Here is a 57,671-nt window from a genome sequence, read left to right on the forward strand (position 1 = left end):
AAGAAAATAAGCCACACCTTAATTTAACTGACGTAGAGCTCAACGCACTAGTTATCGCTTAAGCAGATCTCAGGTTACTTAGACTCAGGCAAATATTAATAGCCGAGCACTAAATTAATTATTTTTACGTTTTGTGAATAAAAATATAATAACAATAAAGTGCTGTCGCTTACTTTATCTCACTGTGCTGATACTACTATTTGTTGTGGTTCAATAAAACTAGGCACTAATTTAGATAGTTTGCTAATAACTTACTGATAATTTGCTGATAATTTGCTGATAATTATTAGATGGTTTCTAGGCAGCTTTTAGATACTTTTTAAATAGTTTTTACAATTTGAATAACTCAAGCTCCCTGCCTTACTAATTTTAGCATGCTCTTAAATCTTCGCTATTCCCTTTAAACTTGCTCTTGTAGCTAAATTATCACCTTCAAACCATATTGATACCAACGAAGCGTACTACTATTCCGCCCCCCTTTGGCTATCGCCTTTTGGCGCATTTTTAGAGCCATGTTGGTGATAATATTACCGGTTACACAAAATAAATGGTGCTTTGTCTCCGATCGCGGGGCGTATATTTGATAAGTTTGGCTCTAAGTGGCTACTTACACCTGGCTTTATTATTATGATTATTACGCTATGGAATCTGTCGAATGTAACCACAGAAACCTCTATTGCAATGGTTATCTTTTTGCATTCATCTCTCATGATTGGCGTAACATTAATTATGATGCCTGCGCAAACAAATGGTTTAAATGAGCTCCCCAGAGAACTATATGCTGACGGGACCGCTTTAATAAACACTTTACTGCAAGTATCTGGCTCAATTGGCACCGCCTTGGCGATTACAATCATGTCGGCTTCTCAAAATAGTTTTTTGGAAAACGTGGCCGATCCATCAGCGCCCTCTGCAGTAAGTAGCTCATTAACAGCGGGTGTACAAACAGCGTTTATTTTGGGAATTGTACTTGCGATTAGCGGGTTAATTATGTCGTTCTTTATAAAGTCATCTAAAAATACTTAAAGTAATATTAGCAACAAAAAAGCCCATGAAATCATGGGCTTTATTTTTATATACTGCTAATACTAGCTAGTAGCTAACGCGCGATTATTCCCACTCAATAGTTGCAGGTGGTTTACCCGAAATATCGTAAACAACACGCGAAATACCATCAATTTCATTAATGATACGGTTTGAAACCACACCTAAAAATTCATATGGTAAATGTGACCAGCGCGCGGTCATAAAGTCGATAGTTTCCACGCAGCGCAGTGATACAACCCAATCGTATTTACGCGCATCACCCATAACCCCTACCGATTTAACCGGTAAAAACACAGTGAACGCTTGGCTTACTTTATGGTAAAGCTCTGCTTTGTGAAGCTCTTCGATGAAAATAGCATCGGCGCGACGCAGTAAATCACAGTATTCTTTTTTAATTTCGCCAAGTACACGCACACCTAAACCTGGTCCAGGGAAAGGATGACGGTAAAGCATGTCGTACGGTAAACCTAGCTCTAGGCCAATTTTACGTACTTCATCTTTAAATAACTCACGTAGCGGCTCAACTAGGCCCATTTTCATGTCTGCTGGTAATCCGCCCACATTGTGGTGCGATTTAATTACGTGTGCTTTACCGGTGGCAGATGCCGCAGATTCAATTACGTCTGGATAAATTGTACCTTGCGCTAACCATTTTGCATTTTTAAGCTTTTTAGCTTGCTCATCAAATACATTAATAAACGTGTGGCCAATGGCTTTACGCTTATCTTCTGGGTCTGACTTACCAGCAAGGTCATTTAAAAATTGCTCTTCGGCTTCAACTTTAACAATGTTTAGGCCAAACTTATTACCAAACATGTCCATAACTTGCTGGCCTTCGTTTAAACGAAGTAGGCCGTTATCAACAAATACACAAGTTAGCTTTTCGCCAATTGCACGGTGAATAAGCATAGCCACAACCGATGAATCAACACCGCCCGAAAGACCTAAAATAACTTCGTCATCGCCAACCGTTTCTTTAATGCGCTCAATGGCATTATCGATAATTTTTGCTGCAGTCCATAATTTTTCACAACCACAAATATCAATAGCAAAACGCTCTAATAAACGCTGCCCTTGATGTGTGTGCGTTACTTCTGGATGAAACTGTACGCCGTAAAAGCGTTTTTCTTCGTTCGACATTGCCGCATGCGGACACGTAGATGTTTTAGCTGTGGTTTTAAAGCTTTGTGGAATATCCATTACTTTATCGCCATGGCTCATCCATACATCTAGTACGCCATTGCCGCCGTCGGTGATATGATCTTCTATCGCATCAAACAACGCACAATTACCCACTTTTTCTACTTGGGCGTAACCAAACTCTTTTTTATCAGAGCTGTGTACACTGCCGCCAAGCTGAGCTGCCATAGTTTGCATGCCGTAGCAAATACCTAGTACTGGCACACCAGCATTAAATACATATTCAGGAGCGCGTGGGCTGTTTTCAAGTGTTGTCGACTCTGGGCCACCAGAGAGAATAATACCTTGTGGGTTGAACTCGCGAATTTGCTCTTCGGTCACATCCCATGCCCACAGTTCACAGTAAACACCAATTTCGCGCACACGACGGGCAATTAATTGAGTGTATTGTGAACCAAAGTCTAAAATGAGAATTCGTGAATCGTGAATGTCTTTGCTCATGGAGTATCTCGTAAAGTCAGATGCTAAATAATGCTACTGATATAGTGAGTAGCTATTTAAAAAGGGCTAGTAAAACTAGCCCATAAATTGATGTAATTACGGCTGATTAGCCTAAACGGTAGTTAGGTGCTTCTTTAGTGATTTGCACGTCATGTACATGCGACTCACCCATACCAGCTGAAGTAACACGTACAAACTGTGGTTTGGTGTTTAGCTCTTCAATAGTGGCACAACCGGTTAAGCCCATTGCGCTACGCAGGCCGCCCACTTGCTGATGGATAATAGTTGCAATAGGACCTTTGTACGCTACGCGACCTTCAATACCTTCTGGTACTAACTTGTCGGCTTCGTTTGACTTTTGGAAGTAACGATCTGATGAACCTTCTTTTTGATCCATCGCGCCTAACGAGCCCATACCACGGTATGATTTGTAGTAACGGCCTTGGTAAAGCTCTACTTCGCCAGGTGCTTCTTCAGTACCAGCAAGCAAAGAGCCCACCATTACACACGATGCACCAGCAACAAGTGCTTTTACAATATCGCCAGAAAAACGAATACCGCCATCGGCAATTACCGGAATATCGCGGCCTTTTAAGCCATCAACAGCATCTGAAATAGCCGTTATTTGTGGCACACCACAACCCGTAACAATACGCGTAGTACAAATAGAACCTGGGCCTATTCCTACTTTAACCGCATCGGCTCCAGCGTCTGCAAGCGCAACAGCGCCTTCTGCTGTTGCTACGTTACCAGCAATAATTTGTAAGTCTGGGTATTCTTTGCGGGTTTTCGCAACGCGGTCAATAACACCTTGAGAATGGCCGTGCGAAGTATCGATAAGTAATACGTCAATACCTGCTTCTACTAATGCAGCAATACGCTCATCAGTACCTGCGCCAACACTCACAGCAGCACCTACACGCAAACGACCTTGGTCGTCTTTACAGGCATCTGGTTTTTCTTGTGCTTTTTGGTAATCTTTTACGGTGATCATGCCCTTTAGTTTAAACGCATCATCAACCACAAGAATTTTTTCAATGCGGTGTTCGTGCATTAAGCCTAAAATCTCTTCGCGCGCAGCACCTTCGTTTACAGTAACTAGCTTGTCTTTTTTAGTCATAACAGTAGAAACAGGCTGTTCAAGCTTAGTTTCAAAGCGCATATCACGCCCTGTTACAATACCAACAAGATTGTTATCGCTATCAGTTACTGGAAAGCCCGAAAAACCTTTTTCTTGCGACAGCTCAAGTGCATCTGCAATGGTTAAATCGGCAGTTACTGTAATAGGATAAGTAACAATACCCGCTTCATAGGTTTTAACTTTACGAACGTTTTTCGCTTGTTCTGCAATAGTCATGTTTTTATGAATAAAACCAAGACCACCTTCTTGCGCAAGGGCAATAGCTAAACGAGCTTCGGTAACAGTATCCATAGATGCTGAAACAAGCGGCAAGTTAAGTTTGATTCCACGCGTTAAGCGAGTTGAAATATTTGCCGTATGTGGCAAAACAGTAGAATGACCAGGTACTAAAAGTACGTCATCAAAGGTAAGAGCTTCTTTAGCGATTCTAAGCATTTTGGCAACTTCTCACATGGTGGATCTAAGATAAGGAATTGCGGCCAAATTTTAACAGCGTTGCTGGCACTAGTAAATCATATTTTGTAAATATTTATGATAAACTAGGGTTATAAATAGTTTTTGGTAGTTTTTTATGTTTTCGAAGCCTTTGCAAACGATTTACACCGTGTCACGCCTTAATAGAGAAATACGCGCCCTACTCGAGCAAGGCTTTGCCTCGCTGGTACTAACTGGCGAAATTTCGAACTTTATTACTCCGGCATCTGGGCATTGGTATTTTTCGTTAAAAGACGATAAAGCACAAATAAAAGCAGCCATGTGGCGCGGCAATAATCGTAACCAAAGTTACCGACCCATTAACGGTGCGCAGGTAACGGTAAAAGCGCGCGTTTCACTTTATGAACCACGCGGCGACTATCAACTTATTGTTGAACATATGGAACCTGCTGGCGAAGGACAACTTAAGCAAGAGTTTGACGCCCTAAAAATGCGCTTAGCCGCTGAGGGGCTATTTAGCTCGGTTTATAAAAAACCTCTACCGCAAAACATTAACCGTATCGGGGTAATAACCTCTGCAACTGGCGCGGCCATAAAAGATATTTTAACCGTACTAAAACGCCGCGCACCGCAGTTAGAAGTTATTATTTACCCTGCTATGGTGCAAGGTAAAGACGCACATCTGCAGTTAATTAAACAAATAGAGTTGGCTAATATTCGCAGCGAAGTAGACGTGCTTATTTTGGGGCGTGGTGGCGGCTCTTTAGAAGATTTATGGTGTTTTAACCATGAGCAACTTGCACGCGCTATATTTAATAGCCAACTGCCTATTGTGAGCGCGGTAGGCCACGAAATCGACACCACTATTAGCGACTATGTAGCCGACGTACGTGCAGCTACGCCTTCTGCGGCGGCAGAGCTGGTAAGCCCTAATACGCAAGAGTTACATAATAAAGTAACTCAGCTAGTTAACCGTCTTGCTAATGCGTTTAAACACGATATGAGCGAAAAGCGCGCTCAAGCATTACAACTACAGCACAGGTTAAATTTATGCCATCCGCGTAATCAGTTAAATCAAAAAGCGCAGCGCTTGGATGAACTAAGCATTGCACTACAACAAGCTATGCGTAATAGTTTATATCAACAAGAGCGCACCCTTAATAATTTAACGCCTAGATTAATGCGCCAATCACCCGACAAAAAGCTCACTCAAGCAAGTCACCAACTCGCACAATTACAAACTCGGCTTAACCAAGCAATACAGAAGCAATTACAGCAAGCTAATAACAGCTTAGCACTGCAGGCAAGTCGCCTAGATTCAGTAAGTCCACTTAATGTATTAGCGCGAGGCTATAGTATTACAAAAACAGATAAGCAAAAGGTGGTTAAATCGGTAGCGGATGTAAAAGTCGGAGATACTTTAATTACTGAACTGGTTGACGGCACGCTACACTCGCAAGTACTAAGTTAGCAGCGTCTTACTCTTTAGTACTCACTATAAAGTCTATCTGTTCATCGGTTGAATTTGACGAAGTGAGCTTAAATTGCTGCCACCATGGCATTAGCGCTAATTTATCGTTCAGCTCGCGCCACTGCACATGCCCTTGCTGATTAGTTTTATCGGCAACTAGGCTAAACTTACAAAGTGTTTGTTTGCACTCTAAACTAGTTAGTTGCGCGGTATTACTTAAATCGCTGGTAATTAAAAAATCAGTTAGCGCGGTTTCTACTTCGTAGCTCCACTGGCTATTTTCATCCTCAGCTATAAACTTCTCTTCTAACTGCTTAGCAAAATCAAGCTGATCTAGTTGCGCTAATTTTAACGCTTGTTCAACGCGTTTAAGTTGTTTGGTTTTAAGCTCAAGCTCATTGGTAAGCGTGGCAATTTTATGCGTATATGGTGCAATACTCTCAGCCTGAAAGTTACCATCGGCAGGGTTAACATGCTCGTCAGTACTATTGAGTGACTCATCGTTAGCTTGCTTTATAACAATACTTTTATAAGGAAACGGCTGGCTTTGTTGCGCTTGAATAGGCATAGAATGTAAAAACAAAAAGTAACCACTGGTTAATCCTACGCCTAAAATAAAACAGCACAGGCCAAGTAAGTTACTTTTGTTTAGCATTTTAAATTGCTCATTACTTTATAGCATAGAGCTAGTATGCGATTCATTTTCAGGCTCAGGTTTAGCTAAAAAGTTTTGGTTCATACTTTTTGCAGGGCATTCGCAATCTGGGCGACCAATAATTTTTGCCGGTACACCTACCGCAGTCGTGTGTGGCGGTACATTACTTAGCACAACAGAGCCTGCGCCAATACGTGCGCCCGCACCCACTTCAATATTGCCCAATATTTTAGCCCCAGCACCAATAAGTACCCCGGCTCTAATTTTAGGGTGACGATCGCCTTGCTCATTGCCCGTGCCACCTAAAGTAACCGACTGCAGTATTGATACGTTATCTTCAATTACCGCCGTTTCACCAATAACAATACCGGTTGCATGGTCAAACATTATTCCTTTACCCACTTTACAAGCAGGATGAATATCAACGCCAAATACTTCTGAGCTACGGCTTTGAATAAAGCGCGCCAACTCTTTACGGTTTTGCGTCCACAAACAATTAGCTAAACGATGCGCCTGAATAGCATGGAAGCCTTTTAAATTTAATATTACCGTAAGGTAAGTTTCGGCTGCAGGGTCACGATCTTTTACCGCTTTAATATCGTGAGCAACGTGCGTTAGCATACGCTCACACCTTACAAACGACTGATCAAATAGCTCACGAATAGTAAATGCCGACACCACCGCATCTGCCAATTTATTAGCAACAATAAAACTCAGCGCCGCCCCTAAACATTCATGGTTCAAAATACACGAATAAACATGGCTCGCTAAAAGAGGTTCGCGTTTTACTACTTCATTTGCTTCGCTGCGAAGCTGTTGCCAAATTTCATGTCGCATATTACTGCCTTTGTTGATCAAAAAGAGCCTTTTGCTAAGTTTAACGGATTTAGTCACTAAGGTGTTAATCCCTTAGTTATTTGTTGTGGTTATTAGATATAACTATTTTTATAAAACAAAAATGCCCCAACTATTTAAAACAGTTGGAGCATTTAGTTTTTTTAAGTTTAAACTTACTTAAATACTTTATCTACTGCTATTACTGCAATATTTTTTGCCGGAATAGCTAATTTGTAATCGGCAATCACTTTATCTTCTGCAACAAGCTCTGCTGGTTTATCGGTATTATAAACCATTGGCGATGTTTGCTCAGGCGCTAAACGCTTTTGCATATCAGCGCCGTCACCGGTAATAAATACATAATGGATATTATCGGTTTGTAGATTATCTTTAATAACGCGGTTTACATCCTTTACTGTTAGCGTTTTAAGTTTGTTAGTTACGTAACTTACAAAGCTGTCGGTGTTGTAAAACTCACTATCAAGAGCATAACCTAGTTGGCGATTTTGGCTTGCCACCATTTGCGGCACAAAGTTAATTAAAAAGTTACGTGTGGCTTCAAAGTCGTCTTCACTCATGCCATTTTTAATTAGCTTATCAAGCTCAAACAAGGCGGTACGAGTCGCAAAATGCGCATCGTTATTAGAGCGAAGTGGGCGTAACCACACTTGAAATATTTGCTCAGAGCGCCCTAGGTTTGCATCAGGCTTAGTTTGAAACATACCACGCGGAAAGTATTCAATGTACGCGTAATCGCCGTAGTTCATGCCACGGGTTTCACGAATACGCTCATATAAAAAGCTGTTAGAACTACGGTGCTCACCAAAGTAAGAACGCACTAACCACAGTGCAGTCCAATCCTCACTACTTCTTATTGTATCAATTGGAAAACCAAACGATACCGCTGTCGACTGCGCACTCTTTTCAACAATAGTAGCATGATGGCCTTTAAGCTCAGGCGCATCAGGAATACTTAAACGGCTTTGCTCGCCTTTAGGCAGGCCTGCTAAATCAGCTAACATAGTGGCTTTTAGTTTTTCCGGTACTGCACCAATTAAGCCAAGTGTTAGCTTAGATTGCGTAAGCTCTGTGTTATAAAACGTTTTAACATCGTCAAGCGTAAGTGCTTCTAAATCTGAAATATCACCATAGTTGTAGCTTTCATAAGGATGGCCTTTGTAAAGCGCGCTGTAGAGTACTTCTTTACCTAGTTCTTCATCGTTAGATGCTTTTAAGCCCGATTTAATACCGTCAATTAGCTCTTTTTTAAGGCGCTTAAAGTCATCTTCTCTAAAACCGGGATTAAGTAACTGATCGCTCACTAATGCATACCACTTAGCAGCGTTATCTTTATGAATACGCCCTTGAAACGACAGCATTTCTTTATCTATTTGATAACCAAAGCTACCTGCCAGCGGATAAAGTGCTTGTTTAATATCTTTATAGCTTGTTGATTGTGAGCCACCTTGCGCCAGCATAGCTGCAGTTAATGCGCCAAGGCCTTTTTTACCTTGCGGGTCAGCAGCAGCCCCGGTATTGAATAAAAAGTTTACGTCGATTAATGGCGAGCTGTTAGTTTTATCTAGCACTTTAAATGCAGCAGCCTGAGGTGCTTGCTCCAGTTTTGCAACCAGTGCGTTTAAATCAACCTCTTGCTCAAAATTTGGCGCTTTATCAAGTGCCGACATAGTCACGGTAGTGCGTGCATTATCAACAAAATACTTGTTAGCAATTGCTTTAATATCTTCAGCTGTTATTTCATCTGAGGTTTTATATAGCTGGTTTATTACCCTAGGGTCACGCTCAAAATGCATATAGCTTGCAAGGGTTGCAGCAATTGCTTGCGACGAATCTAAACCATTTACAAAGCTGTATTTAAGGTTAGATTTTAAGTCGCTGAGTTTTTGGCTATCTACTAACTCAGTACGCGCTTGAGCGTAGGTACGATTGATTGCATCGCGTACTTTGGCTAAATCGTCTGCTTTTTCTACTTTTACAAATACATGCAGTAAACCCGGATCTTTGGTTTCTGGGTTATAGCTAAACATTTGGCTGGCAATTTGTTTATCTACCACTAGCTCTTGGTATAAATCTGAGTTGTTTGAAAAATAAAGCTGCGAGAGTAAATCAAGCGCGGCTCTGTCTTTTTTAGCCGGCTCCCACGCAGTGCCTTTATACGATACTAATAACCAATGCCCTGGTAAGCCTGGGTTTTGTTGATGACTATATTTTGGCGCTTGCTGTGTTGGCTCTGCTTTAATGTCGGCAACATAGTCACCCTTTTTCCACGCACCCCAGTATTTTTTAACCATAGCCATAGTGGCTTTTGGGTCTACATCACCCACAATTACAAGTGATACATATTCGGGCTTATAAAATTTGGCAAAAAATTCTTTACCATAAGCCATTTGATCAGGCATGGCTTCTATGTCTTTAAAAAAGCCCATAGTGGTGTGTTTATAAGTGTGTTGCTCAAAGGCCTCTTCGCGTACTGCGCTAAGTAATTTACGCACTGGGCTGGCATTATTTTTTAAGTACTCGCCTTTTACCGTTTGCGCTTCGGTTCTAAATTGCTCTTCGGTATAGGTTAAGTTTTGAAAAATATCAGCTTCAAGTTCAAGTACTTTATCAAGATGCTGCTTTGAAAAGTTTAAATGATAGTTAGTGTAATCGTTGGTGGTGTAAGCGCGGTTATCAACGCCAGAATTTTTTAAAATACTTGAATACACAGCCTCAGGAAATTTTTCAGAGCCTTTAAACATCATGTGTTCAAAAAAATGCGCAAAGCCCGTTTTACCCGCTTGCGTTTCATTACGTGATCCTACCGATACAGGTATTTGCAACGAGACTACATCAGGGTAATCGGTTTTAACCACCATAACGCGCAAGCCATTTTCAAGCTCTTCTAGTAAGTAGTCTTGTGAAAAAACGCCCTCGCCCGTAGTGTTTGTTTGTTGTTGTGTTACTGCTTGGCTCGTTTGATTTTGTTCAATAGCGCAACCCGACAGTGCCAGCGATACCGCTAAACTGGTTGCTAAAAATTTAAATTTCATTGTTTTTCCTTTTATAGCAATCAATTTTAATCGCTAAACGTTGAGCTAGTTTAATAAAAATTACCATCTGATTATGCCGCAAAGCCGCCAATAATAAGAGCCTAAAGCGTTGTTATTATGTAAACAACTGTATCAAATTTACTAATTGGTAACGAGCTTGTATGAATAAACCTCACTACGATTGAAAAACTCTCATTAAACAAAGCTATCTAGCCATCTAAATGGCTGCTATATTAATTCCATCGTAACAAACTAAGCTGGAATGAGGATTATGGCTTTATCACTTCAAGAGAAAATAGAAGATAGCAATCAAGGCGTATACCTTATTGGTACTACGCCGCCAAAAATTGGTACCGATAAAGCGCAACTAAAAACCATTGCAGAAAAGCTATTGGGTCGCCTACACGAAATTGAATACGACGGCGTAATAATTTACGACATTCAAGACGAAAGCAGCCGTACTAATCAAGCGCGTCCGTTTCCATTTAGGCAAACTGTCGATCCACGTGAATACAGCAACCTATTACGTGGCTTATCGCACCTTGATGTAATTACCTATAAAAGTGTGGCGCAACGCAGTGCGAACGAGTTTAAAGATTGGCTAAGTGAAACTAAAAACGACTACGATTTAAAAAATATTGTTTTAGTAGGTAGCCCATCATCGATAGGCGATATAAAACTAAGCCTACCAGATGCGTATAAAACGCTGGCAGAGCAATCTGATGACTTCTTTTTAGGCGGCGTTACTATTGCAGAGCGTCATTCTAATAAACGTAATGAACACGAGCGCCTAATAGAAAAAACCGCTCAAGGCTGTAAGTTCTTTATTTCGCAAGCGGTTTACGACGCACAAGCAACAATAGAGTTAATAACTAGCTATGCACGTAGTTGTAAAGCACAAGGGCTTGAGCCTAAGCGCCTTATTTTAACTTTTACTCCGTGCGGCGGCGAAAAAACCTTAGAGTTTATGCAATGGTTGGGGATCTCAGTGCCAGAGGCCACTAAATGGCGCATGCTTGATGCGAACAATACGCTGAGTGAATCGGTACGTATTTGCCGCGAAAATCTCGATTTAATACTTAAAAGCTGTGCGCATTTAAACGTGCCGCTGGGCTTAAATATAGAAAGCTTAACTAACCGTAAAGAAGAAATTGACGCATCAATTAACTTATACCGCTTATTAAAAGCCACCATGGAATTAAATCTAGCTGAAAAGTTAATAGCTTAAGGGCTAAGCATTTAATACAAAACCAGATTAATTAGTTACACTCTTTGGCAAGCCTTATAGCTTGCCTTTTTTTATTTTAAATTTGAGAAGTAACGTATTTAGTTAAAGGTAAGGGGAAATTAGCAGTTATGTGCTAAATGCATTTTGCGCTTTATTATCAATGTTAACTATGTTTACTTTTGTTGCTGGCCGCTTTTGTTACTAACCTTTTGCCCTGAATAGCTTTTTAACGCAGCTCCCATAGCAGCGCACATAACACCAAAAATAACTCCTTCGTTAGATATAAACCTAAAGCTGATAAAAATATCTAATAAACTTATTATTGCCAGCGATAAAACTAAACCTATGCCTGAATACAGCAACCATGTTTTAGTAACTTTGTTCATAAATTAATTCCTTTTAAATGCTAAATTTAGCCTAATACAACCCCGCGGCTATTTTTCGGGGTCGTATTATTTCACTGACAATTGAAAGCCAAAACTAAAAAACTGTTATTTACGTCTTCTACTTGGCTCTCTTTGTCCTGTAATGCGTTTTTTATCGCGGTCTTTTCGTGATTTATTGGTGTTTTTGCGGTTATCTTTTGGCTTTTTGTTTGGATCTGGCTCGTAGCCTGCTAGCCACTGTGGCGTTAAGCGGGTATCTAACAGTACTTCTATTTCTTCAAGTAACCATTGCTCGTCAATACTTACTAGCGACATTGCAAGCCCTTGCTCACCAGCGCGACCTGTACGGCCAATGCGATGTACGTAGTCTTCGGCTATGTATGGCAGTTCAAAGTTAATTACAAATCTAAGTGTTGGAATATCTAAGCCACGTGCGGCTACATCGGTAGCAACTAATACACGGGTAATGCCTTCTTTAAAGTTTTGTAGTGCGCGGTCGCGTGCGCCTTGTGATTTATCACCATGGATTGACTCGGTTTTTAAACCGTCTTTACACATTTCTTTAGCCAGTTGGTCGGCCATTTGTTTGGTGCGGGTAAAAATAAGCACTTGGCGCCAATTTTTCATGCCGATCATGTGCGATACCAGCTCGCGCTTGCGATCCTCGTCTACTGAGTAAATTACTTGCTCAACCTCAACTGCTGCTGAGTTGCGTTTATCAACTTCAACTAATTCTGGGTTTTTAAGTAGTTTTTTACTAAGCGCAAATACGCTGTCATCAAAAGTCGCCGAAAATAACAAAGTTTGGCGATCGCCTGGAATATGGCGCAATATACGTTTAATTTCGTCAATAAATCCCATATCAAGCATACGATCGGCTTCATCAAACACCAGTGAGTCAACACTTGAAAGCACCACACTGCCTTTAACAATATGATCGAGTAAGCGCCCCGGGGTGGCTACTATTACTTGCGCATCTTTTAGGGCTTTTATTTGTGGGCCTATGCTTGCGCCGCCATACGCTAATGCCCCTTTAATATTGGTGCCTTGGGCATATTTTTCAAAGCTGGCAAATACTTGCTGAGCAAGTTCGCGAGTTGGCGTTAAAATTACCACGCGAGCAACACCTGGCTCATCTTTTTTAGGGGTGTTTAAAAGTTTGTGTAGCAGTGGTAGTACAAACGCTGCGGTTTTACCTGTGCCAGTTTGTGCACTGCCCATTACATCACTGCCCGCTAAAATAGGCGGGATGGTTTTAATCTGAATTGCGGTAGGTTGAGTGTAATTATTTTGCTCAATCGCAGTTAATAACAACGGGTCGAGATTAAGTGATGAGAACGTAGTGGCAGACATAGGCTTAGCTTTAAAATGACAAAGAGCGCTATTGTACTCATATTCACTCATGCCGTAAATTAGAGTGCTTGAGAAAACTATTTAATCGTATTTATCTGCTTTTATTTGTGCCAATAAAAAAGGCGCTAAATAGCACCTTTTAAAATTCATCTCGTTTTTAAGCTGGTTTTAAATTTGCTTTGCGCTCGTTGTAAAAAGCAATCAAATCATCAACCGTAGCTTGGCAGTACTCGCGAATACCCGATACCACCATGTGCTTTTCACCAAAACCCACTTTTTTACCGTTTTCTAGCAAATTAAAGCGCAAAGTAATTTTGCCGCGTTTACCTGCGTATTCAAAACTAGGCTCTGCAAATTCAAGTGTCGGTGCACTAATTTCAACAGTATCAAGATTTATAATCATCGATTCGTAAATAATCATCGGGCGTGCAGGGTTAATCATTACCTCTTGCTTACCCATGAGCGGAATAATCACGTGCGGAAACGCCGCGCCTGAAAACTCAACATAATTTTTAATTAAGCTATTAGTAAGTGCTGGGCATTTGCTGGTTTTACCTTCGCGTTTTACCTTTAAAATTACTTTATCACCGTTTGTTACATCAAACTCATCGGCCTCTGCTGGGAAGCTAAGTTTGGTATTTTCGTCAACCATACCCGCAAAAGTAAACTCCATGCGTTCACTAATACCGTAACGATCTAATACTAATGAAAAAAGTAAGTCTCCTGGAGCACAAAATTTCTTCGCATCTTTATCGTGAAGTGGGTTGTAATCATCAGCAATACACTTGGCGAAACGACAGCCTTGCTCACGAGAGATCGAAACATAATCAGCATGTTGCTGATAAAAAGGACTTAACATAGGGTGTTCACTACTTAAACGGCTTATAACCTGGCTATACTAACAGAAAAAATAAAATGAGAGGTCGAATCTGTTAGATTAGTTACTAAATAAAACAGAGTAATAAAAAAATAATGACTTTTTATTTATTAGCATTATCGATTATATGTGTTTTTTCGTACTGTAAAGTATCAATAATACGGCAACCACTTTGGCACTACTTAATGGCTTTAAGTGTTATATGTGCGTATTTTGAGGGTTATATAAATTTATATGGACTGCTCAGTACTGGGCTTTACGTTGCTTTATATCACTTTGTGCTATATACAAAGCAAACAATAATACGCGCTATTTTAAGCACTGTTTTTATAGTTTCCTCATTGGCATTAGCGCTTCATTGGGTGCCTGGTTTTAACAACCTTCCTATTGCTATAAACGAGCATATTACTAGCGATGCAATTGCTTTTACCCTTTATGCTAATTTTGATAAAGCTATGGCTGGCCTCTTTCTTTGTGCTTACTTTTATTCAAATATAAAGCCTTTAAAAGCAGAGTCTAAAAAGACGATTTCATTAATTAAACCCCCTATTTTAATAATTATTACTACCATTTTAGCCGCACTTACTGCAGCTCTAATACTTGGGCTGGTAAGCTTTAACCCTAAGGTTCCTGACTTCTGGTTAGCATTTATTGCTATAAACCTTTTATTTACCTGTGTTGCTGAAGAAGCGTTATTTAGAGGCTTATTACAAACCAAGCTTAGTCAAATTATTACGCCTACCCGCTTGGCAATATTTGCGCCTGTAATTACTGCAGGTATTTTTGCTTTGGCACATTTTGCTGGGGGAGTTAGCTATGTATTAGTTTCATTTATTGCAGGTTTGGGATATGGCTATGTTTTTTATAAAACGCAGCGTTTAGAGTGGGCTATTTTATGCCATTGGTTAGTAAATATTTGTCATTTCTTTTTGTTTACTTATCCTATGCTAAGTAAAACCGAGTGCATATAAAGTCATTTACAAATACTAACAATTTACTCAGTAGTAAACATTGCCCACATTCGATTTTGTTAGTAATTTACTACTTCAAACAATAAATTAAAGGACTAATTAATATGCTACGTTTTATGGCAATAATAACTGCACTGGCTACTTTAAGTGGTTGCTCAAACATGACTTTTCATACAGATATAGACAACGACGTTTTATCTCAAGAAATTGGTACCTACGTTAATAAAAGAGATTTGCAGCAGTTTTACAGCGACCAAGAAGCACACGAAAGTGGCGCTACACTTTTAGGCCGAATAGCAGGTGAAAGCTGTGATGGCGATGGTATGGGTAACAATAATGTAAGCTATAACCGTTCTAAATCAAATGCTATTGATTTACTTAAAGCTGATGCCATGCGCAGAGGCGCAAATGCTTTTACTATTAACTCTTGTAGCGAAACCTCTGTATCGTATTGCGACCTATCTGTTTTATGTACCGGACAGGCCTACGACTATTAATAAATCATATATTAAGTGCAAAGCTCAGTAGCACACGCTTTCCAGACTCGATTTTAGATACGCTGTGTTCGTACTTATCGGGCCTAAATAAATACACCCTATTAAACCAGTTAATAATACATTTAGCGCATTTAAACACCCCACCGCTTTTAGGTTTTACTAATACAAAGTTGAGTTTGTAATAGCGCCCTTGCTGCACCGGATCAATGTGGTTCATTACGCTGTGATTAGTTGGGTAAGTAACAAGGTTCATCGAAAATGTATTACTGCTAAAAATGGCTTTGTTTTTAACGGTTGCAATCATACTGCCTCCTATGAGTTTATATGCCGCATTGTAGCATTTAGTAAATTATGAATGCTTAGACTAAACAATATCAAAATACGATGTCATATAACTAAACAACCTGAAACAAAAAAGCCGAACTTATTTACTAAGCTCGGCTTTTAAAAATGCATTATTTAGCAATTATGCACCTGGGTATTCGCGGTAGGCACGTTCGATATTTTTAGCCTGCTTTTTAGAAATACCTAAATGCGCCAATGCTACACGTAAACGAGCACGCGATAGGTCAGATCCTAATATTTCCATAGCATCAAGCACAGAGGTAGATGACGTTTTACCAGTAATTGCCACAAAAATCGGCTCTAAAAAGTCTTTAATTTTAAGCTCGTGGAACGTTGCTACTTCTTTTGCAATGGCAAAAATAGCTGGTTTATCAAAGCTACGTAGGCCTTCTAGCTGCCATACAAAAAATTGTAGTGCTTGGCGAATTACGTCTTCATCGGCTTTACCCGCGGTTAATAGCGCAGGATCATAAGTAGGTATACCACCAACAAAATGCCCAGCTAAGTCAACTAAGTCCGACAATGTGTTAATACGTGCTTTGGCTTCTGGTAATACTTTAGCTAGCATTTCGCCATTAAACTTCCAATCAACAAAGCGCTGAATTAACTGCTCGTCAGTTAGGTTTTCGCGGATCCACATGCCGTTTAACCAGCTAAGTTTATCTACGTCGAATACTGGGCCACCTAGTGATACGCGCTTCATATCGAAGTTTTCAATCATTTCGTTAAGAGTGAATTTTTCACGCTCATCTGGCATTGACCAACCCATGCGGCCTAAATAGTTAAGCACGGCTTCTGGCAGGTAACCCATTTCTTTATAGTAGTTAATAGAGGTTGGGTTTTTACGCTTAGACAGTTTTGACTTATCTGGGTTACGCAGTAGCGGTAAATGCCCAAGTACTGGCGCTTCCCAACCAAAATCTTCGTAAAGTTTTAATAGTTTAGGCGCTGAGTTAATCCACTCTTCGCCACGGAAAATATGGCTAATTTGCATATGGTGGTCGTCAACTACGTTCGCTAAAAAGTAAGTTGGGAAGCCATCAGCTTTTAATAGCACTTGCATATCGACGTTTTCCCACGGGATCTCAATTTCGTCGCGTAGGTAGTCGTTAAATTTAAAAGTGCCTTCGCTAGGGATTTTCATACGTATAACGTAAGGTTTACCCGCTGCTAGGTTTGCTTTAATTTCGTCGTCTGTGTGGTTTAGGCCACGGCCGTCGTATTTAGGGCGTAGACCTTCTGCCATTTGCTCTTCGCGCATTTTATCCAGCTCTTCGCTTGTTGCAAAACAGTAAAATGCTTTGCCGTCGTCAACGAGTTGGTGTGCGTATTTTTTGTATAAATCGCTACGCTCAGACTGGCGGTACGGGCCAAACTCACCGCCCACATCTGGGCCATGATCCCACTCGAGTCCTAACCAACGCAAACTATCCATAATTGCTTGCTCTGACTCGGCAGTGCTACGTACTTGGTCAGTATCTTCAATGCGAAGTACAAATTCACCACCTTGCTGTTTAGCAAAACAGTAATTAAATAAGGCGATATAAGCGGTGCCAAGATGCGGGTCGCCAGTTGGCGACGGGGCAACACGGGTGCGAATTGTCATGGTAATGTCTCTTTTAATAAGTGAGATGGTAAATTTATTTATGCTGCTACTTTGTTTATATAAGCAATAATATCGTTTGATTCGTATAGCCAAGTTACTTGGCCATTTTGCTCGATGCGCAGACAAGGCACTTTAACTTTTCCGCCTTGTTCTAACAGTTCTTGACGATATTGCTCATTGCTTTTTGCATCACGCGTTTCTATTTTAAGGCCTTCGCGCTTAATAGCACGGCGCACTTTTACACAAAACGGGCATGCTTTAAATTGATAAAGCTTAAATTGTGCGGTTTGCTGATCAAGCTGCTGTTGCACTTCTGGAGCACGTTTTTTACTACGTGGCGTAAATACAAAATTAAAGAATAAAATTATACTTCCTAATAACCAACGAACTAATTTCATTAACTGCACTCTATTTACAACAAATTTAAGGTGCCAGATTTTAACACAAAAATAGCAGCAAAAAAGCTCAAATATACTCTGTCAGTATATTTGAGCTTTGTAAGCTCAGCCTTGGGTCAGGTTAATTATTTAGCTGTTATAAAGTGAGCTTGTTTATTCAGCTATACTGCTTTTTATTATAGTAAAATTAAGTCATCGCGATGCAGTACTTCAGCCCCGCCATCGTAATCAAGTAACTCACCTATTTGCTTAGAGTGCGCGCCTTTAATTTTATTAACTTCGCTGCTGCTAAAGCGGGTTAACCCGCGAGCAATGAGTTGCTTGTCGCTATTTATTACACTTATTAGATCGCCGCGCTCAAATGTTCCCAGCGCATTAGTCACGCCTTTAGCAAGTAAGCTTGCACCTTTAGTTTGCAGCGCAGTTATTGCACCGGCATCTATAACAATTTGTCCGCTACTTTTAGGTCCAGCGAGTAACCACTTTTTACGCCCTTCTTTTGGCGCTGTGAGCTTTAAAAAACGTGTGCCGGGCAGTTGCTCGCTCATACATTTTAAAATGACATTTTTACCCGAGCCTTTTGCAATTATAACCTCAACCCCTGCACGCCTTGCAATGTCGGCTGCTTGCAGTTTGGTTGCCATACCGCCGGTGCCTAAGTTTGTGCCACTACCACCAGCAAGCTGGCGCAATTCGTCGTTAATGTGGGTCACTTCACCAATTAATGTGGCATCGGCATTAGTGCGCGGATCGCTGGTAAATAACCCTTCTTGATCGGTAAGCAATAACAGCTTATTGGCATTAGCTAAAATAGCCACCAACGCTGATAAATTATCGTTATCGCCTACTTTTATTTCACTAGTAGCAACCGCATCATTTTCGTTAATGATGGGCACTACGTCGTAGTTTAATAATGCATTTAGCGTATCGCGGGCATTTAAATAGCGCTCTCGGTCGTTAACATCGGCGCGGGTTAACAGCATTTGCCCTACGTTTACACCATACAAAGCAAACAAGCTTTGCCAAATATGAATGAGCTGGCCTTGACCAACTGCTGCTAGCATTTGCTTATCTATTACGCTGCGGCCACAGGGCTTTAGTAATTGCTCTCGTCCGGCCGCCACGGCTCCGCTCGAAACTAAAATAACGTGATGCCCTTGCTTTTTAAGCTCACAACATTGGCGCACTAGCTCAACCATATGCGCTTTATCTAGCTTATCGGTGCCGCCAGTCAGTACACTTGTACCTAGCTTTACAACGATTACCTGATCCCTTTGCATTTATTTTTACTACTGAATAATTAAAGATGAATTTATTTATACCAGCTGGGTATTTTTCAACAAGTAAAATATATTCATGCTAGGATCTGATTTTATTCAATTGTGTAAATTACCTGCTATGCCTGCCAGTTTATGTTTAATTATTGCCACCTTTTTATGGGGTAGTTCCTTTATTGCACTTAAGTATGCCATTGCTATTTACGACCCCGCTTTGGTGATATTTTTACGCATGCTAACCACATTATTTTTATCGCTGTGCTTATGGCGCTATGTAATACGCTTTGAATACAGAGTTGGCGACTGGAAGTATTTAATTGCTATGTCGCTGGCTGAGCCTTGCTTGTACTTTTTATTTGAAGGCCATGCAATGGAATATACCTCGGCATCGCAGGCGGGGGTAATTGTGTCGTGCTTGCCTATTATTATTGCCGTACTGGCTTTTTTTATGCTTAAAGAATACATCAGTAAATCTATTATTATTGGCTTTACTTTTTGTATTGGTGGCAGCATTTTACTCACTGTGCTTTCACCAAACTCCGAGCAAGCACCTAACCCATTATTAGGTAATTTTTTAGAACTTATGGCTATGGTATGCGCGGCGTTTTATACCGTTTGTATTAAACACTTAGCGAGTCGTTATTCTCCGTTAACGCTTATAGCGCTGCAAGGCATTAGTGGCAGTTTATTTTTTGCACCGTTTTTGCTTTTTATCGACCTACCAAGCGAAAATCAACACAATATAACCGCTTTATTAAGTATTTTATATTTAGGCTCGTTTGTTACTTTAGGCGGTTATGGTATGTATAACTACGCTATTAGTAAGGTATCAGTATTAACCGCAGCGGCTTATTCAAATTTAATTCCTATATTTACGCTGATTCTTTCGGCCATCATTTTAAATGAAGTGCTTAACTTGTGGCAGTGGCTGAGTATATTTGTGGTATTTGTTGGCGTAATGATCAGCCAACGTCATCAAGAATTAGTGGTTGATATCCCCAGCGCCGAGTCGGGCGAGGATATTTCCACCGATCTTACTACCTCCGATATCATATCGGCCGAAACCAATAGCCTAAATTCGGTTCCCGATGCTAACGCGTCAAAAGGGTAGCACGTTAGTAAATACAATTGTGCAGTGTGTAAAAATGTGTTTTCTGACTCATGAATTACCTCGCTGCCGGTTACTTTATAATGCTGCAAGGTGCCATTTTGTAATTGCAGGGTAAACTGCTCTCCCACTTTAACGTGCTGTAAAAAAGCAAAGTGAGTGTCGTTATGCCCTGCAATGAGTGCCCCAGCTTGTTTACTACCAAGCTCTGCTGCGGGTAAAAAGTGGCTGGGCGCAAAAGCTAAATTACGCCCGCTAGCACCTGCTAATACGGTGAGTTTTTCATTATGCGCCGGCCAATTTAATTGTGCGGTTACATAACTATCGGCGTAAAACCATGGCTTAACTTTTGCTTCAGGCGTTTTAAGAGCCCGCTGCCAGGCCTGTTCAATTAGTAATTGCGCCAGCCATGCTTTGCCTTGCATGTAAGCGCCATGACCAAATAACCCCAAACCAAGTATTAATAGCCCCGCGCTTAGCCACTTTTTCATTTAAAACGCCTTACTAGCACAAACCCACTTAACAATAAAATTCCTAATATTATATGTACTTTGCTTTGCCCATCGGTTTGTGGCAAACGCATTGCCATACCCTGAGGAACTGCGTTAGTAGCATTAGCTGTTTGTTCTGCTATTGGATTAATTTGTGTTTGCTCTATTGCTATAAAAGCCGTGAATGGGCTGAGTAATTGATGAGTAAGCGCCAATTGTTGCACTTCGTCTTTAACTGCATTTTGTGAGTTATAGAGCAGCAACGACTTAATTTTTTGACGAGCCCACAGCTTAGCAATTCCTTTAGCATTTGAGCCTGCTTGTGTGTTTAGGTTAATACTAATAGGCCCTTGTGCAGTTTGCCCGTTTAATATTACATTACTGGCATTATTGAGCTTTATAGCCACCATTATTGGCTCATTAAAATAGAGATCTGGCAGTGGCGAAGGCCAAAAGTCTAGGCTATTACCGTTTTCATCGCTTAGCGCTAAATTAGTAATTGCAGGATGTGCGAGCTTATCAAATAACTGCTGCATTTTAGGTTGCACCTCGCTAGTGCTGCCTATAAAAGTAAACGAGCCCTTGCCTACATCTGCCGCACGGCGCATAAAAAAGCTATTGGGGGCGCTGCCAATACCAACTGTAAATAAGCGGCTATCGCCTAATTTAGCTTGAATACTTTTAAACAGTGCATCTTCGTTGCTTACGCTACCATCGGTTAAAAATATTACTTGGCGTACAAAACCATCAAACTGCGAACCATCTAAAACGGCATCAAGTGCGCCTTGTATTTCTGTACCGCCGTCGGCTTGTAACCCATATATAAAGCGCTCTGCGCGGCGTAAATTAAAGCCACTTGCAACTAAAGGTTTATCGCTCATTGGGGTTACTACATTATCAAACCCTATAATGTTAAAACTGTCGTTACTGTCTAGCAGCGATAGCGCATAAAACAGTGCATTTTTAGCTTGCTCCATAGACTGCCCATGCATAGAGCCCGAAGTATCGACTACAAATACCGTTTCGCGGGCTAATCGCTGCGTTGCTATAAAGTTATCTGCAGGCGGCATTAGCATAGCGAGCCCGTAGCGCTCGCCATTTTCAAACTGCTCGGTAAAAAATGCAGCTTGGGCTTGCTCTTTTTGCAGTGGTTTAAACTCCAGCACAAAGTCGCGGTTTAGCGCATTTTGCTCATTTAACTCTATTGTGTATTGCCCAAATGCAGTGTTTTGAATATTTACATTATGAAATTTAGAATTTATATCTACCAGCTCTAAACCTACGTCTATATCTAAGTTTAAATTAAACTGACTACTTGGCTTATCGTCATTTTTTTGCGTGCTATAAACTGGGCTTAGCCAACCATGTGGTAGCGAGTTAGTTGGTTTTTGGCTTTCTTTATTTATGTCAATTTCACCTTGGGTTACATGATAACGCGGTGTGATTGTGCCCGGAAAGCGCACTGTAAAGGTGCCGCTGCTGTAATCAATTATTTCTTGATATTCCAGCTCAATAATAACCTGCTCCCCAGGGGCTATATTAGCTACGTTTGTAATAAACATATTAGCGCGTTGCTGGCGTACTAGTGCTGCTTGCTTGCCGGCCTGTTTGGCTTCTGCGTATTTTTTTTCGGCCGCCACTTTTTTATCAATTTGGCCCTTAATTACTCGCTCGCCAATACGCATGGTCATAGCATGTACTGCGCTTTCATCGGGCAGCGGAAACACATAACGCGCATTAACAGCAAACGGGTTTTGGTTTTGATAAGTTTGTTTAACTACAACATGATTTATAAGTCCGGTTAATGTCATATTTGCATCACTTTTTAATATTATTGCAGGGCCTGCTTGTGCGCCGCTGCTATCAAAAAGTTCTAACTTGGGAGAGTGTGCGTGGCTTTTAAAGCTCGTTAACATCACCAGTATACCCAGTGTAAAAAGGCTTACCCATTTAAGGGTAAGCACTTTGCTTGGTTTACTCAAAAAAAACATAAAATCACTCCATCGAAGGCTTTAATTTAATTACTTGCTGTTTGGCTATTTACAGGATTTATTAAACGAGTAGTAAGGGTTACCCGCCGATCAAACGTGTTGTCTTCTACTGTGTTAGTTTTAGCAAGTGTTTGCTGCTCACCAAATGCTTGCGTGCTTAAGCGCGTGTGGCTTACGCCCTGTTTTATTAAATAGCTTTGCACCGCATTTACACGTGCTTTTGAAAGTAAAAGGTTGGCTTGTTCATCACCGCGTTGATCGGCAAACCCACTTAAATCGAGCGCTAACTGTGGCTGGTTTTTTAAAAGCGTAACGAGTTGGTCTAACTGCAATACAAAATGTGGCGCAATAACACGTGAGCCGGTTTTAAACTGTACTGTCATGGCAAGTAAATTATTAATTTGCGATTGTGTTAACTGCTCATTTTGATTAGCAAGCACTTCGATTTGTTGCTCTAACTGGCTGTTATGGCTAAGCAGGTGTTGGTAGTCGTTGGTTTTTTCTGTCATTACAATTATTGCACGCTGTTGCTGGGCAATTTTGTTATCAGCAACTTTTGCATCGCCTATTAAACCACCAGCAAATGCTCCCACAAAAGCACCAATAGGGCCGCCTACTACACCACCTATAATAGCGCCCGCTCCTAAGCCTATTGCGGTTTCGGTGTGCGCTTCTTTTGTAGCCGTATTATTAGAGGTTGATGCTAATGCGGGACCGCAAAAAACGGCCGCTAGGGTTAGCGCTATTAATGTCTTCTTCATGATTGATCCTTAAACTTACTTTTTAATTTATGATGTTTTGTTTTGATGGGTGTATTAAAACAAGCTCAAGTGGCAACAAAGGGGAGCAAAAATGGCAAACCACTGAGCAATTGTGGCAAAAAAAAGGCAATTGCCTTTTTAAGCGTACTTAGCTTAAAAACTTCGTTATAGTGCGTTGGTAATAAAGAGGATAAACCCAGAAATGAAAAAAATAGCCATCATTGAAGATGAACCCGCCATTCGCGAAAACTACACTGAAATGCTCAGCGCACAAGGTTATCAGGTAACTGGGTATGCAAATCGTAGTAGCGCAGAAGCGGCGTTTAAAAATGCCCTGCCCGATTTAGCCATTGTTGATATTGGCTTAGGTAATGAAATAGATGGTGGTTTTTTGCTGTGCCAAACATTGCGATCACTGTCTAAAACGCTGCCTATTATTTTTTTAACCGCTCGCGATAGCGAAATAGACACAGTGTGTGGCCTACGTATGGGCGCCGACGATTACCTCACAAAAGATATTAGTTTGGCTCATTTAGCGGCGCGTATTGGTGCGCTATTTCGTCGTATGGAAGCACTTAAACAACCTGCCGACGAAAATGCACTTATAACTCGTGGGCCGCTAACGCTTGACACACAGCGCATGCAGGTGTTTTGGAAACAACTATTAGTTGATTTAACAGTAACCGAATTTTGGATGTTGCACTCCCTCGCACAGCGCCCCGGACATGTTAAAAGCCGTAATGAATTAATGAGTGATGCTAAAATTTATGTAGACGACAGCACCATAACTTCACACGTAAAACGTATTCGTAAAAAGTTTATAGCACTCGATAGTAACTTTGACTGCATAGACACAGTGTATGGCATGGGCTACAGGTGGGAGCAAATTTAATGTTGCGATTTGGCCTACGTAGTAAGTTTATTTTACTTTCTTGCTTTTTATTTTTATTGCCCTGGTTGGGCTACGAATATGTGTGGGAAATGGAAAAATTTTTACGCCAAGGCCAAGAAAAAACCTTAGTAGGCACTACCCGTGCCCTCGCCACTGCCCTGCATGAACGCCCTGCATTATTTGATCAGCAAACTAGTTTTTTAGATCAAGTTGTAAAGGGCCGCGATCTATACGCGTACAACCTTAAAAATCCTATTCAACTCGATGGTAAGCTCACTGATTGGGAGAGCTATCAGGCATTATTTTGGCAATACGACAAACGCTACTTACAAAAAACCGACAACAAGCATCAAGCCAGTGATCTGTCGTTTGAGCACATGGTAGGAAAGTTTGATAATTACCTTTATGCACTGTTTAAAGTAACAGATAACCAACTCGTTTATCGGCCAAAAAACAGTTTAAGTATTACTAATAACGACCATTTAAAAATTGGCTTAAAAACACCTGATGGGCAGTTTAACCGCTACATTATTGCGCCACGGCAAGATGGCTGGGTAAACGCTTTTAATGCAGATAGCAAAGTACCCTTTACAAAAATTCAGGGCTATTTTAGCAGTACGACGGCTGGCTATAATATTGAGCTACGCTTTCCTATTAGTATGCTTGGCAATAAGCTTGGCTTTGCCATTGTTGATGTAGATAACAAAGAGCCCTTGTTAGAACCTAAAATAATGTCGACCTCAAACTTAAATAACCCCAGCGATTTAGGTTCAGTACTTGTGCCCTCTCCCGAAATTAATCGTATTTTAAAAGGCATGGGCCACAGCGGTAGTCGTATTTGGGTGGTCGATAAGCATCATAGAGTATTAGCACAATCGGGCTCGATTCATCATGCCGATGGCGTATGGGCTGACGGCCTTGCCAATCAAGCTCCTGAAACTTGGTGGCAACAGTTTGAGCAAAACTACTTGCATCCCCTTTATTATAAAATTTTAACACGCCCCGAAAACGAATTTTTAGATACTCTGCACGACGTAGCAGCTATGCAAGGCAGTCATTTAGCCAAAGCACTAAAAGGCCAGCCTGCATCATCGTGGCGATTAACCCCCGACAGTAAAGCCGTAATTTTATCGGCTGCTTACCCTATTTGGATCCAAGATAAAGTAATTGGCGCGGTAATAGCCGAGGAAACTACCAATGGCGTACGTACACTGCGTAATAAATCGCTCGAAAAATTATTTAACGTTATTTTAGCCGTGATGCTTATTGGCACAGTAACGTTATTCTTTTTTGCCTCTCGAATATCGAGCCGTATTAGGCGTTTGCGCGATACTGCAGAGCAAGCTATAGATGCACAAGGGCGAGTTACTGGCAGTATTAATTACAGCGATGCTAATGACGAAATTGGCGATCTATCACGCAGTTTTGCTAATATAGTCAGCCGCCTTGGTGGCTATACCAGCTATTTAGAAAATATGTCGTCGCGGTTATCGCACGAGCTGCGTACACCTGTTGCGGTAGTGCGCTCATCGCTCGAAAACCTACAAATGCAACCACAAAGCGAGCTGAGTCAAAAGTACTTAGATCGTGCCAGTGAAGGCGTTGAACGCTTAGGTAAAATTATTACCACCATGAGCGAAGCCACTCGCTTAGAACAAAGTATTCAAAGCAATGAGCCTGAGCCATTCGACTTACAAAAAGTAATAAGTGGCTGCATGCAGGGCTACCAGCTTACTTACCCTAAGCAGCTGTTTACACTTGATATATGCCAAGCTGCGCTTCCTATGCAAGGCGCACCAGAGTTTATAGCGCAACTGCTCGATAAGTTAATTAATAATGCAATTGAATTTAGCCACGCAGAAAAGCCAATTAGTGTTAGCTTAAAACAAAACGACAGTGCAGCAATTTTAACCGTAGGGAATTATGGTCCATTATTACCTGTCGGTTTAACTGAGCATATTTTTGATTCTATGGTGTCGGTGCGAAGCCAGCAAATGCAGCAACAGCCACATTTAGGATTAGGACTCTATATTGTAAGGTTGGTGTGCGACTACCATAATGCCAGTGTAACCGCTAAAAACAATCAACAGGGCGATGGCGTAGTGTTTACTGTAAGCCTGCCATTAGTTAAGTAAAAGTGGGTTGTAATTTACTTAACTAATACTCGCCACTGGGTTGGCTTTTTTTGGGTTACAATTTAGTAAGAGTTAAAATGTAACTGTTCACTTTTAATTCAGTGGCAAGACCCTAACCTAGCGCTAATCACACTAAGCTAAGGTTTAATCATGCACCCACTATTAGAGCAAGAAGAGCTAGATTTTATATTTGAATTATATAGGCCAACAACAAGCACTAAACCTGTAAGCGAGCAGAGCCAAAACCGCAACTATAAAAAAGTAACGCAGCGCCAGTGCAATAAAGATAACAGCACATCAAGTTACTTAATTTAATTACTTTTAATGCCCTACTCACTGTGCCTGTTTTTCTCGTGTTAAAAACGCTTTTACACAGTTTATTTCCGCTTGTTTAACTTCCTCGCCTATTTCTGGGCCTTTTTTGCCGCTGTTAAGTGCAGCTTGTACCACTTGTTTTTTATCTAGCTTTAATAGTTCTGCATGAATAGTACGCAGCTTAGCTGCTTGCGGGTAAGGTTTATCTACGAGTGTTTCGCCGCGCCCTTGTGCATCGCATTGGCATGCTTGAGTAAAAGCAATAAAACGTTGTGGATGAACCAAGGCGTTTAAATTAGTCACAATTAACTTATGAACCGTTTCGGGCCTTAATTGCTCTAATGTATGACAAAGAGTGTGATTATCGCTAGTAAGTACGCCAATATCGCGAAAGCAATTAGGTATTTTTAAGCGTTCACAAAACTGTTCAACTACAGCAACCCCATCTCGTTCATGGCCACGTAAATTACCGCGTTTTTTAAAACTGATCGCTTTACCAAAGTCGTGAGTTAATGCAGCAAAACGCGTTGCTAAATCAAAATTCAAATCGGCTGCACGCCTAAGTACTAACATGGTATGCACAAACACATCACCCTCGGGGTGATGTTGTTTAGGTTGCGGCACATTAACCATTTTCTCAAGCTCGGGAAAAATCCCTAAGCCTTGCAACGCTTGAAAATAAAGTTCGGGATGCTTTTCACCCAGGGCTTTTTCGGTCTCTAACCATACTCGCTCTGGCACTAAATGATTAAGCTCGCCTTGCTGCTTAAGCTGTTGCATTAGCGCATAAGTGCTCGGATGTATACGCCACTCGCTGCCAAAACGGGCTAAAAAGCGAGCTATACGCAACACCCGCACTGGGTCTTCTACAAATGCATCTGTTGTATGGCGCAGTATTTTATCTTTAAGGTCTTGTTGGCCGTTAAATGGGTCAATTATATTGTCGTTAGCATCGAGCGCCATAGAGTTTATAGTTAAATCACGTCTGGCTAAGTCTTCCTCTAGAGTCACATCTGGACTGGCATCAACCACAAAACCGGTATAGCCTTTACCACTTTTTCGCTCAGTGCGCCCAAGTGCATATTCTTCTTTGGTTTTTGGGTGTAAGTAAACCGGAAAGTCGCTACCTATTGGCACAAAGCCTAACGCTTCCATTGTCTGTGGCGTTTCGCCAATAACAACATAATCGTTGTCATTTGATGCTCTTTTTAGCAGTAAATCACGCACTGCACCACCAACTAGGTAAACCTGCTCCAATGCTTTATCCACGTAACCTCCAAAAACAAATACCAAAACTGCAATTAATGGTACTAATTATACCCAAAACCATATTAAAAGTCTGAGTAGTTTGACCTACCGCTAACTTGCTCATTACAATAGCGCTTTATTTTTAGCTAAAGTCATAACAACAATGAAAAAGCACTCTGCAAAAAAAGAACTCATGCTACTGCCTATATTACTGGTGGTTATTTTAATGTGTGTGGTGGGGCACTTTTTTATGCAAGCAGATTATCAAGACAGTAACATGATTGAATACATGTTAGCAGCGCTACCATTTGCAATGTTTGGCTTAGTGGTTGTAGCCTTTAAAATGGCGGCTAAAAGCGAAAAAAAAGAACAAAACGAGCAGGATTCTTAATCCTGCGTTATGTGTTTAAAGTACATGATAACCAAACCAATCAGGTTTAATTTTTTGTGCTTGCCCACTTGGGGTCAGTTTTATACTAAGCTGGCTGTCGAGTAAATCTATTGCAAAGCAATCGTCTACGTCGTGTAAATCATCTTTATGAATATGGCTAAAGCCAGCGAGTAAATCGTTTTTAGCGCGCTGTTTGGCCTCTTGACTACTGCTTGCTACATACAGTGCAAAGTCGTGTTGCTCAGCCATTAAATCGCTTCTGTAGGCGCCTAAGTTTACAAAGTAAAGCTGTTTAGTTTGCTCAACGGGCGTGTCGCTTACTGTAACTTTATAACCATCTATGTGGTTAATTGCCATATAGCTATCCATATGCACGCTGTTTTTGTCGCCCACCCATTGGCTTTTTAATTTAGTATAGGTTTGCTCAATGTTTTGCCCAACTACAAAACGAATGTCGTGCATTTCTATATGACAGCCCTGAATTCGCCCACCTAAATACACCATGAATAACTGCATGTTTAATTCCTATAAATTGGTTATTTAAGCTAAATTATCAACATCTATATTGTGCTTTTTAATCAGTTTATAAAAATCTGAACGGTTACGTTTAGCTAGTTTTGCGCCTTCGGCGACATTTCCACCAGCCATTTTAAGGGTGTTTATTACGTAGTCGCGTTCAAATTCTTTTTTAGCGTCGTTTAGCGACAATGGCTCTACATTTTTTTCGTTGCTATTTAATGCACTTAGCACTAAATGCTCTGAAATAACTTCGCTTGGGGTAAGTGCTACAACTTGCTCTACCACGTTTTGAAGTTGGCGAATATTACCTGGCCAGTCGTAACGCACGAGTGCGTGCATGGCGTCGTTGGCAAAGTGTTTTTCGCTTTGCTTCATTCGCTTTGCAATACTGGCGCTAAAGTATTGTGCAAGTAGACTTATATCTTCGCGACGCTCGCACAAAGGAGGGAGTTTTAAATTAACCACGTTTAAGCGGTAGTATAAATCCTCCCTAAACTGCTGGTTTATAATCGCGTCGGGGAGGTTTTTATGAGTTGCCGATACAATGCGAACATCTATGGCTATTTCTTCTTGAAAGCCGACTGGACGTATGGTTTTTTCTTGCAATACGCGCAGTAACTTAACTTGTAAATTAAGCGGCATATCACCTATTTCATCTAAAAATAAGGTGCCTCCCTCAGCTTGTTGAAACAGTCCTTGGTGATCTTTTATTGCCCCAGTAAACGAACCTTTTTTATGACCAAATAATTCTGACTCTAGCAGTTCACCAGGTACTGCGCCGCAGTTTATCGCTACAAATGGGCCTTTACTTACATGGCTATGCTGATGAATAGCTTGAGCTAATAACTCTTTACCCGTACCACTGGCTCCCGATATTAATACGTTAACTTGCGTTGGCCCTAGCAGTTTAACTTGCTCTAGCAAATGTAGCATAGCGCCGCTACGGGTAACTATATTGCTAGTGGGTATTATTTCATCGGCATTTACGCCGTGTATTTCTATCGCTTTTGCTAAGCTGTCGAATAACTCGTCTTTATCTATTGGTTTGGTAATAAATGCAAAAATGCCTTGTTTGGTAGCCTCTACCGCATCAGGAATAGAGCCATGCGCTGTCATCATAATAACGGGCAATGCCGGATAGCGGCTTTGCAATTGGCGATGCAGTGCCATGCCATCCATTTCGTCCATGCGCAGGTCAGTTACTACGGCATCAAACACTTGGCTTTTTAATATTTGTAACGCAGTTAGGCCGCTCTCGCAGGTGGTAACCTCGTAGCCTTTTGATTCGATACGAATAGCGAGCAATTTTAATAAGCTGGCATCGTCATCCACTAATAATACTTTTGCACCTTGCGGTTTTATTGCTGGCATAACTACTGCTCCTTAGTTTCTTCGCGTAATAACAGTTGCTGCTCTATGGTTGCTAATGACGAGAGCGTTTGTTGCATTTTATTATTAAGTGCTTGCTGCTCTTTTTTAGCATTTATTTGTAGTGTTACTTGTTGTTTTTGTAGCCATAAATACTGTTTTATATCGTCTGGCCAATAGTAAGCTTGGTCAAGTTTAAGTAACTTACTCATTACCGTATTAGGATCGCTACTAGTGTTTAAACACATAAATTGAAAAAAGTTTTTTAGTTCTTTTTCGCCAACAAAATCTTTGTTATCTGGGGTTAACTTAAAACCACCACATTTATTAGCATGCCAGGCTATTACTTGCTCCGCAGGGGGATACATAGGATCGCTTTTAGGCCGAGGCTTTGGGCTTGGCTGGCTGTTTTTATCGCTCGTTACTTTAGTTTGAGTTTGCGCCACTGGGCTATCAACCACTTGCTGTTGGGGGGTATTAGTTTTGCACCCCGATAAAATGATGGCACTGCCACACACACATAAAATAGCCATTAAACGCGAGGTCATGCTAGTTAACTCCTTGATTTGTTATTATGGGAAGCGTAATTAAAAATCGACAACCTTGGGGTTCATTTTGCTCTATTAATAATTGTCCGTTTAATTGCTCTACTGACTCTTTAACAATAGTTAAGCCTAAGCCACTGCCTTGTAGCGTAACATTTTTGCTATGCTTACCTTGATAAAATGCGCTAAAAACATGTGCTTTTTCGTGCTCTTTAATTCCGCATCCCTCGTCGCTTATCGCCATTTTTAGCTTACTGTGCTCAAAGGTTAACGCTATAGATACTGCCTGCCCGTGTTGTGAAAACTTTAAGCCATTAGAAATTAATTGCACTAAAATCATTTCAATTAACTCCCCAGGTAACGCAAGCGCCTTATTAGGTAAGTTGTTATGCCAAATAAGGGTTTGCTCTCGGGCTGTTAGGCGGTGCTCAAAATGACTATTAATTTTATTAATTAAATGATTAAACTCAACCTCACTTACGCTGTCTTTACTAGTACGAATCGCGTTATAACTAAGTAGGCTGTCAATCATAGTACGAAGGCGCACCATAGACTGGCTAATAAGCTCAAGTACAGCGCGTTGCTCTTTAGTTATAGGGCCAACTATTTCATCGCTGAGTAGGTCGGTGCCCTCGACCATTGAGGCTAGAGGTGTTTTAAGTTCGTGGGTAACGTGGCGTAAAAAGGTGTCTTTTTGCTGCTCAAGTATATGTAACTGAGCTTGCACCCATTGTAATTTATTACCTAATTCAACTAGTTCTGCTGAGCCTTGCACGGCTATTTTTTGTTGCCAGTCACCTTGCCCTAATTTACCAATAATTTTAGTCAGGCTTTTTAAGCGGCCACTTATACGCCACAAAAAACCGCCTCCTACTAAGAGTGTTAGCGGAATTAGCGCCACCAGCCAGTTAATAAATGAAGTTTGTAACTGCGCTATTTCTTTTTGATTATTAGTTATTTGGGTTTCGCTTTTATCGCGTAACCATAAGGTAAGTTCGGCGAGTAAATCGCTAATAGGTAAAAATAAGGCTACCTGCTGTTGTTTTTGTTCAACAAGTTGAGTGTGTGCTAGTTGCAGAGTATTCGTTAAACGCTGCCATTGTGCGGTGTGACTTTTACTGGGCGCTACACGTGTAAGATCTTCAATACTTTGTAGCGATGCTTGCCACTTATCAACTATGAGCGTATCGAGTGACTCACTTTTTAGTACCCAATTTTGCCGAGTAGCGCGCTCTAAACTATTGAGTTCTTGTTTTAAAATATTAAACGATTTAGTTACTTGGTAGTTATTACTAACAATTTGCTGAGTTACAGCTAACTGCTTATTAAGCGCATTCAAAAATACAATAACCACTAACGATAAGGGTAATAACGACAGCAACATGCTCATTACAAACTGGCTAATTAAATTAGGGCGCCAATTAAGTATTGCTTTGTATTTTTCAGCCATCGCTGCTGGCATTGCATCCATCCTTTAGTAACTTTAAACAGCCTATTATTAAGCATTTAAGTTATACACTAGCTGAATCAATTTATATATCTGTTATTCGTACTGTAAAGCTGCCTGTTGCCAAACAGCAACAACTCAACTCTTTGATTTGTATTGCTTCTTTATTTATAAGCCAAATTTCGTTGCAAAAAACACACAGATACCTGTAAAACTTGCTTAACCTATAACACCAAAAACTATAAGCAACTGAATTTAAAGGATAAAAATAATTGGCATCGTTTTTGTAATAGTTAATCTAAGTTTATCTTATAAGGAAATGACCATGAGTAATCGCTTTTTAATTATTATGCCAATCGTTGCGCTAGGCTTTTTGAGCGCTAACGCGCTGGCAATGGATGTACAAGCTACTTTTAATGAACTTGATAAAGACAGTAACGGTACTCTCAGCGAAGCTGAAGCTGGTGAGGACGCCGTACTTCATGAAAACTTTTCACAAATAGATACTGATCAAAATGGTCAGCTGTCGCTAGATGAGTTTAAACAGTTTATTAAGTAACTAACCTAGTAACCAAAGGAGTTTTTTATGAAACAGCTTATAGCCGCATTTTCGTTACTGTTTTTAGTTATTAGTGCTACTGCCGTGGCTTCATCGTTTAATGCTCGTTTTGCTTTTTTAGATAAAAATATGGATGGAAAAATTTCTATTACCGAAGCCAAAAAAGATAAAGAAGTAATGAAACAGTTTTCTGATTTAGATGTAAATAACGATGAAATGATCTCTAAAAAAGAGTTTGAGGCGTTTAAGCCTTAAGTTTAAATTCAAGTTTGGTCTTGTAAAATTAACTAAAAGTATTTGCTATAACCCCTGAGGGAGTGTGTAAATGGATTTAATGTTGGGCGTTAAATTATGGCAAGTACTTTATTTTATTACGAATGACATTAAAATGAGCTTTGCGAAGGAGCACCATGAAGATACGCGCTTGTTTAGTTAGTTGCTTATTATTACTAAGCTTTAATTCATTAGCACTTGATGTAAAGCAACGTTTTGATCACCTTGATACAGATCAAAGCGGCTATTTAATTCACCATGAGCTTGAGGCTCAACCGCACTTACTAAACAACTTTAGCAAATGGGATAAAAACCAAGATAATAAAATTTCATTGGTTGAATTTAAAAATTATCTTACGAATAACCTCTACTGAGTAATTTATGAAAAATATAAGCTATATAGCGCTCGTTGCGCTTAGTATTTGTAGCACACCAAGCTTTGCCAGCAGCAATAACATTACCAAGCAATTTGAAAAGTTTGATCGTAACCAAAACGGCTTATTAAGCCGAGCAGAAACAGCCAGTGACCCTGCCCTATGGTCTCGTTTTGCAAGTTACGATAAAGACAAAGACGGCCACCTTTCTTTAAGCGAATTTACACTTTATGCAAGTCAGTAATTAATTTACCAATAAATTAACTGGCTTACTCTGCACAAATAACAATCCAACCACCTCAAGTGGTTGGTATTATAAAAGTGAGTTTGTTATGTTAAAGCCATTAACAATAAAAATAAGCTCACTATGCCACTCAAAAAAATAATCAAACCTTTGCTACTCGCTTGCCTTTGCGCAGGCTCAAGCCTTGCGATTGCGCAAACTAAAGTTATTTACAACGCCAACGGCTACACACCTTTGTACAAAGGTGAAGTGCAGCAGTTTTCTACTTTAGTTATAAAAAACGGTAAAGTAGTTAAACTTGGCGGCGATACGCTAAAAAATAGCTTTCCTGATGCCAAGCTTATTGACGCTCATGGCAATACGCTATTACCGGGTTTAATTGACGCACACGGTCACATTATTGGTTTAGGTAATAACCTGTCACAATTAGATTTACGCGGTGCGCTTTCTATTGATGAAGTTACTAATAAACTCAAGGTATTTGCAAATAACAAACAAGGTTGGATTATTGGCCGTGGCTGGAATCAAGAGCTATGGCAAAAAAAGCAGTTTCCTACCGCTGCCGATTTAGACAAAGTAGTGAGCGATCGCCCTATTGTACTATCGAGAATTGATGGCCACGCTATTTGGGTAAATAGCAAAGCCCTAGAGCTTGCGGGCATTACTGCAAACACCCAATCGCCAGAAGGCGGCGAAATTATTAAAGACGAATTTGGCAATCCTACTGGTATATTTGTAGATAAAGCAGAATCGTTAATTAAACAATTTATGCCAAAACCATCAAAACAAACTCTTAGTGACTCTTTAGATGCTGCCGGTAATCATTTATTAAGTTTAGGGATTACCTCAACCCATGATGCGGGTATAGATAAAACCACTTGGGAATTATACAAAGAACGCGGTGAACTAGGCAATTTACCACTGCGTATTGTGGCAATGCTCAGTGGCGCGAGTCCTGATTTAAAAACCATGTTAAAAGCAGGTCGATACCAAGATGCCAACGACTTTATGTCTATTCGCAGCGTTAAGGTTTATGCTGATGGCGCATTAGGTTCGCGTGGCGCGGCGCTAATTGAGGATTATGCCGATAGAAAAAACCACCATGGCTTAATGCTCGAAACCCAGCAAAAACTAGAAGAGTTATTTACGCTTAGTTTTAAAAGCGGTTTTAGTGCCAACACCCATGCAATTGGCGACAAAGCTAACCACGTTGTATTAGATGCTTATAAAAATGTATTTAAAGCAACCGGCGGAATTTTACTACGTAACCGTATGGAGCATGCACAAATAGTAACGCTTGATGATATTAAGCGCTTTAAAACATTAAAAATTATTCCTTCAATGCAACCAGTGCATGCCACCTCTGATATGCACATGGCAGAGCAACGCTTAAGCGAAAAGCAATTAGCGGGTGCTTATGCATGGCAAACCTTTTTAAAACAAGGGTCAGTGATTGCAGCAGGATCTGACTACCCAATAGAATTGGCAAATCCTTTTGATGGCTTGTATGCAACAATTACTCGTATGGATCACAACCAACAACCAACCCAGGGCTGGCGCGCTAGCGAAGTATTAAGCCGTGAAGACGCACTGCGTGCTTTTACCCTAGGCGGCGCTTATGCAGCGCATCAAGAGTTTAAAGTGGGTAGTTTAGAGCAAGGAAAGTGGGCCGACTTTATTTTAATAGATAAAGATTATTTTAAAGCCCCGGTTGATGAACTATATAAAATAAACGTATTACAAACATGGATTGCAGGCAAACTTCGTTACGAAAAAGAGGCTGTGACTGCGCAATAAACTGAATACAAACTGAAAATAACAAATTAATGATAAAATTTAATTAAAGTAATCAAAAAGTGTGTCGATAAAGTGGGGTATTTAAAAATCCCCTTATGTTTCAGGAAGAAAACATGTTATCTAAAAAAATATCTCTTACTTTATCGGCACTTTTTACCCTTTCACTTTCAGCTTGTTCTAGTCACCCTGTTTACAATGGTCACGCTCCTCATAATGACTATTCTCATAACAAAAGGCACGTTCAAAATGACTCGCCTCGCGTGAGTAACTGGCAGTTTCCAGAAAAAAATTACCGCCCAATAAATAGCAGTAAATTACTTAGTAATTACACCGAACAATTAGCCATGAAGCTAATTGAAAATATGAATTACATAAATAGTAATACCCCTATTGCCATTACTTCTTTTGTAAATTTAGATGATAACCTACAAACAACTAATATTTTTGGTAACCATTTAGCTGAGAGCTTTATTACTGAACTACAAGAGTTTGGATTATCTGTTGTAGATTACAAACACACAGGTACTGTACATGTAACCCCAAATGGCGACTTTTCATTTAGTCGTAATGGTCGAGAAATTAAAGGCTACCCGCATATTGAATACACTTTGACTGGCACACTTACTTATACCAATCGCGGTGTTATTGTAAACGCACGTATTATTGGCGCTAAGTCAAAGGTAGTGGTGTCTTCGGCTAAAGGATTTGTGCCTAGTTTTGTGGTTGAGTCGTTATATCCCACTCGCCGCGTTGACGGCATAGCGCTTGACGCAATCTTATAAAAACCAAAAAGGATTAGCTTAGGCTAATCCTTTTTAGGCTCTGGCTGTTTATTACGGTATAATTTAATAATATGATACGCGTTTACAAACGCGAGTAAGCCGTTAGTAAAGGCAACGGGTACTGCACCAATAGCTAAGCCATAAATAGTAAAGGCGATACACCCAAATAAATTATACCAACGCAGCTTTACCACGTCGGTCATTGTTAACGATGCAACCAGTAAAGCAGATGCTATATAACCTAAATATTCCCAACTCAATTGTTCTCTCCTAGGCTTTAGGTTAGCATTGCATATTAAACTTTAGTACATTGAATCTGTACAGCAACGTAACAGCTAAATAAAAGTTAACCTATAAATGGCTTAAAACTCTGTTGGTTATCAGCAGCTATACTGCTCAAATAATTAGTCCAACAGTGCCAGCCCATTATATTAGCAGCACCTGATATGTTAATTAATTTAACATAATTTCTTAGAGCTTTGATGCTATCGCCATTAAGGTGCAATAAATAGGACAATTGTCCGAAGAGTATGATTGATGTTTCAATACCATTTTTCCAGTTATCTTGTTGAACAACTACTTACCTTTGCCGGTAGTAGTTATCAGCAATCAAAAAAAGAAATATTAATACAACAAGACCAACCTTTAACTAAGTTGGTACTTGTGCGCAGCGGAACTGTGTCGTTTAGTTACGATGTAGGTAACGGACGACGCCTGCTGCTTGGTCAACTCGATTGCAATAACACCCTCATTGGTGAAATAGAAGCGCTCAATAATAACCCCTGTATTTATACAGTAACCTGTTTTAGCGATGTAACTTATAATTTAATTGAGTTAAAGCATTGGCGTGCGTTATTACTTGAAAAACCTGAGCTGAGTTTATACACAGCACAAACTATAGCGGCTAAATTTCAAGAAAATCAAAAAATAAACCTAGATAAATTATTACTGCCACTGAGCTATAACATAGCTAAAGACTGCCTACTAAGAGCCGAAAACAACAACCCTACACTGCTGCGTGCATACCCTACGGTAAATGCCGAAGCAGAACGTTTTGCAACCACTGAGCGCGCTTACAGGCGCGTTGTAACAGAACTCGTAGAAAAAAGCTTAGTACAAAGAAGTACCCAAGGTTTATTAGCAGTAGATATACCGCGCCTAAGCCAATATGTAGATAGCTTTGCGCAATTGTAATTTATTACATCAGGTTACATAGGTTGAAACGTTAAGTTTTATCCATAAAAAAAGGCCTTAATGGCCTTTTTTTTATTTATGCAGGTTGATTATTTTTCTAGCAAAATGTCATGTATTTTTGCTAGGTCTGATTTGCCAGCAATAATTTCATCCGGTGTTAAACCCGATAACTCATGCGGAAACACTAGCCATTCTTCAGACTCATGAATATAGTAATCTGGCTTCATGTCTACTTTAGAGTTTTTAGGCTTGTAGTAAGGGCATGCAATGCGAATATCGCGCGGTAAGTTTAAACGCATTAGCTCTGAAAGCTTTTCTTTTAATGCAAAAATACTGCGGCCAGAGTCAAACACATCATCAACAATGAGTAATGAGTCACCTGCATTAGCATTTTCTACAATGTAGTGTAAACCATGTACTTTTATCTCTTTAGATTGCTTTCCAATGCCATAATAAGACGATGTACGTACCGCAATGTGATCGGTTTCAATGCCTTTGTAATCGTAAAATTCTTGCACTGCAATACCTATGGGTGCACCACCTCGCCAAATACCAATAATGAAATCTGGACGAAAGCCATCATTATACACTTGCGCTGCTACGCGAAATGAATCTTCAAGTAATTGTTGAGCCGTGATATAGCACTTATCTGACATAGTTAGGATCCCAGTGGTGAGTACAACATTTGAGCGCAGCTTAGATTAAAGCTGTAAATGAAACGTTCAAACATCTAAGGCGAGGGATTTTACCGTAATTTAAATCAAAATGCTTGTTTGCAGCACAAAAAAATAGGCACCAAACGGCGCCCATTATAATTTCTTAATAAACTAACTCTGCAAATATTACGCTTTTTCTAACAAGGTGCGAGCAACAGTACGCATACCTTGTGTGGTAGCGCCTGCAGCCCACTGGTTAGTACTGCTCATATTAAATGCAGCAGCTAGGTCAATATGCACCCAGCCTTTGCCATCATTTGCTACAAAGCGCGATAAGAAACCAGCCGCATTTGATGCACCACCATAACCACCGCCTTTTTGCGCACGGCTGTTAGCTGTATCGGCATAAGCCGATGGGCAGTTTTGCTGATGCCACTTTTCAAGTGGTAATGGCCACGCTGCTTCCATTTCTTGAGAAGCAAAGTCTTCAACTTCACGTACTAGCTCTTTATCAAGTGCAAACAAAGCATTGTACTCTTGGCCAACAGCAACTAGCGCAGCGCCGGTTAGTGTTGCAGCATCAATAATTAATGGCGCACCACTCTCACCTGCGGCCATTAAGCCGTCAGCTAATACTAAACGCCCTTCAGCATCAGTATTTACAATTTCAACTGTAGTACCATTTTTATACGTTAAAATGTCACCTAATTTATAAGCATGGCCAGAAATTAAGTTTTCTGCACAGCATAAAAACAGCTTAATACGTTTTTCAATACCGCGGTTAATAGCCAGTGCTAAACCAGCCGTTACTGTAGCAGCACCGCCCATATCGCACTTCATGCCTAGCATACCTTCGCTTGACTTAATTGAGTAACCGCCTGAGTCAAACGTAATCCCTTTACCTACAAGCGCAGCGCTTACTGGCGCATTTGCGTCGCCTGTTGGGTTGTAATCAAGCTCAAGTAAAACTGGCGGGCGAACACTACCACGGCCAACAGCATGAATACCGATCCACTGTTGCTCTAATAATGCATCACCTTTAATAATTTGGTAGCTCACATGCTCAGGCGCTAACGATTGAATAAATTCAGCGGCTTTTTCAGCAAGGCTTTCTGGGTAAATGTCATCGGCAGTACCGTTAACCATTTCGCGAGCCCAAATAGCTGAGGTTTTTAAGTTACCTAGCTCTTTAATATCTGACTGTGCGTTGTCAACAAAGGTAACGCCATTTAACGATTTAGGCGTTACAAACCCTTGATAAAACGCCCACTGGCTTTCGGTACACCAAGTATCGCCAGTTAGTTCAACAGCTTTTACGCCTTGAGTAGCAATAGTACGCGCTGCTTTTTGAACATTTTTTAATGTTTCTTGCTCAGATAAATGAACGGTTGCCCCGTGTTCATTAAAAGATAACGACGCGTTTTCGCCCCAATGGCTTGGTGCTGACTGCTCGCTTAGTTGAACAACAAATTTTTCACTCATGTTAGAATATCCTTGCACTTAAATGTGCCACCGAGTTTACTATAGAGCGCTTGAGTTCCCAACAGCTTGAGATAAATAACATAAATTACGCTACGGAAGTTATTATGAAGTACCAACCTGCCCTGCAATCAGCCACCTTATTAAAACGCTATAAACGTTTTTTAGCTGATTTACAGCTCAGTGATGGCTCAGAGTTTACCGCCCATTGTGCCAATACGGGTAAAATGACTGGCTGCGCTGAACCCGGTTTTAATGCTTTTTACTCCACCAGTACTAATAGCAAACGCAAATATCCGCAATCGTTAGAGCTCACCCAAAATAGCTTATCGCAACTTATTTGCGTTAATACCGCAGTAGCAAATAAAGTGGTTGCTGAAGCTATAAATGCCAATGTTATTAGTGAGCTTAGCAATTATCAGCAATTACAAAGCGAAGTTAAATATGGCAACGAAAACAGCCGTATCGACTTTTTACTAACCAGCGATGAGCGTCCTAATTGCTACGTTGAAGTTAAATCGGTAACGCTCTTAAGCCAAGATAACCCCCGCAGTGGCCAAGGCTACTTTCCTGATGCACCAACTCTGCGCGGGCAAAAACATATTCGCGAATTAATAGAGATGGTGGAGCAAGGTCATCGTGCAGTATTACTTTTTGCTGTACTGCACCAGGGAATAAATCAGGTAAGCGCAGCTGCTCATATAGACAATAAATACGCACAGTTACTAAATGAGGCAATTAACCAAGGCGTTGAGGTATTAGTATATAAAGCAGATATTTCTACCAACGAAATTATCTTAAAAGAAAAGCTCCCTTTTATATAATCATCATTTAATACAAGGTGTTGTAATTTACTCTTGGTAAATACAAATATAAAGCAGCGGTAATGGGCTAAATATATAAAGTAAATTTTAAGTAACAGCTTGTTTTTTAACTTTTAGCCCACATATAAAGGCAAGTTTAGAAACCGATAGTGCGATTAAAAAAGTACAAATATTACTTATCATACTTTTAAATCAATAAACGTGGTTACAGCTAATTCGATTAATTAAAAATAAATTTGCCTAGGGTATAAGATTCTGTTATTTATACCGCCGGCTAATGCTGAGGCATTAAATTAAGGATTTAGGAGAGAGTTATGCCAAACCAAAATAGATTAGGATTATTGGCTCAAGCCGGTTTAGAACCATACCAAGAAAAGCCTGGTGAAGAGTATATGAATGAAGCACAACGTCTTCATTTTAAAACAATTTTAGAAACTTGGCGTAACGATTTACGCAACGAAGTTGATCGTACTAAATCGTATATGCAAGATGAAGCTGCTAACTTTCCTGATCCAGTTGACCGTGCTGCGCAAGAAGAAGAGTTCTCTTTAGAACTTCGTACTCGTGACCGCGAACGCAAACTGATCAAAAAAATTGAAAAAACAATCAACTTAATTAAAGAAGATGATTTTGGTTTTTGTGAGTCTTGTGGAATCGAAATTGGTATTCGCCGCTTAGAAGCGCGCCCGACTGCTGATTTATGCGTAGACTGTAAAACACTTGCAGAAATTAAAGAAAAGCAATCTGGACGTGGCTAATTAACTTATATTAGTTATGTTTACTACAGCCGTTATTACGCCAACGCGTAAATACTGCGGTCGATTTGCACCGTCTCCTTCTGGGCCATTACATTTTGGCTCATTAGTAGCGGCTGTAGGTAGCTATCTTGATGCTAAAGCTAACCAAGGAAAATGGTTAGTTCGCATCGAAGATATAGACACCACTCGCGTTGTAAAAGGCGCCGACACCGACATTCTAAATACCTTACAAGCCTATTCTCTGCACTGGGATGAAAACGTCGTTTATCAAACACAACGTTTAGATTTATACCAAGATGTTGTTAACTCTTTACACAATAAAAACCTTGTTTATGCCTGTAGTTGCTCGCGCAAACAAATTAAAGCTATTGGCGGAATTTACCAAGGTCATTGTAAAAACCTGCACCAAGATATAACCCACAATGCCCTGCGCCTTAGCCAAAGCTTTGCCACCAACCAATTTAACGATTTAATTCAAGGCGACATAAACGTTAATAACGCCTTTGCTGCTGAAGATTACATAATAAAGCGCAGCGATGGTTTATTTGCCTACCAGCTTGTGGTGGTAATTGACGATATAGACCAAGGGATCACGTGCATTGTTAGAGGAGCCGACCTAATTGAGCCTACCGCTCGACAGATCAGTTTGTTTAAACAACTTAATAGCCCAGTACCCCAATTTGCTCATTTACCCTTAGCGGTTGCAAAGCCCGGATTTAAGCTCTCAAAACAAAATTATGCGCCAGCAATTTGTAAGCAAAACCCTAAACCGGTACTTATCGATGTGTTCGCGTTTTTAGGCCTAGCAGTACATAATCAGCTTATGGACTTAAATATTGAGCAACTACTTGCATGGGGGGTAAATAACTTTAGCTTAAACCAAGTGCCAAACCTTGCTGAAATTCAAATTTAGCAGCCCACAACTCCCCGCGCGCAATAATTTAAACCTTTAAGTAAATAAAAATCGCTAAAAATGGCTTAATTTCAGTGCAGCAACTTAATTTTTAAACCTTGCTGGTATATGATAGCCGCCTAAATATATGCTATTTACATTAATCAGCCAGTAATAGGTTATAACACCTACATTTGCTGTAATTTTGATTGCAATGGCAAGTCAATCAACACCTTCTAGGAGACAGACTATTATTTCCAAGCTTTTTCAATTTTGTCGACAAATAATCGGCCCAAATGCCAGTGCCGAAAACACGGCAATAAGCAGCGAACCGCTAGTGATCTCACGAGGTGAACATGGTATTTCTCGTAAACAATTTAGCCCAAATGCAATCAAAGTTTTATACCGTTTAAAAGACGGTGGTTTTGACGCCTACCTAGTTGGTGGTTGTATTCGCGATGTATTGTTAGGTCAACAACCAAAAGATTTTGACGTGGTAACAAATGCCACGCCAGAACAAGTTAAAAAGTTATTTAGAAACTGTCGCTTAATTGGCCGCCGCTTTCGTTTAGCTCACATTGTATTTGGTCGTGAAATAATAGAAGTAGCCACCATGCGCGGGCACCACGAAGCGCCAGAGGACAAAAACCAAATAAGCCAATCGAGTGAGCAAGGGCAATTGCTACGCGACAACGTATTTGGCAGTATTGAGGAAGACGCAGAACGCCGTGACTTTTCAATCAATGCACTTTATTACTCAATTAACGATTTTTGTATTTACGATTACGCCAATGGTTTAGCCGCAATAAAAGCTAAACAAATTGAGCTAATTGGCGATCCAGAAACGCGTTACCGTGAAGATCCGGTGCGCATGCTACGTGCGGTACGCTTTGCCACTAAGCTAGATATGAAAATTGCACCAAACAGCGAAAAGCCGATGACTGCTTTAGCAAGTTTGCTAGATAACATACCACCAGCGCGTTTGTTTGAAGAAATACTCAAACTGTTTTTAAACGGCAAAGCACAAGCTAACTACTTAATGCTGCGCAAATACGGCCTATTTAACTCACTGTTTCCAGAGCTAAACCGTATTTTAGATAATAATCCTGGCGGGCTTGAAGCCACTTTTATTGAAAACATGTTTAAAAATACAGACGATCGTATTAACGCAGATAAAAAAGTAACCCCTGCGTATGTATTTGCTGCGCTACTTTGGTTTCCGCTATTAGAGCGCACTAAAACAGTACAAAATGAAGAGCAGCTCTCTGAATACGATGCATTTTCGCAAGCAATTAATAGTGTACTTAGCGATAACGCCCAGCACATAGCTGTTCCTAAACGCTTTACTTTAGGCGCACGCGACATTTGGCATATACAGCATCGTTTAGATAAACGTGCCGGCCAACGTGCATACAGATTAACGCAGCAACCTCGCTTTAAAGCCGCATACGACTTTTTATTAATGCGTGTAGAGGCAGGAGAAACACAACATAGCGAGCTTGCTCAGTGGTGGACACACTATTTGAGCCTAGATATTAATGGCCAAAAAGAAATGGTAAGAACCTTGGGTCAGCCTGCGGGGCCAAAACCACGCAGACGCGCTCGCCGCCGCACACCTAAAAAGCCAACAGAGTAACTTCTATGCACTGTGTTTATTTAGGTTTGGGTGCCAATTTAAACTCACCAAAAAAGCAGCTTGATAACGCTATTGCCGCGCTTAAAAAGCTGCCAGATTGTGAATTTATAAGTGTTTCGCATTACTATGCGAGTAAGCCCATGGGCCCACAAGACCAACCTGACTATATTAACGCCGTTGCCTGCATAAACACTACGCTTAGCCCTGAAAAGCTGCTTGATTTAACCCAAGCAATTGAGCTTGAGCATGGCCGTGTTAGAAAAGCCGAGCGTTGGGGGCCACGTACTTTAGATATAGATATGTTATTGTTTGACGCACAAACAATTAATACCGAGCGCCTTATAGTGCCTCATTATGGTTTAACTGAACGTGAGTTTGTTGTGTATCCACTGCTAGAACTTGCGCCAAAACTTATTTTACCCAGCGGCATTGCACTACACACTATTGCAAATACATTACCGCTTAACAATTTACAACAATTACCACAGTAATTAACTAAGGCTTATGCCGGTGAGAAAATTATGTCTAAAATAACAGTTTCAACTTTAAATAAAATGAAAGCAGAAAAAAATAAAATTACTGCTTTAACAGCTTATGATGCCAGTTTTGCTAAGTTATTTCATGATAACGGCGTTGAAGTTATTTTAGTTGGCGACTCTTTGGGTATGGTATTACAAGGCGGCGACGATACACTTGGCGTAACTAATCAAGATATTGCCTATCACACTCGTTGCGTACGTGCGGGTAGCCGTGAGTTGTTTGTAATTGCTGATATGCCGTTTATGACTTATTCGAGCCCCAACGACACCTGTAAAAATGCCGCTGAGCTAATGCGTGCTGGTGCTAACATGGTTAAGTTAGAAGGGGGGGAATGGCTTTTTGAGAGCATTGAAGCCCTAACTCAACAAGGTATTCCTGTGTGTGGTCATTTAGGCCTAACGCCGCAGTCGGTACATGTGTTTGGTGGTTTTAAAGTACAAGGGCGTGCAGAAGAGCAAGCACTAAAAATAATTGCCGATGCAAAAGCCCTTGAAGCGGCTGGCGCACAATTATTAGTACTGGAATGTATTCCAAGCGCACTGGCAAAACGCGTTACCGACGCATTAACTATTCCTACTATTGGCATTGGCGCGGGTAATACTACCGATGGTCAAATATTAGTAATGCACGACTTAGTAGGTATTTCTGCTGGGTTTATTCCTAAATTTTCGAAAAACTTTTTACTCGAAACAGGCAATATGCCTGAAGCCGTTAAAAAGTATTGTACCGATGTAAAAAGCGGTGCCTTTCCAAGTGCCGAACACGAGTTTAAATAATGCAGTCAATTACTGAAATTAAATCATTACGTAGCCAAATTAAAGCATGGCGCCAAGCCGGATTAAGCATTGCCCTAGTACCCACTATGGGCAACTTGCACTTAGGCCACTTTTCGTTAGTCGAAAAAGCAAAAATGATGGCCGATAAAGTCGTAGTAAGCATTTTTGTTAACCCTATGCAATTTGGCGCTAATGAAGACTTAGACAATTACCCTCGTACCCTTGATGAGGACAAGCGTGGCTTAGCCGACCTTGAAACTGATATTGTATTTACGCCAAGTGTAGAAACTATTTATCCTAATGGTTTAGCTGCACAAAGCTTTGTAGATGTACCTGATATTTCATTAGGTTATTGTGGTGGTTCACGCCCAGGGCACTTTAGAGGTGTGGCAACAGTTGTTACTAAACTCTTTAATTTAGTGCAGCCAGATTACGCTTGTTTTGGCGAAAAAGACTTTCAGCAGCTACAAGTAATTAAAACTATGGCTCGCGACTTATCGATTCCGGTTGAAGTTATTGGTGTATCAACTATGCGTGAAGTCTCTGGGCTTGCTATGAGTTCGCGTAATGGTTACTTATCGAATGAGCAAAAAGACAGTGCCACCGCACTTTTTAAAGTGCTTAATAACTGCGCTGAGCAACTTAAAAGTGGTAATACTGACTTTGCTACGCTGGAAGAAACAGCCAAACAAAGTTTACAGCAAGCTGGATTAAAACCAGACTATTTTTCGATAGCTCAACGAGATACGTTAAAAGCTGCTACACTCGATGATAACAAATTTGTTATTTTAGCCGCGGCCTATTTAGGCAGTGTTAGATTAATCGATAACCTTCAGGTTGAAGTTTAATATAACCGCGACTTTCATTTAAGGATAAGCATGCATACTTTAATAAAAATGAGCGCAGTAGCCCTTACATTTATGCTATTAGCAGGTTGTCAGAATAACGCTGGAAATCCAGAGTTAAATCAATGTGCACAACAAAACTATCAATGCGAAAGTAGTTGTGAGCAACAATCAACTGGCGAAGGTTTAAAGCAGCAAGTATGCTCAGCTAAGTGTGTTGAGAGCTATAATCAGTGTAAAGCACAAGCCGAAAACTTAGGTAACATATAAGTATTAAGCTTTTACCTGAACAGTAAATATAAAAAAACCGCTCAATGAGCGGTTTTTTATTGCGTATAATTTAGTGACTTAATTTAAGCCTAACTTTTTAAGCTCAACTTCAGCCAATTTGGCTGAAAGCGGTACATAACCGTCTTTTTCTACAATTTTCTGCCCATCTTTCGACAATACCATTTTTAAAAATTCAGCTTCAATTGGTGCTAATGGTTTATTCGGGTGCTTGTTCACGTAAAGGTATAAAAAGCGCGACAGCGGATACTTACCTTGTGCTACATTTTCAAGCGTTGCATCAACAAAGTGGCTGCCTTTTTTGGCCAGTGGAACTGTGCGTACACCAGAGGTTTTATAGCCAATTCCTGAGTAGCCAATCGCGTTCAATGAAGATGAAATAGACTGCACTACAGATGCTGAACCCGGTTGCTCATTTACGTTATTACGAAAGTCGCCTTTACACAGTGCTTTCTTTTTAAAGTAACCATAAGTGCCTGATACCGAGTTACGCCCATACAATTGAATATCTTTAGCAGCCCATTCTCCAGTTAAACCTACGTCACTCCAGCGGTTAACTTGCTGCGTTGCACCGCACTTACGAGTAGATGAAAAAATAGCATCTATTTCATCAATACGTAGCCCTTCTATAGGGTTGTCTTTGTGTACAAATACCGCAAGTGCATCGATGGCAACCCGTACTTCTGTGGGTTTATAACCATGGCGTTTTTCGAATGCTTCAACTTCTTTTGATTTCATTTTACGGCTCATTGGCCCTAAATTTGCTGTGCCTTCGGTTAATGCCGGTGGCGCAGTTGATGAGCCAGCTGCTTGTATTTGAATATTTATATTTGGATAAATACGTTTATATTCTTCAGCCCAAAATGTCATCATGTTCGCTAATGTGTCTGAACCTACCGATGAAAAGTTCCCTGAAACACCACTAATTTTTTGATACTCAGGTAGTGCGTTATCCAAAGCGACTGCTTGTGCAGATACAAACGTTGTAACAGCCACACCCATTGCGGCAACTAAGTTTTTAAATTTCATGTGGGGTTCTCCAATTTGTTCGTCCCATTTTTTAACTGTGTTCACTGTAAATTGTGTAGATGACAGTGATATTACCCTTAAATGACACTTTTATGACTTGCCACTTGTTTGTACTGTGCTGCTCATAGGTACTATTTTATTACTTGAAAAATCAAAAGAAAAACACGAACCTTGACCCAAAACACTACTAATCTTTAACTGGCTATTGTGGCGAGTTAATACGTGTTTGGTAATTGCGAGCCCAAGGCCTGAACCACCTGTAGTGCGACTGCGCGCTTTATCTACCCGGTAAAAGCGCTCCGTTAAACGATTTATATGCTCAGGCGCAATACCATCACCATTATCGGTTACGCTAAAGCAAGCTCGATCGTTTTGACGCTGCCAACATATTGTTATTTTTCCGCCTGGTTTAGTGTAATGAATGGCGTTAAAAACTAAATTAGAGAATGCACTGCGCAGTTCATCTGCTGATCCGCTAATATCTAAGGAAGTATCAATATTAAAAATAAGCTGATGCTTTTTTTGCTGATTAATTGAGTTAGCTTCTGTTTGAATATAGTTAAGTAGTAAGGGTACATTAACCGCTTTATCGTTATTTTGCTTACGCGCACCTTCTATACGTGATAGTGATAGCAGCTGAGTAACTAAACTGTCCATGCGTTTGCATTGCTCAAGCATAGTATTTTGGGCTTTATTCCACATTGCGGGCGGTGGCATCATGTCGCTATCCATCATCTCAAGATAGCCTGTAACCACCGTGAGCGGAGTTCGCAGTTCATGCGACACATTGGCAACAAAGTCTTTGCGCATTTGTTCTAGTTGCTTTAAGCGGGTTACATCGCGTACTACTACCATTAACTGTGTGCTGGCATAGGGCATAACTCTAAACTCAAGTATTTGCTCTATGTTATGACCACTTTCAAGCTCCAGTGGCTCGGTAAATTGGCCGCGGTGCATATACTTAGCAAATTTAGGTTCACGAATTAAGTTATCCAGACGCTGCCCTTGATCTGTAGGCCACTGCAAGCCTAATACTTTTAATGCCAGTTGATTACACCAATAAATGGTTAAATCATTTTGCAGCACTATCACCGCATCAGGAATGGCTTCAGCACCATCACGAAAGCGATGAATTAATGCCGATAGTTCATTACGCTTTTTACGATTACGATGCTGCAGCTGATAAATACCTTCGAATACCTGCTCCCATGCGCCCTCTCCTTCGGGCGGGTTAAAGCTTTGTTGATTAAGCAACCAATCACTTAAACGATAAAGTTGGTAGTAGTGCCAAATAAGTAGCGAAAATGAGCCTAAAAATAACAACAAAAATGGGGCACCTACTAACAGCCCTATTAGCAGTAAAGGTATAAAATAGATAAACAGCCGTTTAACTAAGGTGCGTTTATTAATAACTCTATACATACACTGTTACCTTAAAGTCGCTATCCATTGGTACTTAACCTGAGCTCCGGATAATAAACTTATCTCAAGCAGCTATTTTCAGCGCTAACTGCGTTGAATTTACTTGCAATAGGCCAGCTATTGACGCGTAAATTCGCCTTGTTTTCACTGAAAACCTCTGGCTAGAGAAAATAAAATTAAATATAAATACGATTCAATACGTTAGTAAATCTCTTAACCAGAGTTCAGGTTACTTAGTTAAGCTGCAAGTACATTATAATTTACTTGAAAAGCGATAACCTGCTCCGCGTACCGTTTGCACTAAGCGGTCATGCCCTAAGGGTGAAATAGCTTTACGTAAGCGGCGAATGTGTACATCAACCGTACGGTCTTCAACGTATACGTTAGTACCCCAAACTTGATCAAGTAATTGCTCACGGCTATATACGCGCTCGGTGTGGGTCATAAAAAAGTGTAGTAATCTAAATTCGGTAGGCCCCATATCAAGCTCACTGCCACCTGAGGTAACGCGGTGCGAAATAGGATCAAGGCGCAGGCCATGTACGTCAATTGCTTCTTCTAATGAGGTGGGCGACACACGACGTATAACCGCTTTAATGCGGGCCATGAGTTCTTTGGGCGAAAATGGCTTAGTAACATAGTCATCGGCACCTACTTCTAGGCCGCGTACTTTGTCTTCTTCTTCGCCACGAGCGGTGAGCATAATAATGGGAATAGCGCGTGTGTATTCATTTTGTTTAAACTTTTTAGCAATTTGAATTCCGCTACCCCCTGGTAACATCCAATCGAGTAATACCATATCTGGGTATGGCTCTACCATTGCCGCAATAGCAGAGTCGTAATCTTCTGCTTCAATTGCCTGAAATCCATTTTGTTCTAAAACAAAAACCAACATTTCTCTGATCGGTGCTTCATCATCAACGACTAATACTTTACGTGACATTCCATTTATCTCTTAGCTATCGAATTTGTTTTCATTATTATGACTAAGTATGACACTTTTATGAAAACCTAGCGCGTAAGTTAATATAACAGTAAAAAAACACAAAATAGTGACAAAATAAATATTTACACGCAATTATAGCGATAAAGCAAAGCGTATAGCAGGATCATTATTTTACTAACATTGTGTGTTAAAGCAGCCAACTTTGTTCACTTAAATAGCATACGCTAACCTAGTAATACAATTATGATCTGCATTGTGATGATCTTAAATTAAAAGATCAGAGTTTTATTAAGCAGATCCGTTTTGGGATCACTATTATACCCAGTGAAATAGCTAAGCTGATGATTGTTTGTACTATTCTTTTATTTAATAATGAATTTAAGCGCCAACTAGGGCTAAAATACCGGTTTACTTAGTAAAGTAATGATCTCAAACTGATCACGTTAGTAATTCAGTGATCCTAATTACCTGCTGTTAGTAAGATATTGATCCCTAAACGGCATAAAAAAAGCCAGTGACAATGCAACTGGCTTTAGTAAAAAGTCTAAAATGATCAATTATTTAATGCGTGGGTCTAACTCGCCGCTTAAATACTTAAGATGCATTTCATCTAATGAAATTGGTTTAATTTTGCTAGCTTGGCCTGCTGTACCAAACGACTCATAACGCGAAATACAAATATCGGTCATGGCTTGAGTTGCTGCCGCTAAAAATTTACGCGGATCGAAGTTTGCCGGATTAAGCGCCAAATGGCGACGCACCGCACCGGTAGATGCTAAACGTAAGTCTGTATCAATATTAACTTTACGTACGCCAAACTTAATCCCTTCAATAATTTGCTCTACTGGCACACCGTAAGTTTCTGGAATTTCGCCACCGTACTGATTAATTATTTCTAACCATTCTTGTGGAACCGATGATGAGCCATGCATTACTAAGTGAGTATTTGGAATACGTGCATGAATTGCTTTAATACGATCAATCGCTAAAATATCATCCGTTGGTGGACGAGTAAATTTATACGCACCGTGCGATGTACCACAAGCAATTGCCAGCGCATCAACATGGGTTTTATTTACAAAGTCAGCCGCTTCTTCTGGATTAGTTAGCATTTGCTCAGTGGTTAATTTACCCTCTGCGCCAATACCATCTTCTTCGCCTGCTTCACCTGTTTCAAGCGAACCTAAAACACCCAGTTCGCCTTCAACAGAAACACCACACGCATGTGCCATTTCTACAGTTTTACGGGTTACTTCTACGTTGTATTCGTAGCTTGAAGGTGTTTTACCATCGCTCAATAATGAGCCGTCCATCATTACTGATGAAAACCCAAGTTGAATTGAACGCTGACATACACCCGGTGATGTACCGTGATCTTGATGCATAACCACTGGAATATGTGGCCACTCTTCAACCGCTGCTAAAATCATATGACGAATAAATGGGGCACCAGCATAAGCACGTGCGCCTGCAGAACCTTGCACAATTACAGGGCTATTGGTTTTGTCAGCCGCTTCCATTATTGCGCGCATTTGCTCTTGGTTGTTAACGTTAAAAGCAGGTACGCCATAACCATGCTCAGCGGCATGATCCAGAAGTTGTCGCATACTGATTAAAGCCATTGGGTTTTCTCCAATTTTTTGATAGCAGTTCTCTGCCATCTAGTTTGAACGGATGTGTTAGTTTGGCGCAATCACTGCGCCACGAATTAGTACTGATAAACAGTAACTAACGCGTAAAAATCAATTATTAAATTAGGGTGAGAGGTATTTAATAATTAATTATTGCGGATGAAGTAACCTCCATCCGCTTACGCCTAAATAAAATAAATTACTTAGCGCGCGATTCTAGCATTTCAACTGCTGGTAGCTTTTTGCCTTCTAAAAACTCTAAAAACGCACCACCACCAGTAGAAATATACGATATTTTATCGCTAATGCCGTACTTATCAATTGCCGCTAAGGTGTCGCCACCGCCTGCAATCGAAAACGCATTTGAATTAGCAATAGCTTGGGCAATAGCACGAGTACCGTTACCAAATTGGTCAAACTCAAACACGCCAACAGGGCCATTCCATACTACAGTACCTGCATTAGCAATTATTTTTGCCAGCTTGTTTGCTGTATCTGGGCCAATATCAAAAATCATATCGTCGCTGGTAACTTCACTTACATCTTTAAGTGTTGCTACTGCTGAGTCTGAAAACTCATTACCTACAACAACATCAGTCGGTACTGGAATTTCACCATTGTTAGCAACAGCCGCTGCGCATAAGCGATTCGCTTCATCCATTAAATCAGCTTCGTAAAGCGATTTACCAACAGGATAACCCGCCGCCGCAATAAAGGTATTAGCAATACCGCCACCGGTTACTAGCTGATCAACAATTTTTGATAGTGAATCAAGCACTGTTAATTTAGTAGACACTTTTGAACCACCCACAATCGCCACTAATGGGCGAGCTGGGTTATCAAGTGCTTTGCCAAGAGCTTCAAGCTCTGCCGATAATAATGGCCCTGCACACGCAACATCTGCAAATAAACCTACACCATGGGTAGAGGCTTGTGCGCGATGCGCCGTACCAAATGCATCCATTACGTAAACATCACATAATGCTGCAAGTTGTTTAGATAGCGCTTCGTCGTTATTTTTTTCGCCTTTGTTAAAGCGTACGTTCTCAAATACCACCACTTCGTTATCAGCAAGTTCAACACCGTTTAGGTAGTCTTTTTCTAAACGTACTGTTTGCTCTAGGGCATCGTTTAAGTAATTAACGACAGGAGCAAGAGAAAACTCTTCGTCATATTCCCCTTCCGTAGGGCGGCCAAGGTGTGACATAACCATTACTTTTGCGCCTTTTTCAAGGGCTAACTTAATTGTTGGTAGCGCCGCACGAATACGCGCATCTGACGTCACTTTACCTGCTTTAACGGGTACATTTAAATCTTCACGAATTAATACACGCTTGCCGTTTAAATCTAAATCTGCCATTTTTATGACCGACATGAACATCTCCTTAGTTAACGATACTAAACCCAATAAAAGGCGGTTATTTTATATTAGTTATTTTTTCTAACGCGACCATTGCACGCGCAGTGTCGAGCATTCGATTAGCAAAACCCCACTCGTTATCGCACCAAACTAGTAACTTTATCAGTCGTTTATGACTAACTCGTGTTTGGGTACCATCTATAATACAAGAATGTGGATCATGATTAAAATCAATCGATACTAGTGGCTCTGCGGTGTAACTTAAAATGCCTTCAAGGCGATCTTTAGCTTGTGCTTTAAGCGCGTTATTTACTGCATTTAAATCTACATCGGTATTAACCGTTACACTTAAATCCATAGCCGTTACGTTAATAGTAGGCACGCGTACAGCAATGGCTTCAAAGCGGCCTTTAAATTTAGGTAAAATACGGTCTATACCGCGGGCTAGTTTTGTATCAACTGGAATAATAGATTGGCTGGCTGCGCGTGTACGGCGTAAATCGTGGTGGTAGGCATCAATTACCGGCTGATCGTTCATCGAGGCATGTATTGTGGTAATAGCACCCGATTCAATACCAAATGCATCATCTAACACTTTAATAACCGGCACTACACAGTTAGTAGTACACGAACCATTAGAGACGATAGTGTGCTCTGGTTTTAGCTCATCGTCGTTAATACCATAAACAATAGTGGCATCAACATCGTTATCAGCTGGATGCGAAAACAACACTTTTTTAGCGCCTGCGGTTAAATGTAGCTGTGCATGTTCGCGCGAGTGATAAACCCCAGTACATTCAAGTACTACGTCTACACCTAAGGTTTTCCAAGGTAATTCCGCCGGATTTGGCTCACAGAAAAGAGCAATAGCATCGCCTGCTACGCTAATGGTGTCCTCACCAAGCTTTACAGGAAAAGAGAAACGACCATGAGAGGTGTCGTATTTTAATAAGTGAGCAATAGCTTTAGGGTCAGCAAGTTCGTTAATCGCAACAATTTTTATCTCGTTGCTCAAACCTGATTCGTATAACGCGCGGACAATATTTCGACCAATACGACCAAAACCATTAATTGCAAGTTTGATTGCCATGAAATATAAAATCCACTCTTTTTGCGTGCAGATAAAGGCAATGTGCCTTTTAGATGGCGGTATTGTAATCGACCTTGAGCTTTATTATAAGAGGGAGCGATTAGAAACTTTAAATAAATGATAAGTTAAATATGTAACTCGCGGCCATTCGTTGTCAGAACTTTGCTTAATAAATTGCTCCCAGAGCAAAACAACGCCTGCCATTTTCACGCTAGCAATAACGCTACTATAAACAAAGCTAGTCGCCGTTAGTAACCAACCAGCAAAACCCTATAGATTTAAGCTACTGTTAAATATAGCATTATTAATTTTTCAATCGCTATTTTATTTTAATACAAAAAACTTTAACTGCATATTTTGACGCTACAGCTGGATACTTATCCATTTAGTATCTACTGCGCATAAGTAAAAAATGTCCCCCTGCCACTCTGGTTGTTTTTTGAACAATGTTGACTATTATATAATTACTGCTACGCACATTCGCTTAAGCAACACTTTAAGGAGCAAGGTTATGAACAGTAGTCATGTTTCACTCTCCAACAGGTTAGTTTTACATCAGTTTCTAGCCATTTTTATTGCTATATGCGCATTTAATACCAACGCACAGCAAACCAAATCAGAAAAAAATGAATTGGCACGCATGCAAGCACAATTGAATGCTGAGGTTATGTCTAGACCCTTTTTGGCTGAAAAGCCTGAAGAGGTCGATGCTTATATAAAAAGTATGCTAGAGAAAAATATTAAACCTGAAGAATACAAAGGCACTTATTGGCGTAACGGCTATACCTGTCGAGATCTACTCAGATATAACTGGACTCAGTATCGTAATTGTCGTTACTACTACCGTTATCACGGCCGGTATTATTAGAGTAATGATTTTAGTTAATCTGTCTGATCCATAAATTCAAATTAGAAGGAAATTACTATGATAATGCATCAAATATATATTGTACTGTTTGCTGTTTTTACGCTTTTTATTTCGGGTTGTGGAGCAATTCATACCTCAATAGCTAAAAAAGATTTGGATGTACAAACCAAGCTCAGCACTTCTATCTTTGTTGATCCTGTTCCATCACAACAGAGAAAAATTTATATGGAGGTTCGATCTGCAGTAATGGAATTTGATCGTAATGTGTTTAGACAATCCCTGATCACTCAAATAGAGAGTAGTGGTAATGGCTATCAAATTGTCGATAGCCCTAGTGATGCGCAATACAGTATGAGTGTTTTTGTACGTAACTTAGAAAAGGCCTCTCCTACAGCAGCTGAAAACTATTTAAGCAGGGGTTACGAAGGCGTTGCTGCAGGTTCTGCAGTAGCATTTGCATCTGGTAGTGGATATCGCGGGGCCGCAGCCGGTGGCATAATTGGTGGCTTAGTTTCAACTGCCACAAATGCGTTTGTTAAAGACGTAACCTATCTTTTGGTGGCCGATATTCAAATAAAAGAGCGAGCTCGTAGTGGCGTAATAGTGCGTCGTGATTCAAAGACCAATACTAAAATATCTGACGATGGCGCAACAACTCAAACTTACTCAGAAGCAACTGATCAAAAAGAATACCGAACCCGTGTGGTCACCACGGCTAATAAAGCAAATTTAGAACTTGAGGAGGCCCAGCCACTTATGTTTGAAAAAACAGCCTACGCAATGGCTTCTTTTTTCTAATAATAATAACTAAAAGTACGGCATTATAGTGCCGTGCTTTTATTTTACTTCTTGATTATCTAATCTTAATTACTCTCTAATCTCTAGGCATTTTCAAAACAAATGTAACTACAAAATAAAACTGGCACCCAATAATTTAAATTATTGATGATAAAGTAAATAATAATTAATTATTGCCTTAAGGGTAGCCCCTAAGGCTTATATAACAGTTATTTATCACCTAAATACTCTGCCATTATTTGTTCAATTTTTTGATCTTCTGCAAGCCTTAATAAAACTAAGTTAACGTCGTTAACTAGTTTACTGTCGGCTCTAAATGCGAAGCCGTAACCTTGCTTATAATACTCCGCACTTGGAATATGAATATTCTCTGCTTTATGTTTATTTTTATAAAACAACAATTGTGGACGGTCAAAAACAACGCCATCAACACTTTTATCTTTTAGTCTTTCCATGGCTTGGCTTAGGTTATTTACCAATACTTTTTGGCCTTGATGTTCTTCAATAAAGCCTATAGCTGGCGAGCCTGCTGATGCTGCAATTTTTTTACCTGGAAATTGTTCAACTTGTGTAATAGTAGAACTGCTAAAGCTTGATACGGTAAGAGTACTGGCAATACCTGCAATCATTGATGTAGCAAAAATTAATGAAATAATCATCCAACAACCAGCTACAACTCGTCCTTTTAAGCTCACCGGTGCCATGTCGCCATAACCTGTTGTACTCATAGTCACTATGGCTAGCCACATACCGTTAGCTATCCCTCTTTTTGGATCTGCAGGAAACTGCTCTGGAGAATGTTTGCGCTCAGCAAGCCAAAAGAGCAGCCCAACAATGGCTAGTAAAGATAAAAATATGGCAACAGCAATTAGTAATTGCATGCTAAAAAAGGGTTTTATTTTACCCCAAATACTGGCATTTTCATCGCGCGAGGCAATAGTAAGGCTCGATTGGTAATAAGGCTGAGAAAACAGAAACTTTTCCACTCGCTCCGAGGTAATACTAATCGGCCCAGCAAGTAAATCAACTTCGCCTTGCTGCAAAGCGGTAAGTGCCCCATCAACCGTAGTAAAATATTTATATTGGTATTCCCAATTTTTTTTATCGGCTATATTTTCCCAAATTGTAAGTGAAATCCCCTCTAGTGAATTATTTTGGGGATTGTGTATAACAAAGGGAGCATCCCCCGCTACACCAACGGTCAAACCTGTCTCTGGCAAAGCACTTTGAGCATGCACCGATAAGGTTAAAATTGCCATAAGGCTTAAAGCGCCTACACGTAATGAATTTAATATTTTTGTTAGCATAAAAACTCAATTGTTTGGGGTGATGTGAATAGATTGTAAGCTCACAAACATACTAATAGAATATGTATAAGGTTACGAAAGTGTAAAATAGTTTCAAGCTAAGGTCAAAAATAGCTTGATTTAGCGCTTAATTTTCAGATGGTAGCCTTAGCTTTCAGGTAAAAATAAAAGCCAAGTACGGTGTTTAAAATGCATAAACACTATTTATTAAAGAGGTTAAGAGTGCATAAAGTAGTGATTTAAATCGTAGCAACTAAGCAAGCTCCCTCACTTTTAATCCTCTGCCGCTACTTATTTGATGGCACTGCGCCAAAAATAACTCTGCTGTGCCTTGTGCGTCGGTAAGTGCATGATGACAATGATAACTAGGCAGTTCGTAGCGATTACGACATTCGTTTAACGTTAAATCATCTTGCTTTATTTCGACGCCTTGATGTTGCAGGCGCTTTTTTTCTATTTGTAAGGTACAGAGTATTAGTTTTGGCCGCGTAGTAATATTGGCATTTTTAAGCGCTGGTTTTAAAAAACCCCAGTCGAGCATGGCATTATGAAACACTAAAATACAGTCATTAAAGTGCTCACTAAGGTGCTCTAAAATACTATGTAAACTTTGCCCTGCAGCTACATTATCATTATTAATGCCGTGATAAACTGGGCTTTGTGCCAAGTTTTTAACCTCTTTATTAATTAAATGCTGCGACTGACTCATTTTTATACATTGATTTTCTATAACCACCCAAGCTAGCGACACTATTTCGTGCTGCTTAGCGTCAAGCCCAGTTAGCTCTAAGTCAATCACTAGGTAGCGCTGCTTTAAAGCAGCGTGTGCCAGTAGCTGTCGCCTTTTAAAATAACGGGTAATTAAGCGCTTAAC

57 protein-coding genes and 1 pseudogene (1 of these 58 running past the window's edge) are annotated in these 57,671 nt (G+C 40.3%); 27 read left to right on the plus strand and 31 right to left on the minus strand.

Annotated features, from left to right (window positions below; all coding sequences use genetic code 11):
• The first annotated feature begins 555 nt into the window (after positions 1–555).
• The gene (locus tag HC000_RS08175) at positions 556–1,026 is read left to right on the plus strand and encodes a hypothetical protein (protein WP_257025460.1); all 471 of its coding nucleotides are present in this window, start codon (positions 556–558) and stop codon (positions 1,024–1,026) included.
• A gap of 84 nt (positions 1,027–1,110) precedes the next feature.
• Here the strand turns inward: HC000_RS08175 and guaA are convergent, their stop codons facing one another.
• The gene (guaA, locus tag HC000_RS08180) at positions 1,111–2,688 is read right to left on the minus strand and encodes a glutamine-hydrolyzing GMP synthase (RefSeq protein ID WP_011327347.1); all 1,578 of its coding nucleotides are present in this window, start codon (positions 2,686–2,688) and stop codon (positions 1,111–1,113) included.
• A gap of 106 nt (positions 2,689–2,794) precedes the next feature.
• Positions 2,795–4,264: an IMP dehydrogenase gene (guaB, locus tag HC000_RS08185; RefSeq protein WP_011327346.1), complete on the minus strand. Its 1,470-nt coding sequence runs from the start codon at positions 4,262–4,264 to the stop codon at positions 2,795–2,797.
• 136 nt (positions 4,265–4,400) lie between these two features.
• On the opposite strand from guaB, the gene xseA reads away from it, so the two are divergent.
• Positions 4,401–5,735 carry an exodeoxyribonuclease VII large subunit gene (gene xseA / locus HC000_RS08190; RefSeq protein ID WP_179807399.1) on the plus strand — a complete coding sequence of 445 codons (1,335 nt, stop codon included), beginning with the start codon at positions 4,401–4,403 and terminating at the stop codon, positions 5,733–5,735.
• Between the two features lie 7 nt (positions 5,736–5,742).
• On the opposite strand, the gene HC000_RS08195 is transcribed toward xseA, so the two are convergent.
• The 3 genes from HC000_RS08195 to HC000_RS08205 all read right to left on the minus strand — a co-directional run bounded on the left by HC000_RS08195 (position 5,743) and on the right by HC000_RS08205 (position 10,280).
• Positions 5,743–6,390: a hypothetical protein gene (locus HC000_RS08195; RefSeq protein WP_089367812.1), complete on the minus strand. Its 648-nt coding sequence runs from the start codon at positions 6,388–6,390 to the stop codon at positions 5,743–5,745.
• Positions 6,391–6,408: 18 nt separating this feature from the next.
• Positions 6,409–7,227 carry a serine O-acetyltransferase gene (gene cysE, locus HC000_RS08200; protein WP_011327343.1) on the minus strand — a complete coding sequence of 273 codons (819 nt, stop codon included), beginning with the start codon at positions 7,225–7,227 and terminating at the stop codon, positions 6,409–6,411.
• A 173-nt stretch (positions 7,228–7,400) separates the two neighbouring features.
• The gene (locus HC000_RS08205; protein ID WP_179807400.1) at positions 7,401–10,280 is read right to left on the minus strand and encodes a M16 family metallopeptidase; all 2,880 of its coding nucleotides are present in this window, start codon (positions 10,278–10,280) and stop codon (positions 7,401–7,403) included.
• Between the two features lie 271 nt (positions 10,281–10,551).
• On the opposite strand from HC000_RS08205, the gene HC000_RS08210 reads away from it, so the two are divergent.
• Complete coding sequence (locus tag HC000_RS08210) at positions 10,552–11,508, plus strand: hypothetical protein (protein WP_011327340.1); 957 nt, start codon at positions 10,552–10,554, stop codon at positions 11,506–11,508.
• Between the two features lie 173 nt (positions 11,509–11,681).
• On the opposite strand, the gene HC000_RS08215 is transcribed toward HC000_RS08210, so the two are convergent.
• The 3 genes from HC000_RS08215 to HC000_RS08225 all read right to left on the minus strand — a co-directional run bounded on the left by HC000_RS08215 (position 11,682) and on the right by HC000_RS08225 (position 14,106).
• Entirely contained in the window at positions 11,682–11,894 is a 213-nt protein-coding gene (locus tag HC000_RS08215) for a hypothetical protein (RefSeq protein WP_041454345.1), read from the minus strand.
• A gap of 105 nt (positions 11,895–11,999) precedes the next feature.
• Positions 12,000–13,247 carry a DEAD/DEAH box helicase gene (locus HC000_RS08220; RefSeq protein ID WP_041454344.1) on the minus strand — a complete coding sequence of 416 codons (1,248 nt, stop codon included), beginning with the start codon at positions 13,245–13,247 and terminating at the stop codon, positions 12,000–12,002.
• 157 nt (positions 13,248–13,404) lie between these two features.
• Entirely contained in the window at positions 13,405–14,106 is a 702-nt protein-coding gene (locus HC000_RS08225) for a DUF3581 domain-containing protein (protein WP_011327338.1), read from the minus strand.
• 203 nt (positions 14,107–14,309) lie between these two features.
• Here HC000_RS08225 and HC000_RS08230 point away from each other — a divergent pair, with 203 nt between their 5' ends.
• Together HC000_RS08230 and HC000_RS08235 are read left to right on the plus strand one after the other, a co-directional pair.
• The gene (locus HC000_RS08230; RefSeq protein ID WP_244363852.1) at positions 14,310–15,095 is read left to right on the plus strand and encodes a CPBP family intramembrane glutamic endopeptidase; all 786 of its coding nucleotides are present in this window, start codon (positions 14,310–14,312) and stop codon (positions 15,093–15,095) included.
• 104 nt (positions 15,096–15,199) lie between these two features.
• Positions 15,200–15,592 carry a hypothetical protein gene (locus HC000_RS08235; RefSeq protein ID WP_011327336.1) on the plus strand — a complete coding sequence of 131 codons (393 nt, stop codon included), beginning with the start codon at positions 15,200–15,202 and terminating at the stop codon, positions 15,590–15,592.
• 4 nt (positions 15,593–15,596) lie between these two features.
• On the opposite strand, the gene HC000_RS08240 is transcribed toward HC000_RS08235, so the two are convergent.
• The 4 genes from HC000_RS08240 to proB all read right to left on the minus strand — a co-directional run bounded on the left by HC000_RS08240 (position 15,597) and on the right by proB (position 19,221).
• On the minus strand, positions 15,597–15,896 hold the full coding sequence (locus tag HC000_RS08240) for a 2OG-Fe(II) oxygenase (protein WP_179807402.1): 300 nt from the start codon (positions 15,894–15,896) through the stop codon (positions 15,597–15,599).
• A 162-nt stretch (positions 15,897–16,058) separates the two neighbouring features.
• Complete coding sequence (gene gltX, locus HC000_RS08245; protein WP_179807403.1) at positions 16,059–17,543, minus strand: glutamate--tRNA ligase; 1,485 nt, start codon at positions 17,541–17,543, stop codon at positions 16,059–16,061.
• A 38-nt stretch (positions 17,544–17,581) separates the two neighbouring features.
• Entirely contained in the window at positions 17,582–17,941 is a 360-nt protein-coding gene (locus HC000_RS08250) for a glutaredoxin domain-containing protein (RefSeq protein ID WP_011327332.1), read from the minus strand.
• A gap of 176 nt (positions 17,942–18,117) precedes the next feature.
• Positions 18,118–19,221 carry a glutamate 5-kinase gene (gene proB / locus HC000_RS08255; RefSeq protein WP_086998093.1) on the minus strand — a complete coding sequence of 368 codons (1,104 nt, stop codon included), beginning with the start codon at positions 19,219–19,221 and terminating at the stop codon, positions 18,118–18,120.
• A 118-nt stretch (positions 19,222–19,339) separates the two neighbouring features.
• Between proB and HC000_RS08260 the strand changes: the two genes are divergently transcribed.
• On the plus strand, positions 19,340–20,329 hold the full coding sequence (locus tag HC000_RS08260; RefSeq protein ID WP_140391198.1) for a DMT family transporter: 990 nt from the start codon (positions 19,340–19,342) through the stop codon (positions 20,327–20,329).
• Here the strand turns inward: HC000_RS08260 and HC000_RS18520 are convergent.
• The 3 genes and pseudogenes from HC000_RS18520 to pdsO all read right to left on the minus strand — a co-directional run.
• A pseudogene (locus tag HC000_RS18520) lies at positions 20,329–20,817 on the minus strand (class GN sortase); the annotation flags it as partial. The gene HC000_RS08260 and the pseudogene HC000_RS18520 sit on opposite strands and share 1 nt — an antisense overlap.
• Positions 20,814–22,808 (minus strand): marine proteobacterial sortase target protein, encoded by a 1,995-nt coding sequence (locus HC000_RS08265; RefSeq protein WP_179807404.1) that lies wholly within the window; start codon positions 22,806–22,808, stop codon positions 20,814–20,816. The gene HC000_RS08265 and the pseudogene HC000_RS18520, both read right to left, overlap by 4 nt.
• A gap of 26 nt (positions 22,809–22,834) precedes the next feature.
• Positions 22,835–23,569: a sortase-associated OmpA-like protein PdsO gene (pdsO, locus tag HC000_RS08270; protein ID WP_179807405.1), complete on the minus strand. Its 735-nt coding sequence runs from the start codon at positions 23,567–23,569 to the stop codon at positions 22,835–22,837.
• A gap of 202 nt (positions 23,570–23,771) precedes the next feature.
• Between pdsO and pdsR the strand changes: the two genes are divergently transcribed.
• The 3 genes from pdsR (at position 23,772) to HC000_RS08285 (ending at position 26,911) form a co-directional block, all read left to right on the plus strand.
• On the plus strand, positions 23,772–24,461 hold the full coding sequence (pdsR, locus tag HC000_RS08275) for a proteobacterial dedicated sortase system response regulator (RefSeq protein WP_179807406.1): 690 nt from the start codon (positions 23,772–23,774) through the stop codon (positions 24,459–24,461).
• On the plus strand, positions 24,461–26,596 hold the full coding sequence (gene pdsS / locus HC000_RS08280; protein WP_179807407.1) for a proteobacterial dedicated sortase system histidine kinase: 2,136 nt from the start codon (positions 24,461–24,463) through the stop codon (positions 26,594–26,596). Before pdsR ends, pdsS begins: the two co-directional genes overlap by 1 nt.
• 150 nt (positions 26,597–26,746) lie before the next feature.
• Entirely contained in the window at positions 26,747–26,911 is a 165-nt protein-coding gene (locus HC000_RS08285; protein WP_011327324.1) for a hypothetical protein, read from the plus strand.
• An 18-nt stretch (positions 26,912–26,929) separates the two neighbouring features.
• Here HC000_RS08285 and HC000_RS08290 read toward each other — a convergent pair whose 3' ends face one another.
• A complete protein-coding gene (locus HC000_RS08290) occupies positions 26,930–28,180 on the minus strand; it encodes a multifunctional CCA addition/repair protein (RefSeq protein WP_179807408.1) in 1,251 nt (416 codons plus the stop codon).
• Positions 28,181–28,322: 142 nt separating this feature from the next.
• Here HC000_RS08290 and HC000_RS08295 point away from each other — a divergent pair, with 142 nt between their 5' ends.
• Positions 28,323–28,550: a hypothetical protein gene (locus HC000_RS08295; protein ID WP_089367803.1), complete on the plus strand. Its 228-nt coding sequence runs from the start codon at positions 28,323–28,325 to the stop codon at positions 28,548–28,550.
• A gap of 15 nt (positions 28,551–28,565) precedes the next feature.
• Here the strand turns inward: HC000_RS08295 and HC000_RS08300 are convergent, their stop codons facing one another.
• The 4 genes from HC000_RS08300 to HC000_RS08315 are packed head-to-tail and all read right to left on the minus strand — an operon-like array spanning position 28,566 to position 32,444.
• Positions 28,566–29,066, minus strand: a complete 501-nt coding sequence (locus HC000_RS08300; RefSeq protein WP_011327321.1) for a DUF1543 domain-containing protein — start codon at positions 29,064–29,066, stop codon at positions 28,566–28,568.
• A gap of 24 nt (positions 29,067–29,090) precedes the next feature.
• Positions 29,091–30,440, minus strand: a complete 1,350-nt coding sequence (locus HC000_RS08305; protein WP_179807409.1) for a sigma 54-interacting transcriptional regulator — start codon at positions 30,438–30,440, stop codon at positions 29,091–29,093.
• Between the two features lie 2 nt (positions 30,441–30,442).
• A complete protein-coding gene (locus HC000_RS08310; protein WP_179807410.1) occupies positions 30,443–30,985 on the minus strand; it encodes a hypothetical protein in 543 nt (180 codons plus the stop codon).
• Between the two features lies 1 nt (position 30,986).
• Positions 30,987–32,444 (minus strand): HAMP domain-containing sensor histidine kinase, encoded by a 1,458-nt coding sequence (locus HC000_RS08315; protein ID WP_011327318.1) that lies wholly within the window; start codon positions 32,442–32,444, stop codon positions 30,987–30,989.
• A gap of 310 nt (positions 32,445–32,754) precedes the next feature.
• Between HC000_RS08315 and HC000_RS08320 the strand changes: the two genes are divergently transcribed.
• The 6 genes from HC000_RS08320 (at position 32,755) to HC000_RS08345 (ending at position 36,458) form a co-directional block, all read left to right on the plus strand.
• Complete coding sequence (locus tag HC000_RS08320) at positions 32,755–32,988, plus strand: EF-hand domain-containing protein (RefSeq protein ID WP_011327316.1); 234 nt, start codon at positions 32,755–32,757, stop codon at positions 32,986–32,988.
• 27 nt (positions 32,989–33,015) lie between these two features.
• Positions 33,016–33,243, plus strand: a complete 228-nt coding sequence (locus HC000_RS08325) for a hypothetical protein (RefSeq protein WP_179807411.1) — start codon at positions 33,016–33,018, stop codon at positions 33,241–33,243.
• Between the two features lie 155 nt (positions 33,244–33,398).
• Positions 33,399–33,635, plus strand: coding sequence for a hypothetical protein (locus tag HC000_RS08330; protein WP_011327314.1), 237 nt, complete (start codon positions 33,399–33,401; stop codon positions 33,633–33,635).
• A 7-nt stretch (positions 33,636–33,642) separates the two neighbouring features.
• Positions 33,643–33,879 (plus strand): EF-hand domain-containing protein, encoded by a 237-nt coding sequence (locus HC000_RS08335; RefSeq protein WP_179807412.1) that lies wholly within the window; start codon positions 33,643–33,645, stop codon positions 33,877–33,879.
• 123 nt (positions 33,880–34,002) lie between these two features.
• Positions 34,003–35,676 (plus strand): amidohydrolase, encoded by a 1,674-nt coding sequence (locus HC000_RS08340; RefSeq protein WP_179807413.1) that lies wholly within the window; start codon positions 34,003–34,005, stop codon positions 35,674–35,676.
• 113 nt (positions 35,677–35,789) lie between these two features.
• A complete protein-coding gene (locus HC000_RS08345; RefSeq protein WP_011327311.1) occupies positions 35,790–36,458 on the plus strand; it encodes a FlgO family outer membrane protein in 669 nt (222 codons plus the stop codon).
• A gap of 23 nt (positions 36,459–36,481) precedes the next feature.
• Here the strand turns inward: HC000_RS08345 and HC000_RS08350 are convergent, their stop codons facing one another.
• Entirely contained in the window at positions 36,482–36,718 is a 237-nt protein-coding gene (locus tag HC000_RS08350; protein ID WP_011327310.1) for a YgjV family protein, read from the minus strand.
• Between the two features lie 277 nt (positions 36,719–36,995).
• On the opposite strand from HC000_RS08350, the gene HC000_RS08355 reads away from it, so the two are divergent.
• A complete protein-coding gene (locus HC000_RS08355) occupies positions 36,996–37,652 on the plus strand; it encodes a cyclic nucleotide-binding domain-containing protein (protein ID WP_011327309.1) in 657 nt (218 codons plus the stop codon).
• 89 nt (positions 37,653–37,741) lie between these two features.
• On the opposite strand, the gene HC000_RS08360 is transcribed toward HC000_RS08355, so the two are convergent.
• The gene (locus HC000_RS08360; protein ID WP_011327308.1) at positions 37,742–38,308 is read right to left on the minus strand and encodes a phosphoribosyltransferase family protein; all 567 of its coding nucleotides are present in this window, start codon (positions 38,306–38,308) and stop codon (positions 37,742–37,744) included.
• Positions 38,309–38,494: 186 nt separating this feature from the next.
• Entirely contained in the window at positions 38,495–39,790 is a 1,296-nt protein-coding gene (gene pepB, locus HC000_RS08365) for an aminopeptidase PepB (protein ID WP_011327307.1), read from the minus strand.
• Between the two features lie 104 nt (positions 39,791–39,894).
• Here pepB and sfsA point away from each other — a divergent pair, with 104 nt between their 5' ends.
• The 8 genes from sfsA to HC000_RS08405 all read left to right on the plus strand — a co-directional run bounded on the left by sfsA (position 39,895) and on the right by HC000_RS08405 (position 46,328).
• Positions 39,895–40,611: a DNA/RNA nuclease SfsA gene (gene sfsA / locus HC000_RS08370; RefSeq protein ID WP_179807414.1), complete on the plus strand. Its 717-nt coding sequence runs from the start codon at positions 39,895–39,897 to the stop codon at positions 40,609–40,611.
• A gap of 314 nt (positions 40,612–40,925) precedes the next feature.
• Positions 40,926–41,369: an RNA polymerase-binding protein DksA gene (dksA, locus tag HC000_RS08375; RefSeq protein WP_086998040.1), complete on the plus strand. Its 444-nt coding sequence runs from the start codon at positions 40,926–40,928 to the stop codon at positions 41,367–41,369.
• A gap of 16 nt (positions 41,370–41,385) precedes the next feature.
• The gene (gluQRS, locus tag HC000_RS08380) at positions 41,386–42,282 is read left to right on the plus strand and encodes a tRNA glutamyl-Q(34) synthetase GluQRS (RefSeq protein WP_179807415.1); all 897 of its coding nucleotides are present in this window, start codon (positions 41,386–41,388) and stop codon (positions 42,280–42,282) included.
• Between the two features lie 193 nt (positions 42,283–42,475).
• Entirely contained in the window at positions 42,476–43,897 is a 1,422-nt protein-coding gene (gene pcnB, locus HC000_RS08385; RefSeq protein ID WP_179807416.1) for a polynucleotide adenylyltransferase PcnB, read from the plus strand.
• Between the two features lie 5 nt (positions 43,898–43,902).
• A complete protein-coding gene (gene folK / locus HC000_RS08390; RefSeq protein WP_011327302.1) occupies positions 43,903–44,388 on the plus strand; it encodes a 2-amino-4-hydroxy-6-hydroxymethyldihydropteridine diphosphokinase in 486 nt (161 codons plus the stop codon).
• Positions 44,389–44,418: 30 nt separating this feature from the next.
• Positions 44,419–45,213, plus strand: coding sequence for a 3-methyl-2-oxobutanoate hydroxymethyltransferase (gene panB, locus HC000_RS08395; protein WP_011327301.1), 795 nt, complete (start codon positions 44,419–44,421; stop codon positions 45,211–45,213).
• Positions 45,213–46,061, plus strand: coding sequence for a pantoate--beta-alanine ligase (gene panC, locus HC000_RS08400; protein WP_011327300.1), 849 nt, complete (start codon positions 45,213–45,215; stop codon positions 46,059–46,061). The genes panB and panC overlap by 1 nt, the downstream gene beginning before the upstream one ends.
• 30 nt (positions 46,062–46,091) lie before the next feature.
• Entirely contained in the window at positions 46,092–46,328 is a 237-nt protein-coding gene (locus HC000_RS08405; RefSeq protein ID WP_011327299.1) for a hypothetical protein, read from the plus strand.
• A gap of 78 nt (positions 46,329–46,406) precedes the next feature.
• Here HC000_RS08405 and HC000_RS08410 read toward each other — a convergent pair whose 3' ends face one another.
• From HC000_RS08410 to epd, 6 genes are all read right to left on the minus strand, one after another.
• Positions 46,407–47,375, minus strand: a complete 969-nt coding sequence (locus HC000_RS08410) for a phosphate ABC transporter substrate-binding protein PstS family protein (RefSeq protein WP_011327298.1) — start codon at positions 47,373–47,375, stop codon at positions 46,407–46,409.
• A 90-nt stretch (positions 47,376–47,465) separates the two neighbouring features.
• The gene (gene phoR, locus HC000_RS08415) at positions 47,466–48,797 is read right to left on the minus strand and encodes a phosphate regulon sensor histidine kinase PhoR (RefSeq protein ID WP_011327297.1); all 1,332 of its coding nucleotides are present in this window, start codon (positions 48,795–48,797) and stop codon (positions 47,466–47,468) included.
• A 253-nt stretch (positions 48,798–49,050) separates the two neighbouring features.
• Positions 49,051–49,740: a phosphate regulon transcriptional regulator PhoB gene (gene phoB / locus HC000_RS08420; protein WP_011327296.1), complete on the minus strand. Its 690-nt coding sequence runs from the start codon at positions 49,738–49,740 to the stop codon at positions 49,051–49,053.
• Positions 49,741–50,300: 560 nt separating this feature from the next.
• Complete coding sequence (gene fba, locus HC000_RS08425) at positions 50,301–51,365, minus strand: class II fructose-bisphosphate aldolase (RefSeq protein WP_011327295.1); 1,065 nt, start codon at positions 51,363–51,365, stop codon at positions 50,301–50,303.
• Positions 51,366–51,573: 208 nt separating this feature from the next.
• Positions 51,574–52,749: a phosphoglycerate kinase gene (locus tag HC000_RS08430; RefSeq protein ID WP_011327294.1), complete on the minus strand. Its 1,176-nt coding sequence runs from the start codon at positions 52,747–52,749 to the stop codon at positions 51,574–51,576.
• 43 nt (positions 52,750–52,792) lie between these two features.
• Complete coding sequence (gene epd, locus HC000_RS08435) at positions 52,793–53,824, minus strand: erythrose-4-phosphate dehydrogenase (RefSeq protein ID WP_179807417.1); 1,032 nt, start codon at positions 53,822–53,824, stop codon at positions 52,793–52,795.
• 511 nt (positions 53,825–54,335) lie between these two features.
• On the opposite strand from epd, the gene HC000_RS18525 reads away from it, so the two are divergent.
• Positions 54,336–54,692 carry a hypothetical protein gene (locus HC000_RS18525; RefSeq protein ID WP_011327292.1) on the plus strand — a complete coding sequence of 119 codons (357 nt, stop codon included), beginning with the start codon at positions 54,336–54,338 and terminating at the stop codon, positions 54,690–54,692.
• Positions 54,693–54,749: 57 nt separating this feature from the next.
• Positions 54,750–55,490, plus strand: a complete 741-nt coding sequence (locus HC000_RS08445) for a complement resistance protein TraT (protein ID WP_011327291.1) — start codon at positions 54,750–54,752, stop codon at positions 55,488–55,490.
• 209 nt (positions 55,491–55,699) lie between these two features.
• On the opposite strand, the gene HC000_RS08450 is transcribed toward HC000_RS08445, so the two are convergent.
• Both HC000_RS08450 and HC000_RS08455 read right to left on the minus strand, forming a co-directional pair.
• Positions 55,700–56,797: a transporter substrate-binding domain-containing protein gene (locus tag HC000_RS08450; protein WP_257025462.1), complete on the minus strand. Its 1,098-nt coding sequence runs from the start codon at positions 56,795–56,797 to the stop codon at positions 55,700–55,702.
• 253 nt (positions 56,798–57,050) lie between these two features.
• Positions 57,051–57,671, minus strand: the 3' portion of a protein-coding gene (locus HC000_RS08455) for a 3'-5' exonuclease (protein ID WP_179807418.1). 3 nt of this gene lie beyond the right edge of the window; only the last 621 of its 624 coding nucleotides appear in the window; the start codon falls outside the window, past its right edge; the stop codon is at positions 57,051–57,053.

Origin of the sequence: Pseudoalteromonas sp. MIP2626 (assembly GCF_013414205.1) — a bacterium.
GTDB classification, from domain to species: Bacteria; Pseudomonadota; Gammaproteobacteria; order Enterobacterales; family Alteromonadaceae; genus Pseudoalteromonas; species Pseudoalteromonas nigrifaciens.

Bases quoted from the DNA above. Each gene is read 5' to 3' on its own strand.
- HC000_RS08450 (WP_257025462.1), bottom strand. From the start codon at position 56,797: ATGCTAACAAAAATATTAAATTCATTACGTGTAGGCGCTTTAAGCCTT.
- HC000_RS08240 (WP_179807402.1), bottom strand. From the start codon at position 15,896: ATGATTGCAACCGTTAAAAACAAAGCCATTTTTAGCAGTAATACATTT.
- HC000_RS08205 (WP_179807400.1), bottom strand. From the start codon at position 10,280: ATGAAATTTAAATTTTTAGCAACCAGTTTAGCGGTATCGCTGGCACTG.
- HC000_RS08260 (WP_140391198.1), top strand. From the start codon at position 19,340: ATGCCTGCCAGTTTATGTTTAATTATTGCCACCTTTTTATGGGGTAGT.
- HC000_RS18525 (WP_011327292.1), top strand. From the start codon at position 54,336: ATGAACAGTAGTCATGTTTCACTCTCCAACAGGTTAGTTTTACATCAG.
- HC000_RS08250 (WP_011327332.1), bottom strand. From the start codon at position 17,941: ATGAAATTAGTTCGTTGGTTATTAGGAAGTATAATTTTATTCTTTAAT.
- gltX (WP_179807403.1), bottom strand. From the start codon at position 17,543: ATGACAATTCGCACCCGTGTTGCCCCGTCGCCAACTGGCGACCCGCAT.
- panB (WP_011327301.1), top strand. From the start codon at position 44,419: ATGTCTAAAATAACAGTTTCAACTTTAAATAAAATGAAAGCAGAAAAA.
- HC000_RS08235 (WP_011327336.1), top strand. From the start codon at position 15,200: ATGCTACGTTTTATGGCAATAATAACTGCACTGGCTACTTTAAGTGGT.
- pdsO (WP_179807405.1), bottom strand. From the start codon at position 23,569: ATGAAGAAGACATTAATAGCGCTAACCCTAGCGGCCGTTTTTTGCGGT.
- sfsA (WP_179807414.1), top strand. From the start codon at position 39,895: ATGAAGTACCAACCTGCCCTGCAATCAGCCACCTTATTAAAACGCTAT.
- pcnB (WP_179807416.1), top strand. From the start codon at position 42,476: ATGGCAAGTCAATCAACACCTTCTAGGAGACAGACTATTATTTCCAAG.
- HC000_RS08310 (WP_179807410.1), bottom strand. From the start codon at position 30,985: ATGACCTCGCGTTTAATGGCTATTTTATGTGTGTGTGGCAGTGCCATC.
- HC000_RS08330 (WP_011327314.1), top strand. From the start codon at position 33,399: ATGAAGATACGCGCTTGTTTAGTTAGTTGCTTATTATTACTAAGCTTT.
- HC000_RS08215 (WP_041454345.1), bottom strand. From the start codon at position 11,894: ATGAACAAAGTTACTAAAACATGGTTGCTGTATTCAGGCATAGGTTTA.
- HC000_RS08430 (WP_011327294.1), bottom strand. From the start codon at position 52,749: ATGTCGGTCATAAAAATGGCAGATTTAGATTTAAACGGCAAGCGTGTA.
- guaB (WP_011327346.1), bottom strand. From the start codon at position 4,264: ATGCTTAGAATCGCTAAAGAAGCTCTTACCTTTGATGACGTACTTTTA.
- HC000_RS08410 (WP_011327298.1), bottom strand. From the start codon at position 47,375: ATGAAATTTAAAAACTTAGTTGCCGCAATGGGTGTGGCTGTTACAACG.
- HC000_RS08305 (WP_179807409.1), bottom strand. From the start codon at position 30,440: ATGCCAGCAATAAAACCGCAAGGTGCAAAAGTATTATTAGTGGATGAC.
- HC000_RS08315 (WP_011327318.1), bottom strand. From the start codon at position 32,444: ATGCCAGCAGCGATGGCTGAAAAATACAAAGCAATACTTAATTGGCGC.
- proB (WP_086998093.1), bottom strand. From the start codon at position 19,221: ATGCAAAGGGATCAGGTAATCGTTGTAAAGCTAGGTACAAGTGTACTG.
- HC000_RS08220 (WP_041454344.1), bottom strand. From the start codon at position 13,247: ATGTCTGCCACTACGTTCTCATCACTTAATCTCGACCCGTTGTTATTA.
- HC000_RS08225 (WP_011327338.1), bottom strand. From the start codon at position 14,106: ATGTTAAGTCCTTTTTATCAGCAACATGCTGATTATGTTTCGATCTCT.
- pdsR (WP_179807406.1), top strand. From the start codon at position 23,772: ATGAAAAAAATAGCCATCATTGAAGATGAACCCGCCATTCGCGAAAAC.
- pepB (WP_011327307.1), bottom strand. From the start codon at position 39,790: ATGAGTGAAAAATTTGTTGTTCAACTAAGCGAGCAGTCAGCACCAAGC.
- HC000_RS08355 (WP_011327309.1), top strand. From the start codon at position 36,996: ATGTTTCAATACCATTTTTCCAGTTATCTTGTTGAACAACTACTTACC.
- HC000_RS08230 (WP_244363852.1), top strand. From the start codon at position 14,310: ATGGCTTTAAGTGTTATATGTGCGTATTTTGAGGGTTATATAAATTTA.
- HC000_RS08360 (WP_011327308.1), bottom strand. From the start codon at position 38,308: ATGTCAGATAAGTGCTATATCACGGCTCAACAATTACTTGAAGATTCA.
- HC000_RS08335 (WP_179807412.1), top strand. From the start codon at position 33,643: ATGAAAAATATAAGCTATATAGCGCTCGTTGCGCTTAGTATTTGTAGC.
- HC000_RS08345 (WP_011327311.1), top strand. From the start codon at position 35,790: ATGTTATCTAAAAAAATATCTCTTACTTTATCGGCACTTTTTACCCTT.
- HC000_RS08265 (WP_179807404.1), bottom strand. From the start codon at position 22,808: ATGTTTTTTTTGAGTAAACCAAGCAAAGTGCTTACCCTTAAATGGGTA.
- HC000_RS08210 (WP_011327340.1), top strand. From the start codon at position 10,552: ATGGCTTTATCACTTCAAGAGAAAATAGAAGATAGCAATCAAGGCGTA.
- pdsS (WP_179807407.1), top strand. From the start codon at position 24,461: ATGTTGCGATTTGGCCTACGTAGTAAGTTTATTTTACTTTCTTGCTTT.
- HC000_RS08320 (WP_011327316.1), top strand. From the start codon at position 32,755: ATGAGTAATCGCTTTTTAATTATTATGCCAATCGTTGCGCTAGGCTTT.
- HC000_RS08285 (WP_011327324.1), top strand. From the start codon at position 26,747: ATGCACCCACTATTAGAGCAAGAAGAGCTAGATTTTATATTTGAATTA.
- HC000_RS08445 (WP_011327291.1), top strand. From the start codon at position 54,750: ATGATAATGCATCAAATATATATTGTACTGTTTGCTGTTTTTACGCTT.
- HC000_RS08340 (WP_179807413.1), top strand. From the start codon at position 34,003: ATGCCACTCAAAAAAATAATCAAACCTTTGCTACTCGCTTGCCTTTGC.
- fba (WP_011327295.1), bottom strand. From the start codon at position 51,365: ATGGCTTTAATCAGTATGCGACAACTTCTGGATCATGCCGCTGAGCAT.
- epd (WP_179807417.1), bottom strand. From the start codon at position 53,824: ATGGCAATCAAACTTGCAATTAATGGTTTTGGTCGTATTGGTCGAAAT.
- panC (WP_011327300.1), top strand. From the start codon at position 45,213: ATGCAGTCAATTACTGAAATTAAATCATTACGTAGCCAAATTAAAGCA.
- cysE (WP_011327343.1), bottom strand. From the start codon at position 7,227: ATGCGACATGAAATTTGGCAACAGCTTCGCAGCGAAGCAAATGAAGTA.
- phoB (WP_011327296.1), bottom strand. From the start codon at position 49,740: ATGTCACGTAAAGTATTAGTCGTTGATGATGAAGCACCGATCAGAGAA.
- dksA (WP_086998040.1), top strand. From the start codon at position 40,926: ATGCCAAACCAAAATAGATTAGGATTATTGGCTCAAGCCGGTTTAGAA.
- guaA (WP_011327347.1), bottom strand. From the start codon at position 2,688: ATGAGCAAAGACATTCACGATTCACGAATTCTCATTTTAGACTTTGGT.
- gluQRS (WP_179807415.1), top strand. From the start codon at position 41,386: ATGTTTACTACAGCCGTTATTACGCCAACGCGTAAATACTGCGGTCGA.
- HC000_RS08295 (WP_089367803.1), top strand. From the start codon at position 28,323: ATGAAAAAGCACTCTGCAAAAAAAGAACTCATGCTACTGCCTATATTA.
- HC000_RS08405 (WP_011327299.1), top strand. From the start codon at position 46,092: ATGCATACTTTAATAAAAATGAGCGCAGTAGCCCTTACATTTATGCTA.
- phoR (WP_011327297.1), bottom strand. From the start codon at position 48,797: ATGTATAGAGTTATTAATAAACGCACCTTAGTTAAACGGCTGTTTATC.
- folK (WP_011327302.1), top strand. From the start codon at position 43,903: ATGCACTGTGTTTATTTAGGTTTGGGTGCCAATTTAAACTCACCAAAA.
- HC000_RS08300 (WP_011327321.1), bottom strand. From the start codon at position 29,066: ATGCAGTTATTCATGGTGTATTTAGGTGGGCGAATTCAGGGCTGTCAT.
- HC000_RS08195 (WP_089367812.1), bottom strand. From the start codon at position 6,390: ATGCTAAACAAAAGTAACTTACTTGGCCTGTGCTGTTTTATTTTAGGC.
- HC000_RS08325 (WP_179807411.1), top strand. From the start codon at position 33,016: ATGAAACAGCTTATAGCCGCATTTTCGTTACTGTTTTTAGTTATTAGT.
- xseA (WP_179807399.1), top strand. From the start codon at position 4,401: ATGTTTTCGAAGCCTTTGCAAACGATTTACACCGTGTCACGCCTTAAT.